The organism is Kitasatospora acidiphila, assembly GCF_006636205.1.
GTDB classification, from domain to species: Bacteria; Actinomycetota; Actinomycetes; order Streptomycetales; family Streptomycetaceae; genus Kitasatospora; species Kitasatospora acidiphila.
Map to the genome: position 1 here is coordinate 1 of NZ_VIGB01000001.1, position 57,671 is coordinate 57,671.

The 57,671-nt window shown below is 70.9% G+C and carries 45 protein-coding genes and 6 pseudogenes (1 of these 51 running past the window's edge); 32 read left to right on the forward strand and 19 right to left on the reverse strand.

Going from position 1 to position 57,671, the window contains the following annotated elements; genetic code table 11:
- The first annotated feature begins 97 nt into the window (after window positions 1-97).
- The 26 genes and pseudogenes from E6W39_RS00005 (at window position 98) to E6W39_RS00125 (ending at window position 24,598) form a co-directional block, all read left to right on the forward strand.
- On the forward strand, window positions 98-298 hold the full coding sequence (locus E6W39_RS00005) for a hypothetical protein (RefSeq protein WP_141631652.1): 201 nt from the start codon (window positions 98-100) through the stop codon (window positions 296-298).
- 2,501 nt (window positions 299-2,799) lie between these two features.
- The gene (locus tag E6W39_RS42520; RefSeq protein WP_141631653.1) at window positions 2,800-3,117 is read left to right on the forward strand and encodes an SAM-dependent methyltransferase; all 318 of its coding nucleotides are present in this window, start codon (window positions 2,800-2,802) and stop codon (window positions 3,115-3,117) included.
- A pseudogene (locus E6W39_RS43875) lies at window positions 3,114-3,611 on the forward strand (SAM-dependent methyltransferase); the annotation flags it as partial. The gene E6W39_RS42520 and the pseudogene E6W39_RS43875, both read left to right, overlap by 4 nt.
- Before the next feature lie 15 nt (window positions 3,612-3,626).
- Window positions 3,627-3,983 carry a hypothetical protein gene (locus E6W39_RS40700; RefSeq protein WP_228717871.1) on the forward strand — a complete coding sequence of 119 codons (357 nt, stop codon included), beginning with the start codon at window positions 3,627-3,629 and terminating at the stop codon, window positions 3,981-3,983.
- A gap of 351 nt (window positions 3,984-4,334) precedes the next feature.
- Window positions 4,335-4,625 carry a hypothetical protein gene (locus tag E6W39_RS00025; protein WP_141631654.1) on the forward strand — a complete coding sequence of 97 codons (291 nt, stop codon included), beginning with the start codon at window positions 4,335-4,337 and terminating at the stop codon, window positions 4,623-4,625.
- Between the two features lie 46 nt (window positions 4,626-4,671).
- Window positions 4,672-4,905 carry a hypothetical protein gene (locus E6W39_RS40210; protein WP_220140130.1) on the forward strand — a complete coding sequence of 78 codons (234 nt, stop codon included), beginning with the start codon at window positions 4,672-4,674 and terminating at the stop codon, window positions 4,903-4,905.
- Complete coding sequence (locus E6W39_RS00030; RefSeq protein WP_141631655.1) at window positions 4,896-5,081, forward strand: hypothetical protein; 186 nt, start codon at window positions 4,896-4,898, stop codon at window positions 5,079-5,081. Before E6W39_RS40210 ends, E6W39_RS00030 begins: the two co-directional genes overlap by 10 nt.
- Before the next feature lie 87 nt (window positions 5,082-5,168).
- A pseudogene (locus tag E6W39_RS00035) lies at window positions 5,169-6,668 on the forward strand (amino acid permease).
- The gene (locus E6W39_RS00040; RefSeq protein WP_141631656.1) at window positions 6,668-7,060 is read left to right on the forward strand and encodes a hypothetical protein; all 393 of its coding nucleotides are present in this window, start codon (window positions 6,668-6,670) and stop codon (window positions 7,058-7,060) included. The pseudogene E6W39_RS00035 and the gene E6W39_RS00040 overlap by 1 nt, the downstream one beginning before the upstream one ends.
- Before the next feature lie 11 nt (window positions 7,061-7,071).
- A pseudogene (locus tag E6W39_RS00045) lies at window positions 7,072-8,063 on the forward strand (glutamine synthetase).
- 83 nt (window positions 8,064-8,146) lie between these two features.
- A complete protein-coding gene (locus E6W39_RS00050) occupies window positions 8,147-10,177 on the forward strand; it encodes a glutamate ligase domain-containing protein (protein WP_141631657.1) in 2,031 nt (676 codons plus the stop codon).
- A 28-nt stretch (window positions 10,178-10,205) separates the two neighbouring features.
- Window positions 10,206-10,733, forward strand: a complete 528-nt coding sequence (locus E6W39_RS00055) for a helix-turn-helix transcriptional regulator (protein WP_141631658.1) — start codon at window positions 10,206-10,208, stop codon at window positions 10,731-10,733.
- A gap of 93 nt (window positions 10,734-10,826) precedes the next feature.
- Window positions 10,827-11,759, forward strand: coding sequence for an endonuclease/exonuclease/phosphatase family protein (locus E6W39_RS00060; protein ID WP_141631659.1), 933 nt, complete (start codon window positions 10,827-10,829; stop codon window positions 11,757-11,759).
- A 203-nt stretch (window positions 11,760-11,962) separates the two neighbouring features.
- The gene (locus tag E6W39_RS00065) at window positions 11,963-12,400 is read left to right on the forward strand and encodes an NUDIX hydrolase (RefSeq protein WP_141631660.1); all 438 of its coding nucleotides are present in this window, start codon (window positions 11,963-11,965) and stop codon (window positions 12,398-12,400) included.
- A gap of 85 nt (window positions 12,401-12,485) precedes the next feature.
- Window positions 12,486-14,417 (forward strand): ABC transporter ATP-binding protein, encoded by a 1,932-nt coding sequence (locus E6W39_RS00070; RefSeq protein ID WP_228717848.1) that lies wholly within the window; start codon window positions 12,486-12,488, stop codon window positions 14,415-14,417.
- Entirely contained in the window at window positions 14,414-15,784 is a 1,371-nt protein-coding gene (locus tag E6W39_RS00075; protein WP_181798988.1) for an NUDIX hydrolase, read from the forward strand. The genes E6W39_RS00070 and E6W39_RS00075 overlap by 4 nt, the downstream gene beginning before the upstream one ends.
- On the forward strand, window positions 15,781-16,221 hold the full coding sequence (locus tag E6W39_RS00080; protein ID WP_141631662.1) for an NUDIX domain-containing protein: 441 nt from the start codon (window positions 15,781-15,783) through the stop codon (window positions 16,219-16,221). The genes E6W39_RS00075 and E6W39_RS00080 overlap by 4 nt, the downstream gene beginning before the upstream one ends.
- Before the next feature lie 579 nt (window positions 16,222-16,800).
- Window positions 16,801-18,561, forward strand: coding sequence for a group II intron reverse transcriptase/maturase (gene ltrA / locus E6W39_RS00085; RefSeq protein WP_228717849.1), 1,761 nt, complete (start codon window positions 16,801-16,803; stop codon window positions 18,559-18,561).
- 98 nt (window positions 18,562-18,659) lie between these two features.
- Complete coding sequence (locus E6W39_RS00090) at window positions 18,660-18,848, forward strand: NUDIX hydrolase (RefSeq protein ID WP_141631663.1); 189 nt, start codon at window positions 18,660-18,662, stop codon at window positions 18,846-18,848.
- A complete protein-coding gene (locus tag E6W39_RS00095) occupies window positions 18,845-19,531 on the forward strand; it encodes an isochorismatase family protein (protein WP_141631664.1) in 687 nt (228 codons plus the stop codon). Before E6W39_RS00090 ends, E6W39_RS00095 begins: the two co-directional genes overlap by 4 nt.
- Before the next feature lie 126 nt (window positions 19,532-19,657).
- Window positions 19,658-20,446 carry a class I SAM-dependent methyltransferase gene (locus E6W39_RS00100; RefSeq protein ID WP_141631665.1) on the forward strand — a complete coding sequence of 263 codons (789 nt, stop codon included), beginning with the start codon at window positions 19,658-19,660 and terminating at the stop codon, window positions 20,444-20,446.
- A 35-nt stretch (window positions 20,447-20,481) separates the two neighbouring features.
- Window positions 20,482-22,044 carry a methyltransferase gene (locus E6W39_RS00105; protein ID WP_141631666.1) on the forward strand — a complete coding sequence of 521 codons (1,563 nt, stop codon included), beginning with the start codon at window positions 20,482-20,484 and terminating at the stop codon, window positions 22,042-22,044.
- Between the two features lie 41 nt (window positions 22,045-22,085).
- Entirely contained in the window at window positions 22,086-22,235 is a 150-nt protein-coding gene (locus E6W39_RS43345) for a hypothetical protein (protein WP_323808963.1), read from the forward strand.
- A gap of 18 nt (window positions 22,236-22,253) precedes the next feature.
- Entirely contained in the window at window positions 22,254-22,712 is a 459-nt protein-coding gene (locus tag E6W39_RS00115) for a MarR family winged helix-turn-helix transcriptional regulator (RefSeq protein WP_228717850.1), read from the forward strand.
- 26 nt (window positions 22,713-22,738) lie between these two features.
- The gene (locus E6W39_RS00120; RefSeq protein ID WP_228717851.1) at window positions 22,739-24,238 is read left to right on the forward strand and encodes an MFS transporter; all 1,500 of its coding nucleotides are present in this window, start codon (window positions 22,739-22,741) and stop codon (window positions 24,236-24,238) included.
- A 66-nt stretch (window positions 24,239-24,304) separates the two neighbouring features.
- Entirely contained in the window at window positions 24,305-24,598 is a 294-nt protein-coding gene (locus E6W39_RS00125; RefSeq protein ID WP_141631667.1) for a DUF1330 domain-containing protein, read from the forward strand.
- 46 nt (window positions 24,599-24,644) lie between these two features.
- On the opposite strand, the gene E6W39_RS00130 is transcribed toward E6W39_RS00125, so the two are convergent.
- The gene (locus tag E6W39_RS00130; RefSeq protein ID WP_141631668.1) at window positions 24,645-24,860 is read right to left on the reverse strand and encodes a hypothetical protein; all 216 of its coding nucleotides are present in this window, start codon (window positions 24,858-24,860) and stop codon (window positions 24,645-24,647) included.
- A 55-nt stretch (window positions 24,861-24,915) separates the two neighbouring features.
- A complete protein-coding gene (locus E6W39_RS00135) occupies window positions 24,916-25,884 on the reverse strand; it encodes an alpha/beta hydrolase (protein ID WP_228717852.1) in 969 nt (322 codons plus the stop codon).
- On the opposite strand from E6W39_RS00135, the gene E6W39_RS00140 reads away from it, so the two are divergent.
- Window positions 25,872-26,252, forward strand: coding sequence for a hypothetical protein (locus E6W39_RS00140; RefSeq protein ID WP_141631669.1), 381 nt, complete (start codon window positions 25,872-25,874; stop codon window positions 26,250-26,252). The two genes, E6W39_RS00135 and E6W39_RS00140, sit on opposite strands and share 13 nt — an antisense overlap.
- Here the strand turns inward: E6W39_RS00140 and E6W39_RS00145 are convergent.
- From E6W39_RS00145 to E6W39_RS00225, 17 genes and pseudogenes are all read right to left on the reverse strand, one after another.
- Window positions 26,229-28,301 carry a HelD family protein gene (locus E6W39_RS00145; protein ID WP_228717869.1) on the reverse strand — a complete coding sequence of 691 codons (2,073 nt, stop codon included), beginning with the start codon at window positions 28,299-28,301 and terminating at the stop codon, window positions 26,229-26,231. The genes E6W39_RS00140 and E6W39_RS00145 overlap by 24 nt on opposite strands.
- 1,068 nt (window positions 28,302-29,369) lie before the next feature.
- Window positions 29,370-31,111 (reverse strand): annotated as a pseudogene (gene aspS / locus E6W39_RS00150) (aspartate--tRNA ligase).
- Window positions 31,112-31,173: 62 nt separating this feature from the next.
- Window positions 31,174-31,749 carry an HAD family hydrolase gene (locus E6W39_RS00155; protein WP_141631670.1) on the reverse strand — a complete coding sequence of 192 codons (576 nt, stop codon included), beginning with the start codon at window positions 31,747-31,749 and terminating at the stop codon, window positions 31,174-31,176.
- 7 nt (window positions 31,750-31,756) lie between these two features.
- A complete protein-coding gene (locus tag E6W39_RS00160; RefSeq protein WP_141631671.1) occupies window positions 31,757-32,914 on the reverse strand; it encodes a cytochrome P450 in 1,158 nt (385 codons plus the stop codon).
- A gap of 24 nt (window positions 32,915-32,938) precedes the next feature.
- On the reverse strand, window positions 32,939-34,138 hold the full coding sequence (locus E6W39_RS00165; protein ID WP_141631672.1) for a pyridoxal-phosphate dependent enzyme: 1,200 nt from the start codon (window positions 34,136-34,138) through the stop codon (window positions 32,939-32,941).
- Between the two features lie 88 nt (window positions 34,139-34,226).
- On the reverse strand, window positions 34,227-35,405 hold the full coding sequence (locus E6W39_RS00170) for a hypothetical protein (protein WP_141631673.1): 1,179 nt from the start codon (window positions 35,403-35,405) through the stop codon (window positions 34,227-34,229).
- Window positions 35,402-36,130 (reverse strand): SDR family NAD(P)-dependent oxidoreductase, encoded by a 729-nt coding sequence (locus E6W39_RS00175; protein WP_141631674.1) that lies wholly within the window; start codon window positions 36,128-36,130, stop codon window positions 35,402-35,404. Before E6W39_RS00175 ends, E6W39_RS00170 begins: the two co-directional genes overlap by 4 nt.
- Entirely contained in the window at window positions 36,127-36,579 is a 453-nt protein-coding gene (locus tag E6W39_RS00180) for an RpiB/LacA/LacB family sugar-phosphate isomerase (protein WP_141631675.1), read from the reverse strand. Before E6W39_RS00180 ends, E6W39_RS00175 begins: the two co-directional genes overlap by 4 nt.
- Before the next feature lie 92 nt (window positions 36,580-36,671).
- A complete protein-coding gene (locus tag E6W39_RS00185; RefSeq protein WP_181798989.1) occupies window positions 36,672-41,756 on the reverse strand; it encodes a type I polyketide synthase in 5,085 nt (1,694 codons plus the stop codon).
- 100 nt (window positions 41,757-41,856) lie between these two features.
- Complete coding sequence (locus tag E6W39_RS00190) at window positions 41,857-42,528, reverse strand: AMP-binding protein (RefSeq protein ID WP_141631677.1); 672 nt, start codon at window positions 42,526-42,528, stop codon at window positions 41,857-41,859.
- Window positions 42,495-42,839, reverse strand: coding sequence for an AMP-binding protein (locus tag E6W39_RS43880; protein ID WP_141631678.1), 345 nt, complete (start codon window positions 42,837-42,839; stop codon window positions 42,495-42,497). The genes E6W39_RS00190 and E6W39_RS43880 overlap by 34 nt, the downstream gene beginning before the upstream one ends.
- A complete protein-coding gene (locus E6W39_RS00200) occupies window positions 42,751-44,646 on the reverse strand; it encodes a formyltransferase family protein (protein ID WP_141631679.1) in 1,896 nt (631 codons plus the stop codon). The genes E6W39_RS43880 and E6W39_RS00200 overlap by 89 nt, the downstream gene beginning before the upstream one ends.
- A gap of 88 nt (window positions 44,647-44,734) precedes the next feature.
- Window positions 44,735-45,487 (reverse strand): annotated as a pseudogene (locus E6W39_RS42525) (condensation domain-containing protein); the annotation flags it as partial.
- Entirely contained in the window at window positions 45,445-47,682 is a 2,238-nt protein-coding gene (locus E6W39_RS00210; protein ID WP_323808961.1) for an amino acid adenylation domain-containing protein, read from the reverse strand. The gene E6W39_RS00210 and the pseudogene E6W39_RS42525, both read right to left, overlap by 43 nt.
- A pseudogene (locus E6W39_RS42530) lies at window positions 47,565-49,202 on the reverse strand (condensation domain-containing protein); the annotation flags it as partial. The gene E6W39_RS00210 and the pseudogene E6W39_RS42530, both read right to left, overlap by 118 nt.
- Window positions 49,203-49,432: 230 nt before the next feature.
- Complete coding sequence (locus E6W39_RS00220) at window positions 49,433-49,741, reverse strand: hypothetical protein (RefSeq protein ID WP_141631683.1); 309 nt, start codon at window positions 49,739-49,741, stop codon at window positions 49,433-49,435.
- A complete protein-coding gene (locus E6W39_RS00225) occupies window positions 49,711-50,430 on the reverse strand; it encodes a JmjC domain-containing protein (protein ID WP_141631684.1) in 720 nt (239 codons plus the stop codon). The genes E6W39_RS00220 and E6W39_RS00225 overlap by 31 nt, the downstream gene beginning before the upstream one ends.
- An 877-nt stretch (window positions 50,431-51,307) precedes the next feature.
- Here E6W39_RS00225 and E6W39_RS00230 point away from each other — a divergent pair.
- From E6W39_RS00230 to E6W39_RS00250, 5 genes are all read left to right on the forward strand, one after another.
- Window positions 51,308-53,587 carry a peptidase domain-containing ABC transporter gene (locus tag E6W39_RS00230; RefSeq protein WP_141631685.1) on the forward strand — a complete coding sequence of 760 codons (2,280 nt, stop codon included), beginning with the start codon at window positions 51,308-51,310 and terminating at the stop codon, window positions 53,585-53,587.
- The gene (locus E6W39_RS00235) at window positions 53,575-54,897 is read left to right on the forward strand and encodes a condensation domain-containing protein (RefSeq protein ID WP_141631686.1); all 1,323 of its coding nucleotides are present in this window, start codon (window positions 53,575-53,577) and stop codon (window positions 54,895-54,897) included. The genes E6W39_RS00230 and E6W39_RS00235 overlap by 13 nt, the downstream gene beginning before the upstream one ends.
- Window positions 54,898-55,026: 129 nt before the next feature.
- The gene (locus tag E6W39_RS00240) at window positions 55,027-55,290 is read left to right on the forward strand and encodes an acyl carrier protein (RefSeq protein ID WP_141631687.1); all 264 of its coding nucleotides are present in this window, start codon (window positions 55,027-55,029) and stop codon (window positions 55,288-55,290) included.
- Window positions 55,287-56,690: a class I adenylate-forming enzyme family protein gene (locus E6W39_RS00245; protein ID WP_141631688.1), complete on the forward strand. Its 1,404-nt coding sequence runs from the start codon at window positions 55,287-55,289 to the stop codon at window positions 56,688-56,690. The genes E6W39_RS00240 and E6W39_RS00245 overlap by 4 nt, the downstream gene beginning before the upstream one ends.
- Before the next feature lie 17 nt (window positions 56,691-56,707).
- A protein-coding gene (locus tag E6W39_RS00250) for an AMP-binding protein (protein ID WP_228717853.1) crosses the window boundary here: on the forward strand, window positions 56,708-57,671 show its 5' portion. The gene runs 806 nt beyond the window's last position; the window shows 964 of its 1,770 coding nt (coding positions 1-964); the start codon lies at window positions 56,708-56,710; the stop codon falls past the right edge of the window.

The following is a 57,671-nucleotide window of genomic DNA, read 5'->3' on the forward strand; positions in this document are numbered from 1 at the left end:
TAGTCGGCGGTAGTTGAAGACGCACTCCGTCAGGTTGGCAGTCACTACGTTCAATCGTGGCCGATCGGCTCGGATGTGCCTGGCGTGGAGCCGATTCATGGTGATCGAACCGATGGAGACATCTGGCGCGTCTGGCAAGCCATGGGCCGTGGACGCGGTCATCGACACCTCGGCCGGCGAACTGCCACCACGGCAGTTCTGCGGCGCACGAGCCTTGGAACCCGTGACTTGCCAGTACGTCTACATCTCCACAGCCTCGGTCTACGCGGATGGCCCGACGAGCCGCTTCGCTCGGTGATGCGGTGCTTGACGGCCCACCGGAGCGGACGAGGACTACGGGCGCAACCCGGCCGGTTGCTAGGACCCAACCTTCACTACGGCGGCAAAAGGCCGCGCCGAGCGCAGTGTCACCGTCTTCGGCCCGGAGCGGTCCTGATTCTGCGTCCCGGTGTGATTCTTGGACCGGGGAGTACGTCGGCCGGCTGCCTTGGTGGTTGCGTCGGGCCGTACGCGGTGACGGATCCTGGCACCCGGAGATCCGCGAAAGGCCATCCAACCAGTCGACGTTCGTGACGTAGCACGGTTCGCGCTTGGCGTCGCCAGCGAACCGGCGGTGGGGTGCACAACGTCACGGCACCGATCGGCCGCGAGACGATGTCAGACCTTCTGCAACTCTGCCTCACACCACAGGAAGTATGGGCAGCTTGAGTGGGTCCCCGATGCTGTGCTGCTGGAGAGCGGCGTGACCCAATGGACCGAAACTCCCGCTGTGGCGCACGCACGAAGGGTTGGCTCATCGACGCATCGACGGCCTATGAGGTCGGGCTGACATGTCGACCGCTGGCGCAGACCGTCGCCGACACTTGGGCGTGCTGCAGTCCGGAGGTCTTCCGTTCCGCACCCAAGGGCCGCAGCGCACGGCATTGCCCCTGAGAAGGAGGCGCGATCTCGCAACGGCAGCCCGGAAATGAGTTGGTGCGCGCGTCGAGCTTGGCTGGACGCGCGCACCGGCCCGATTGGGCGTCAGTTCCCGAGCGCGAGACGAGTTGCACCAGTGCCGAGTTGCCTCGGTGCTGATCCCTGACTACTCCTCGAGGTCCTCGCCAAGCGAATCGCCACCGCCGACGTGCGGATGGTCTTCCGTAAGCAAGCCGCGAACACGGCGGATCCGCTCCACCAGGCCGCGATCCGCCGGTCAGGTGGTAGCGCCGCAATGGGCTTCAGCATCTCGACCGCGCCGTCCAGATCGCCCGTGAGAGCAGGGCCGCGGCGCAGTCCGCGCGGGCCTCGGCTTCGATCCGGGTGTCCGCTTGGACGCTGGTAGCGCGGACTGCAGAGTCAGGACCCTGGTGGTGTGTTCCTGAGCTCCAGCGCCGTCGCTCAGCAGAAGGAACGTCGTGCCGTACGAACGGGCCAGGCGAGCAGCATCGTGATGAACTCGCCGCCGATGCCGTCATGGAGGTCGTCGACGCCCTCCCAGTCATCGTTCAGAAGGCCTGGACAGCTCGTTGCGCCCGAGCGGCGTCGCCGAGGTGGCCATAGGCACGAGCCTCGATTGAGCCGAGCCGCGCACGGCAGCAGCTCCGATGCCCGGGTGCAGCTTGGCCTGCCGGACAAGTTGGACAGCCTCCGCGGACGACCGTCCCAGTAGGCAAGAACAGCCAGCGTTCCACCGGCAAAGGCTTGCAGCGGGCCGAACCGTGCTGCTTCTCCGTAATTGCTGCCGAGCGGCCAGCCTGGTTGCGGAACCCAGTGACCCGAGATCGAACGCTGACATGGCGAGCAGCGCAGCAGCCTGGCCGCGATGATAGTAGGTCCTGCGTTGCGCCGGAATCTGGGTGCGGTCCAGCAGATCCGCCACGTTCGCGCGCAGCATCTTGCCTTCGCGGAAGACGTCGAATGGTGCCTTCGATCATAGGTACGGCGAGATGAACGAGTCGTCACGGAGCTGCTCTAGCGACATTCGGGAAGGGACTGGGAGCCAGGGCGAACGCGTGGTCGGATGCGTCACGTGCGGTCATCGCATGTCGCTTTCGAGGTTGTACTGGGCTGCTCGTTGGAGGCGAGGCTGGGCGCCGGTGCTAACAGCGAGGCCGCTGTCCTATGGAACATGTGCTCCAGCACCTGGGCAGACCTGCCGGCTGTCCGGCCCACCCGACCTGCCGTCCAACGTCGGAACGTCGTTCGGAGACGGTCAGGTTGTTGAAGTGCCGGTCGCCGAGGCGCTTCGCCAAATCGGTGGCGGCTGCGGCAAACGCTCGCTCGAAGTCCTTGTAGCTCCAGTGGCGTTGCTCGGCAACCAGAACCAGAGCAGGGTCTTCGTGTTCGTCACGCGTAACCCCTTCCGGTCGTCCTCGGCACTCGAGGCAGCCCTGTGCAAAGTCGTACGAGCCGATATCCACTGATACAGCCTCAGGTCGCTATGCGCAGCGGTTATCGCTCAATGACACGTCGGTGATACCAATGGCTTCGATCGCGCTCAGTTGATCGCGGGGCGAGGTGGTGGCGATACGGCACCTTGACGGACAGTGAGTCCCCGGTCAGGTTCGAGTGTTGCGTCCCAGGACGTCCTTGCACCGTCCGGCTATGCGGTACCACCGTCCGTGCTTCAACGGCCACTATCAGCCAAACGAGCAGGCGAGCTAACCTCCCCGTCGAGCACACGATCGCACTGGTCCACCGTGTGACCTACGGCGCGTCGGCACGCGCACCGCCACCCGTTGACCGCCTGCTCGCCGTGACATCCCCTGCGCGGCGAGCAGGCACCAGCAGCTCCACCCGTTTCGTCCGGACCAGCAGATGAGCGCCGAGGAACCCATGACCGTGCTGAAACAGAGCGACGTAGTCGCTGAGCGACGGTCTCGGTGGCTTCCACCGAACCTGACGGGCGTCCGATCCACTGAGGGTTGGCAGTCGATCGGCCGAGCCGGGGGGAACGGCAAGCCGTCGCGGGCGCGTCTGGACGACCTGCTCCTTGGCGGGAAGGACCATCAGGTGATCGACCGGACGGTGGCGGCTGAGCTGAAGAAGGTGCCCCTGCGATTCGCGATCGGTTCGGGCCCGCGGGATTTCATCGAGCGTGCTGTGCAGTTCTGGCCAGGGCCACCAGGTGCGTGATTGCTGGTGCTCGTGCCGGCTTGCCTACAGGTCCTGCCTTCACGGTCTGCCCAGGCGTTCCAGCCCAGTGTCCAGCCGTGTACGTGGACGACGACCCGATGGTGCTGACCCACCTGCGGGCCGGCTCAGCTGTCTCCGCCCGGCGGATTGCGTGGTACCTGGTCACCTGGACAGCCGAAGAGTTGTTGGCTGCTTCGCCGGTGCAGGCGTTGCTGGAGCCGGGGCGGCCGGTGGCTCTGGTCGTGGAGTCGGCGCTCGAATTCATGCCTGACGAGCAGGACCCGCACGGCTGCCTGGCGGCCGTGCTCGAGGTACTGCCTGCCGGCTCCTGGTGGTGCTGGCGCACGCGACTGCGGACTTCACCCCGAAGGCGTGGGAGAAGGTCGCAGCGGTCTTCGCCCGGCACCGGTTGCCGATCCATCCACGGTCGGTGGAGGAGTGGCCGGGTTCTTGGAGGGGCTGATGCTGTCGGCGCCGGGCTGACCACCGTGAACCGGTGGCCTCGCCTGGTGGATCAGCTCACTCCGGCTGAGGTGTCCCGGTACGGGGCGTGGGTCGAACTCTGGGGGCTCGGTGATGGCTTCGTGACACCGGCGGTGGCCGGGACGATCGTCTGCTCTCTGGTCGCGCTGCTGGTGGCAGTCGTGTCCCAGCGCTCCGCCGCGACGGCCCGGCGTCGGGCCGCCGCGGCGGAACGGCAGCTGGCCATAGTCAGGAAGCAGGACAGCGACCTCCTAGCCGAGGTGGCGGTGCAGTTGGCGGTGCTGTCCGATGAGCCGAACTCCCTGGCCTACGTGTCGGGGAGGTCGTGTCGAGTATGCGGGCAGAGCGCCGGCAAGTGGACGAGGCGATCAGCCGGCTGGTGAGCTGGTGTGCTCCGCGACTCGAGGGCCGGCTTCGCGTGGTGCCCTCGCTGCACCGGGGCGCGAACGGACGGCAGGTCGGTTGGCGGTCGGCGCGGTGAAGGGGGCGGCGATGAGCGGCAGCTCACCGTCGGACCGGGTGGTCTTTCACCCGGCTGCCTGGACGACGCGTTGAGGGCGGTGGTGGAGGAGGTAGGGGCGGGCCGGTGGATGGCGATGCGTGACCTGCTGGCTGCCTCGCGCTCCTTGCCCGGAGTACGGACCGCCCGCTCCCAGGTGCTCGGGGCTGTGGCCGCCGGGTCGACGGTGGGAGGAGTGGCGCCGTGAGGAGCCCAACAGTGCGGATGCGGCGCCATGAGCGCTCGAGTGGCGGTCGAGCGGGCGCTGCGAGCCGGCCGGGAGCACCCTGGTTGGGCGGGGTGCTGGCGGCCGGCCCGTGAGGCCTGCTGGTCGGCAGTGAACACTGCACCGGCCGACCCGGTCCCATGGGTGTGCCTGCTCGCACTTGCCCAGCTGGACACGACCGAAGCGGTGCCCGACCACCGGGTGGCGGCGCCGTGGGGCGGGAGTTTCCTGCCGACCGGTCCGTGGGGTCTCCTGCACGAGGCGATGCTGCGGACCCGGTGGGACGCGAGGCCCATGTGAGGATGCTGCAGTTCTGGCTGTCGCGGCCCACCGGCCAGTTCTCGCGGTGTGGAACTTCGTCTTCTTCATGGAGGGCCTGGCACCGGCCGGGTCGCCACGCCTGGTGCTGCCACTGCTGGCGCACGCGGAGACCTACTGGGCGCTGCGCAAGAGCGGCCGGGCGCGAGACGCGGACCACCGGCAATGGCAGGTCTCGGAGTCGGTGGGCCGGCGCACGGAGCGGCCTGGAGCGAGTGGTTCCGGCAGCCGTTTCAGGAGCCGCCCACCGCGGTGGACCTGAACCTGTTGGCCCACGCGCTGTGGGCCGGGCGTCGCCGCGCCGATGCGGCGCAGGTGTTCGAGGTGATCGGGCCGCACGCCAGCCGCATCCCGTGGGCCTACGTGGCTGACCGACCCGGCGGCCCGGAGCAGGCATTCCTCGAAGCGCGCGATCAGTGCCTGTACCTGAGGCACTGAAGAACCACCGTGCTCACGGCCGACTGCCCAAGCTTCGGCTTGATGTTTTCAACTTTCCTATTTCATTGCTGATTTGGAGGTTGCACAATGGCGCGCTCGCACCGAGCGGTGTCCGGATCCGCGGATGAAGCGTTACTGCGCCAGCTGGGCTATCAGCCCCAACTGGTCCGCAGAATGAGCAGTTTCGGGAACTTCGCGATCTCGTTCTCGGTCATCTCGATTCTGTCCGGATGCATGACCCTGTACGGGTACGGCTTGGGGCGGGTGGCCCGGCGGTGATGCTGTGGGGCTGGGTCGGTGTCGGGGCGCTGGTGCTGCTGGTCGGCTCCGCCCTGGCAGAAGTCACCTCGGCCTACCCGACGTCCGGGGCGCTGTACTTCATGGCGGACCGCTTGGGCGGGAGGGCCTGGGCTGGTACACAGGCTGGCTCAACCTGCTCGGCCTGTTGGGCGGATCGCTGGCATCGACTACGGGGCCGCGTCGTTCATCGGGGCGCTGGCGCACCTGCAGTTCGGGTTCAACCCGACGCCCAGTTCGCTGATGGGGATCTACACGGGATCCTGCTGCTGCACGCGGTCCTGAACTTGGCCGGGTGCGGCTGGTCAGCATGCTGAACAGCGTCTCCGTGTGGTGGCACATCGCAGGTGTGGTGCTGATCGTCGGCGTCCTGCTGCTGGTGCCCAGCCATCATCAGTCCGCTGCCTGGGTGTTCGGCCACTACAACAACGCGACCGGGTGGCACAGCCCGGTGTACGTCGCAGCGATCGGCTTGCTCCTCGCCCAGTACACGTTCAGTGGGTACGACGCCTCCGCGCACCTGTCGGAGGAGACGGTCTCGGCGGCGGTGTCGGCCCCGCGGGGATCGTCCGGTCAATCTGGGTCTCCTGGGCAGCGGGTTTGGTGCTGTTGTTCGGCCTGACCTTCGCGATCAAGGACTACGCCGCCACCGTCGGCACAGCCACCGGCGTGCCGCCGGCGCAGATCTTCCTCGATGCCCTGGGCACGCGCGGGGCCGAGGGCCTGTTGATCGTGGTCATCGTGGCTCAGCTATTCTGCGGGAACGCCGAGACCGCCGCGGCAAGCCGGATGGTGTTCGCGTTCTCCCGGGACGGTGCGCTGCCGGGCAGCACCTGGTGGCGACGCACCTCGACCCGCACTGGCACGCCCGTGGCGGCAGTATGGCTTTCCGTTTCGGTGGCCTGGCTGCTGGCGCTGCCCTCCCTGTGGTCGATGACCGCCTACGGTGCCGTCACCGCCATCAATGTCATCGGCATGACCCCGGCGTACGCCATCCCCATCTACTTGCGCCTGCGCGCCAAGTCCCGCTTCGTTCCGGGACCGTGGCACCTTGGCCGGTGGAGCCGTCCGATCGGGATTGCCGCGGTGGTGTGGGTGGTGATCGTCACCGTGCTGGTGTGCCTGCCGCAGAGCAGCCCGATCACCGCCAACTCGTTCAACTACGCACCCGTCGCCCTGGCCGTCGTGCTACTGCTGGCCACCGTGTGGCGGTGGATCGCCGGCCGCTCATACACCCCGCCCAACGCCCCGAGCGCCCGCATGACCGAACTGGCCGGCGAGGTCGTCTGATGCCCACCACACCGACCACCACCCAACAGCTCTCGGGTCGGTTGACGCGAGACCAGCTGCGCCAGGCCGCGCTGACCGGCGAGCTCCGCAGCGTCCTGCTTGCCGTGGTCGACACGCAGGGCCGGTTGAAGGGGAAGGCATACGATGCCGAGTACTTCGTGCGGCACTTCGTCGACGGCCAATCCGAGGCGGAGATGTGCGGCTACGTGCTGGCCACCGACATCGAGATGACCCCCTTGGACGGGCTGGACCTGGCCGGCTGGGAGTCGGGCTTCGGAGACGTTCGGTGGCTCCCCATCTCGCGTCGGCACGGACGGTGCCGTGGCTGCCCCACACCGCTCTGGTGTTTGCCGACGCCGTCACCCCGGATGGGAACACCGCGCTGCCGGTAGCCCCGTCGACGATGCTTGCTCGCCAGCTCGATCTGCTTGCCGACGCCGGGTTGAGCGTGAAGGTCGGCTTGGAGACCGAGTTCCTCGTCTACCAGGGCACGCTCGCCCAGGCCACCGCTATAGGGTTTCGCGGCCTGACCCCGGTTACCTGCGACAACCGCGACTACTCCCTCGACCAGCCAGCCCACCTGGTGCGCTACACCCAGCGCCTGGCCACCCTGCTGCGCCGGGCCGGCTCGCCCATCGAGGCGGTCAAGACGGAGGGCGCCCCGGGGCAGGTGGAGATCACGCTTCCGTACGGGGATCCGGTGGAGGCTGTTCGCGGGCAGGTGCTGCTCAAGGCGGCAGCCCGAGCGGCTGCCGACCGGATGCGCCTGGTGCCGACCTTCATGGCGGCTCCGACGACCGGGGTCGGCTCGGGCCTGCACCTGCACCTGTCGCTATGGGACGACGGCGCCTCCCGGATGGCCACCGGCGACCAGCCTGAGGAGCTGTCCGAGTGGGACGGGGCGCTGTGGCCGGCCTGCTGGCGGCTCTGCCGGTGCTGGCCCCGCTGTGGGCTCCGAACGTCAACTCCTACAAGCGGTTCCGGCCGCGCAGCTTCGCGCCGACGCGCTACTGCTGGGGCCGGGACAACCGGTCCTGCGCGGTGCGTGTCGTTGGCCACGGCCCCAGCCTGCACTTGGAAGTTCGCCTGCCCGGCGCGGACAGCAACGCCTACCTGGCGCTTGCCGCCGCGGTGGCCGCGATGCGCCACGGCATCGCGGCCGGCCTCAAACCCCCGGCGCCCGTCACCGGCAACGGCTACCGCACCACCGCCGGGCCGCAGCTGCCCGGCAACCTGGGCAAGGCCGTGGAGTTGTTCGCCTCGAGCACGCTGGCCAGCACGCTGCTGGGCGAAGACGTCGTTCATCACTACGACACCCTGGCCCGCGCCGAACTGGCCGCCCACGAGACGCGAGTGACCGACCTCGAGCTCGTGCGCGGCTTCGCCCAGACCTGACCCTGTCCCCTTGTGCCGGGGCCCCGAGGCGTGGGCAGTCCGCCTCGGGGCCCCACCCACCGTCCTGGAGAACTTCTAGAACCGTGTCCTCCACACTCGCTCTTCCCGCGCCGAGCTGCGGGGCCGAACCTCCGTCCTACCTGACGATCCTGCTGGCCGGCACCGAGCACGACACCACAGCATCCCTTACCGCCGTCAGCGACGAGGCACTAGAGATCGTCGAGGAGTATGCCGATATCGCTTCCGACCCCGGCTTCGCCACCAAGACGATCTGTGCCTGGAAGGGCCGGATCACGATCGGCGATGTGGTGGTGCTCTTGTTCGCCCTACCCACCCCGGCGGCGGCTTGGCGGCGCTGGACGGACCTGCTCGACGGTGCCACCGCCGCACTGCTGGTGACCGATCACTGGCCCGTGATGGGCACCGACCCGAGCGCCCTGGACGTCTTCGAGCAGCGCGGAATCCCCCACTTGATCGCCATCACCAACCCACCGAGCCACAACTGCGAGCAGTCAACGGAGCCTGAGCTCCTGCGCGTCACCGGGGCCTGCCCGCCCCTGACACGCGTCGCCGCACGTCCGCACGGTGTCGGCCATCGAGTATTCCTCGTCGCCGCGGCACTCGAAGCGATCAACCAGGACTGGCCCCCGCCCATCGCCACCATTCCGCAGGAGAAGCCCCGCATGAACTCCACGCCCAACGCCCAACCACTGCTGACCGTCCCGCACCTGGTCGGTATCGACGCCGAGGGCTCCGGACTGCCGGGCCTGGCCGAGCTGCTGCTGGCCCGCGGTGCCCGCGTCAGCGGCTCCACCAACGCCACCACGGACACCCCTGCCATCAACGCGCTGCGCGGCCTGGGTGCGGTCATCCACCCGCACAGCTCCGCCCCAGTGCGGGCCGACATGGCCTGCCTGATCTGGCCCGGCCCAACTACCAAAGCCGCGCGGGCCGAGCTAGACCGGGCCAGGGCCCTCGGCATCCCCGCCCTGACCGTCGCCGAGGCGCTCGGTGAACTGATCGGGTGCGCCACCACCGTCATGGTCGCCGGCAGCCACAGCACCGCCACCGTCTCAGGGATGCTCACCAGCGCACTCGGCCACCGCAACCCCGCCTGGATGTTGCGCCGCCCGGTGACCGGTCAACGGCTCGGTCACCACAGCGGAGGGGACTTGTTGATCGCTGACCTCGCCCAGGACTACGACCTGGCCGTCAGGACCGAGGTCAGCGTGATCACCGCTGCCAGCGCTACTCGACTCGACCGACTCGACGATGAGCTTGAGGAGCTCGAAGGCATCGCGCGGCGCAGCGAGGCGGTGGTGCTGCCGACCTGGGAGGCGGGTGTGGGCAAGCTGGCCGCCCGGCTGGCCGCGCAGCCCGGGCCGCGGGTAGTGACAGTCGGGCAGGCCGGCGGTGCCGACGTGCGGATCCTGGACAGCTGGCGGAACCGGAGCGGCACGCGGCTGCGGCTGAGAGGCCTGGACGGTACGGAGTACGAGCTGACGGTACCGGTGATGGGCCGGCAGGCGGCGCGGGATGCGGCGATGGTGGTCGCCGCCGGGCAGCTGCTCGGCGTCGCTGTCGCAGATCTCGCCGAAGGGGTTGCTGACTTCAGCGGCATTGCCCGTTCCCTGACGGTTGCCGGCAAACCCAATGGCATCACGGTCTTGGACTCCGTCGCTGTTCATCCCGTGGAGTTGGCGCATGACCTTGCCGTCGCCCGCGAGCTGACCGACCACCGTGGGCGAGTGATCGCCTTGTTCGAGCCAAGCGGCTGGCCCGCCACTGTCGCCAACGGCCGTGAACTTGGCCGCCAGTTGGCCGCCGCTGATCACGCCTTCCTGCTGCCCGTGTACGACCCGTCGGGCGCTGCCCATCCGGGATTCCCCTCCGGCGTGGAAGCCATCGCCCGCGCGGCAGCTCATCAGGGCATCGCCGACCACCTCCACGTTATGCCTAGCGTGCAGGCCGTGCTCAGCCACGAACTGGAACGGCAGATCGCCGACCTAGCACGCCCAGGTGACGTGATCGCCGTCGTCGGAAGCGGCTACGCCACCCAGCTCGCCGAACGCCTTCTCGCCGCGCTGGCCACCCCCGTCCCCGCCAACCGCTAACCCCGCCACCAACGCCCAAGGACCCCAGGTGACCATCGCACCCGATTCGCATCGGCCCGTGCCCGTGCTGACCACAGAGCAGGCCACCCTGCTTAAGCTGCGGGCCGCCGGCCGCTCCCGTGCCCGAATCGCCCGCGCTCTCTACACCTCTGAGAGCCAGATCACCGACCTCCTGAACCAGCTTCAGGCTGCCCTGGGCGCCGAGTCCCGTGCCCAGTTGATCGGGCTGGGACTGATCCACCGCATCGTCTCTCCGCAGGACGTCATCGTCCGCCACGTCTCGGTCCCGATCCCCCTGACCCCGCGCCAGCGCCAGGTCCTGACGATCTTCGCCACTGGCGGCAACGACCAGGACGCCGCCACTGCGCTGGGGATCACCACGAGCACGGTGCGGGAGTACGCGAGCAAGCTGCTGAGCAACCTCGGTGCCCGGGACCGCGCCCACGCAGTCGGCCTGGGCTTGGTTTATGAGGTTCTGCTCCTCAGCGATCTCAATCCAGCTCTTCCGGCCGTCACGCTGACTGACCACCTCGCCCAATTCGCCGCCAATACGTGACTGCTGACAGCCACACGCTGTTGCCGCAGCGGAAAAGCAATCGGCCGAAACGGCCGAGCTGTCGACCCGTCCCACCTACTGGAGGTCTACACCATGGCCGTGATCGTCATCGGCAGTTTGAATCTCGAGCATGACGGCTTCACGCCGCATCCACGTGGTGGCGGACACTTCGACAAGTGGTATGCCGCACACGAATTCCTGTCTGGACTCCCACTCGATGCCCTGTTCCGGCAGGAAATGACGCACACCCATGAGCAGGGCGGCCGCCTGCTGCACGAGGCCGAACGCATGCTCTCCATGCGGGGATTCCTTGCCTCCGCTACACCGGAGTCTCCCAACCCGACGGGGCTGTTCGTCCGAGAGGACACGTTCTCGGTGACCGGCGTGTGGCCGCAGAGCACAGACTGGTGGCACGCCCCCTGTGCGATCTCAGTTCGCTACGGCGGGGTGGATGTTCCGCTGCAACTGGCCTCCGTGCACCTGAGCTCCCGCTCACCGGAACGCCGCCAGATCGAGGCCCGCAACATGACCACCTGGCAGCGCCGCAAGCTCGCGGTGCTGACCGCCGGAGACTTCAACTCCTACAGCGCCTCCGGCCACGAGCAGGGCCCCTTCCCGGACTGGCCGAATCTGGAGGACCGCGGGCATCAGGAGCGCCGCACCCGCGATGGCGCGCACACTGACACCGAGCCGGACCGGATCCTGACCGCAATCGGTCTGGCCGATCCGGCCGTGCACGCCGCCCTCCAACTCGGCCAGGCAGACGCCCTCACGCCGACGGCCAGCATGCGCCCAGCCGTCAACCGCAGACAGGGGCCACCGCAGCGCATCGACCGCCAATACGTCTCGCGGGCGCTGCTCCCGGCTCTGAAGGAGTTCAAGGTGGTGCCGCTGCCGGAGTGGTCCGACCACGCCATGACCGTGTCGGTCTGGGACGCGGAACTGTTCATGGCCGGCCTGCATCGCCATCCCGACTACGACTACCGCACCCACGACGCTTGTCCCGCTCCTGTGCCTGCGACCTGACCACGCGCCAGCCGGCGGCACCGTCCCCTCGTGACCAGGTTGCCCAGCGTCGAACCGACGTTCGCACGATCGGGTGACGCTCTACGCGTTCTGCCTCCACGCGGGTGCCCGGTTGCCAGGATCCTGGTGGACCCCGCGCCGTGGCTCAGGCTGCCACCGTGGTGATCCCGCTCATGTTCACCTCTGGAAAGGGGGCGTCCGCCATGGCTCATCCGACGGGCATCGGCGTGCACCTGGTCCTCATCCGCGAAGACCGGATCCTGCTGGGCAGGCGCCGCAACACCGGCTACGCGGACGGATGGTGGCACCTGCCGGCCGGGCACCTGGAGGCCGGTGAGTCGGTCGCCGCCGGAATGGTCCGCGAGGCCGAGGAAGAGCTGGGGCTGCTCATCGCCGAGGACGAGCTGCGGCTGGTGCACGTACTGCACGACCGCGACCCTGACGACGGGGTGGTACGGCTGCAACTGTTCTTCGCCACCGACACCTACCGGGGTGAACCGGCCAACTGCGAGTCCCACAAGTGCTCCGAGCTCAGGTGGTGGCCACTCACCGGGCTACCGGAACCGACCGTGCCCTACCTCCGTGTCGCGCTGGCCGGCATCGCCGCCGGCCGCCAACTGACCGTGCAGGGCTTCGGCTGAACCCACAGGCCTGGGGGGTCTCGCCGGTTGGTCCAGGGTGCCTGCCGGCTGTTCGTGATCGTGACCTGAACATGGGAGGCACCGCTTGAGTACGGCTACCGAGCAGCTCACCGACACCGCGGACGAAGAGCTCCAGTGGCTTGCCGATGGCCGCCGGATCGAGGCCATCGAGGCGATCAGCGTCAGCGCGATGGCCCGGCGGCTTCCCCAACTGGTCGTCAGAGCCTTCAGGTTGGGCTGGCAGATCGACCGGGTGTCGGTTGCCGTCCTCCTCGGCTGCCAGATCCTGTCCGCCGTCCTCGGCGCCGCCGGCCTGTTCGCGACCACCGGAACGATCGCGGCGGTCTTCGGCCCCGGCAAGGTGGGTGACAAGCTCACCCACGCCGCGCCGTCGATCGCGGTGATCGCCGCCGCGGCCGCCCTGCGTTCGCTACTGGGCATCGCCATCCACGCCATCACCGTCCACCTGTCGCCCCGGATCTCCCGGGAGGCGTCGGCCGCGGTGCTGCGCGCCACAGTGGCGACCGAGCTGACCGCCTACGACCGCGCCGGGTACGCCGACGAGTTGGAGGCCGCGGACCGGGGCGCGGAGGTCGCCGTCGACATCATCGGCGAGGCGCAGAACCTGTTGTCCTCGGTGGGCTCGCTGGTCGGGGCGGCCGGTGTGCTGACCGTGCTCCATCCGTTGCTGCTGCCGCTGCTGGTGGCCGCCGCGCTCCCGCAGGGTTTCGCCTCGGTGTACGCCGCCCGGGTGCAGTTCCTCGCCAACCGCCTGGCCTCGGGCGACCGGCGGATCCTGCTCAACCTGCGCTGGTACATCCACCAGAAGAACAATGCCGACCAGGTGCGCTCCGACACCATGGGCCGGTTCCTGCTCGACAAGTACGACCTGATCGGGCGCCGCCTGGACGGCGTCACCCGGCGTGCGGCGCTGCAGGGTGCGCGCGTGTCGGTGATCGGCGCGGCCGTGTCCGGCCTGGGCACGGCGGTGGTCTGGCTCGTCATGCTGTACCTGGTCAGCACCGGGAGGATGAGCCTGCCGCACGGCGGTGCCGCGGTCATCGCCCTCGGCGCGGTCGGCTCCGCCCTGCGGGGCATCGTCGGCTACGGCGCCGACCTGTTCCGCACCGGCATGTACCTGGACGACTGGACGTCGTTCCTCGACAAGGCTGGCGGCTTCGCGCTCCAACGCGGCCCGGCGATTGCCCAGCGGCCGGAGCGGATCGAGCTGAAGGACGTCAGCTACAGCTATCCGTCCTCGGACCGGGCCGCCTTGAACGGGGTGAGCCTGCACGTGGAGACCGGCGAGATCCTGGCACTCGTCGGTGAGAACGGATCCGGCAAGACCACCGTTGCCAAGACCATCGCCGGCCTCTACCTGCCCGACAGCGGAGCGGTGCTGTGGGACGACCAGGACACCCGCGACCTGGACCCGCACGCGCTGTGGCGCCAAGTCGCCGTCGTACCGCAGAGCTACGCGCGCTGGCCGCTGACCGCCCGGGAGAACATCACCCTCGGCCACGCCGCACCAGGCGGTGACGAAGCGGCACTGCGGGCAGCCGCCGCCTCCGGTGCGGACGAGGTCATCGCCAAGCTGCGGCGGGGACTGGGCACCTTGCTCGCCGTCGAGTGGATGGGCGGCGAGGAGCTCAGCGGCGGACAGTGGCAACGGATCGCGATCGCGCGGGCGTTCTACCGCGAGGGCGGCCTGCTGGTCCTCGACGAGCCGACGGCCGCGCTCGATCCGCGCGCCGAGCACAAGATCTTCGCCAACCTGCGCGAGGTAGCACGCGACCGCGCAGTCGTCCTGGTCACCCACCGGCTCACCAACGTCGCCATCGCCGACCGGATCGTCGTCCTCGAAGACGGCCCGGTCATCCAACAGGGCACGTTCGACCAGCTCGTGGCGCAAGAGGGCTCCAGGTTCCGCGAGTTGTGGGACCTGCAGAACGACCGCACCGGAATCCCCGCTCAGCGGGACGTGACGGCCCGACAGGAACAGGAGCAGGCCCAGTGATCGACTTCGATGTACTGACCGCGTTGGCGGCGCGCGAGGGGATCGAGCGGATCGGCGTCGGCGTGATCGTGCGCGACCACTCCGGGCGGGTCCTGCTGATCTGCCGGGCCGCCCACGACGTCCTGCCTGGCCTGTGGGAGTACCCGGGGGGCGGTCGCGAGGGCGACGAGGCGGTGGAGGCAGGCGCGGCACGCGAGTTGGCCGAGGAGACCGGCCTTACCGGCCTGCCGCTGGAATACGCGCGCAGCCTGGACTACACCAACCAGAACGGTCGGCGGGTGCGGCAGTTCGTGTTCACCACCGCGGTGGCAGATGGCACCGCGGTGACCCTGTCGGAAGAGCACGACGCCCACCAGTGGGCCGAACCCGACGAGTTGCCGCACACCAGCGACGGGCAGCGCGAGGTCATCCAGTGGCTGACCCGTCGCCTCTCACTCCCCAACTGGCGGCCCGTCGGCGGCTACCTCTCCACCATCGCGCGCCCCACCACCTACGGCTGTCTCCTCGTCACCGACCGGCAGGGCCGCGTCATCGGGATGCGCTCGACCGTCGACCCGGCCGCCTGGGACTTCCCCGGTGGCAACGTCGAGCACGGCGAAACGCCGTTCGACGCCGCGCTGCGCGAGGCCCAAGAAGAGCTGGGCCTCGACCTTGCTGCGGAGAACCCGCAGGTGCTCCGGCGCCGCCTGGTCGCCGTGATCCATGCGCAGGCCGACACCTACTTCCCGGTGCCGACGTGCGGCTACGTGTTCGACGGCGGCACGCTGACTGCAGAACAGCAGGCCCGGATCCGGCTCGATCCGGCCGAGCACACCGAGTTCCGGTTCGAGACGACCCACGACTGGCGCTCCCGCATGACCCCTGCCCACTACCAGTGGCTCCGGCAGGTGTTGCGCGCCCACCGGTCCGGACGCCCGCTCTACCTGGAACGCCCTGCCCGGGCCGACGACGACTTCGAGGGCGTCCTGGTCTTCGTCACCGACCCTGCGGGCCGACTGCTGATGCACCTGCGCGACGACCTGCCCGGCATGGCCTGGCCCGGCTACTGGACTCCGATCGGCGGCTGGCGCGAGGGCGACGAGAGCGCCGAGGAGAGCGCGGTGCGCGAGGTCCGCGAGGAGGCCGGGATCGAGATCACCGGGCTTCGGGCCCTCCCCGACCCGCACCACGACCTCGGCCTCCCCCTCACCCGCGTCCTCCACGCCGTCTGGCACGGCCCCGAGACGGAGCTGCGGCTCGGCGACGAGGGCCGCGCGGTGCGCATGGTCCCCCTTACGGAGCTGCCCGGTCTCAAGGTCCCGCCATACATGGCGCACTACCTGCCGCAACTCGCAGCCGCCCACCAGTCCGAAGGAGTGAACCAGTGACCCAGCCCACCATCGCCCGCCAACCAGTCGCGCCCCTGCCCTGGCAGCAGCACGGCCGCACCACCCTGCTCGACACCGGCTCGTACCTGATCCAGCGCGACACCGTCACCCAACCCGACGGCACGCACAGTGCCTTCGAGTTCCACCAGGCCCGCGTCGACGCCGCTCTGACGGTCGCCCTGGACGACCAGGGCCGGATCGCGATGGTCCGCTACCACTCCTACGTCCACGGCGAGATCGTCACCCCGCCCGGTGGCGTCCTCGAACCGGGCGAGGAACCGCTGGACGCGGCCCGCCGCGAGCTCAAGGAGGAGTCCGGCATCACGGGCGCCGACTGGAGCAAGCTCGGCCAGGTCGCCCTGATGACCAAGTGCACGTGCGACCTGAAAGCCCCTCTGCGTGAGTGGGAAGGACCGGAGACGCCAACCCCCCGCTAGTGATTCCAGCGGGTCCTCACTGTCAAGCGCTTCGGCCGTAAGGCTGGGGTGTTGAGCTGACAGCAAAGTCCAAGGGACCTCGGTCCGCTCAGAGGTCCACAGGCGAGAGGAAGGACGAAAGGGTGAACGAAAGTGAACTGCCGTACCTAAAGATTCGAAAAGGTCATCCGTGCAGCGGACGCAAAAGGCGCGGATATGGGCAGCCGACCACACCTGGCAAGGTGGAGTCGACGCAGGACGGGACGTCGGGCAGTGCAGCACCGGCGGAGGATCACCCCGGCCCCGGATCAGAGGCAGCACCCGACCCGTCCGCAGTCTCACAAGAGGGGAACAGGGAAACCCCGTAGCGGTCCCCGAAGCCAGGGGTAGGCCGGAGGTAACGAAGGTGCAAGCCCGCGCGGGAAAAGGATGGTTCGAGAAGCAAGCCGATAGGGCGAAAGCCCAGGGGAACGGCCGGGATGGAAGGCGCTCCGAGCCTCCGGCCCAACCCGTCGGATATGCCCACGCGAACCAGGTAGGTCTTTGAAGAAACGATGGGGACCGCCCCAACGAGGGCACAAGTTAGACAAGGAGGGCGAGTTGAACGACAGTCAGTTGCCGGATAGCGACCCCTCCCGGAACGGAACCCCCGACTTCGCCGCCAACTGGCACAGCACGGACTGGGCCAAGGTGGAGAACGAGGTAAGACGGCTCCGCCACCGGATCTTCAAGGCTTCGCAGGCTGGAGACCTGGCGAAGGTCAGAAACCTCCAGAAGCTCATGCTGCGGTCGCACTCCAACACGCTGCAAAGTGTGCGGCGGGTGACGCAGCAGAGTAAAGGACGACGTACGGCCGGAGTGGACCACTTCAGGGCTCTGACACCGGAGGGACGGGGCAGGCTTGCCCATGCTCTCTCGGTCCCCGGAGCTCCAAAGGTCAAGCCGGTACGACGGGTGTACATCCCGAAGGCGAACGGCAAGACGAGGCCGCTCGGCATCCCGACCATCAGGGACCGGGTAGAGCAGGCCAGGGTGAAGAACGCCCTGGAGCCGGAGTGGGAGGCCAAGTTCGACGGCCGCTCCTATGGTTTCCGCCCCGGACGAAGCTGCCACGATGCTCTGCTGATGATCCACAATGTGGTGAACAAGAAGAGCAGGCAGTGGGTTCTGGATGCGGACCTGGAGGCCGCGTTCGACCGGATCGACCACAACCACTTGATGCGAGAAATCGGGCACTTCCCGGCCCGAGAGCGGATCAGGGACTGGTTGAGGGCCGGTGTGATGGAGAACGGTGCCTTCATCTCTACAGACGAAGGCACACCACAAGGTGGGGTGATTAGCCCACTGCTCCTGAATATCGCGCTGAACGGGATGGAGACGGCGGCGGGAGTCCGTATCAGGCGGACAAAGGAGGGGCTAAAGACCCATCTGAAATCGCCCGTTCTGGTGAGGTACGCCGACGACTTCGTGGTGCTATGCCACGACGAACTCGGAGCGCATGAAGCGCGGCTCAAGCTATGCAGCTGGCTGGAAGCTCGGGGTCTGCGGATCAACGAGCAGAAAACCAGCGTGGTAGAGGTAACCGAAGGATTTGATTTCCTCGGGGCCCGATGCCAGCTGTATGGCAACGGGACGACGCTCATCGTACCGTCCACGGACGCCGTTAAGAAGGCCAGGAAGAGGATCAAGGAAATCATCACATCCTGCGGGAGTGGCAGCGAGGAGTTTCTAATCTCCAAGCTAAGCCCATTCATCAGAGGATGGAGTGGCTACTACAGTCCAATGTCCTCATCGAGGACATTCAGCAATCTCGACAGATATGTCTTCGAGAGATTGTGGGAGTGGGCTCGTAGGAGGCACCGCAAGAAGGGGAGAAGGTGGGTGAAGGACCGGTACTGGGGCCGACACCACCCGACCAGGAACGACAGATGGGTATTTGGCAACAGCCATATGTATCTGGCGAAGTTCGCCTGGACCCCAATCCGCTACCACCGAGGAGTCCCGGCGCACGTGTCGAAGGACGACCCGGAACACGCGGAGTTCTGGGCCCGCAGATCCCGCAGACGCGGATTGCCAGTGACCGAGCGCAAGCGCATCACGTTGCTGGCAGTACGACAGAAGGGACTGTGCCCAGGCTGCGGTCTTGACCTCATGGAGGGAGCCGGCTTCGAGCCGGACAACCTCCGCGACTGGGTGGCGTGGTTCGACGGCGCCACACGGGCATTCAATGTCCACCACGTCGTGCAGCGGGTGAACGGTGGCTCCGATCACCTCAGCAACCTGGAACTCAGACACACCGAGTGCCACCAGCAGCTACATGCTGGTGGACACGACAAGTCCGGACCTGGGAGGTCCCAGTGACCCGCTTGAGCCGTGTGCCGCGACGAGTGGCACGCACGGTTCTGAGGGGGCCGGGGCCACAGCAATGTGGCCCCGGCTACCCGACCGCACGCCTGCACATGTTCATCGCCCGGAACCTGACGGTCGGCGAGCAGGAACTGACCGGCACCGAGACCGGCATGACCGTGGAGTGGTGGCCGCTCCAGGAGGCCGTCGCCGCCGCGATGGACGGCCGACTCCTGCTGTCCGGGGCTGCCGTGTCGGTCCTGATGGCCGCCAACACCATCCCCACTCCGGGGCACGCATGAGCACCGCGCCACCGGCCGACGCCCCCGCCCTGCTGCACGCCTGGTCGATCCCAGAGCGCGAGTACGCCCGCCAAGAAGCGCGCCGGGGCCGCCGGCACGCCTACACCCGGCTCGACCCGGTCCGCACCGCACTGGTCGTGATCGACATGGTGCCGTTCTTCGACGGGCCGTACGCGCGCGGGGTGATCCCGCAGATCCAGGACCTGGCGAGCGCCCTGCGGGAGGCCGGGGGCCTGGTGGCCTGGGTGCTGCCGGGACCTGGTGGGCCGCGAGCAGCCCGCGAGGAGTTCTACGGCCCCCGCGTCGCGGAGCTGTACCGGACCTCCGGCGGCAGCGGCCCGCTCGCCGGGCGCCTGTGGCCGCAGTTCACCGTGGACGAAGGCCGCGACCTGCTGGTGGAGAAGGCCGCGTCCAGCGCCTTCTTCCCCGGCTTCTGCCCGCTGCCCGACCTACTGGCCGAGCGCGGCATCGACACCGTGGTGGTGTGCGGGGTCGTCACCGACGTGTGCGTGGCCGGGTCGGCACGCGACGCCTCCACCCTGGGCCTGCGGGTGGTCGTCGTGGCCGACGGCACGGCCGCCGGCAGCGACGAGGTCCACAACGCCGCCCTGCGCACCCTCTACCGGTCCTTCGCCGACGTGCGCGCCACTGCGGAGGTCCTCGACCTGATCCGGGCGGGCTGATGAGCCCGAGACCCCGGCCCGCCACCACCACACCGCCAGCGGGTGCCGTCGAGCCTGGTGCCCCACGCACTGGCTTTCCCGCCGTACCTGAACCGAGCGACCCAAACGGACTTGGAGGCCACGAAGGTGCCCCTCTTTCCCGGCGCTGCCCGCGCCTACCGCGAGTTCCGGCCCAGCCTGCCCGAAGGCGCCGTCGCACTCCTGACCGACACCGTTCGCGGCATCCCCCGCCCGGTGCTGCTGGACCTGGGCACCGGCACCGGGCAGGTCCCCGCCGCCCTGCACCAGGCGTTCGCTCGGGTCGATGTCGTCGAACGCGACCCGGAGATGATCGCCGAGGCCGAGAAGGCACTGCAGCCGCTCATGCGCGACAAACCGCTGGGCGTACACGCCTGCCCAGCCGAGGAGTTCAGTGCTCCCTACCCCGGCTACCAAGCTCACCTGGTCACATGCTGCCGGGCATTCCACTGGATGCCCCAGGACCAGGTCCTCAGCGTGATCGACGAGATCACAGCCCCCGGTGCCGTAGTCGCGGTCATGGGCGACGGCAGCCTGTGGACCGCCCGCAACTCGTGGACCGATCCCCTGCGCGCGCTCATCCAGACCTACCTGGGCCCCGAGCGCCGCGCCGGCACCGAAGGCACCTACACCCAACCGCACCGCCGCTACGAGGAGGTCCTCGCCGACTCACCGTTCTCCCGCATCGAGGAACACGTCCTGCCAGTGGTGCGCCGGTGGACGCCGGACCAGGTGGTCGGCTACCTGGCCAGCACCTCCTTCGCGGCCGACCAGCTGTTCGGCGACCAGTTGGCCGCCTTCCAAGCCCAGGCCCTCGAACTGCTGGAACGCCACGCAGTGAACGGCGATCTCACCGAGAACGCCGAGTTCACCATCCTGCTCGCCAGCCGCCCGTGACCACTCACACCACCAACCGAACACAGGAGCAGCACGTGGCGTATGTCCTTGAGGATTGGGAGCAGCACTACGCTGATGGCCGGGGGTTGCGGCCGCTTGGCGATTGCGAGCGGGCGCTCCTTGCCGAGCACGTCCCCGCGCCGGAGGGCGGTGGGCGGGCGCTCGATGTCGGCTGTGGCACCGGGGAGTTGGCTGCGCACCTTGTGGGTCTCGGCTATGCGGTGGACGGCGTGGACTTCGCCGCCAGTGCGTTGGAGCGGGCCCGGGCTGAGCACGGTCGAATCGAAGGGGTGCGGTGGCTGCGGCTGGACATCGAGCGCGATGACCCGATGTATCTGGGCGAAGACGGCTATGACCTCATCACGTTGCGCTTGATGTACCCGTTTCTGGGCAACCGGACTCGGGTCCTGCATGCCCTCGGGGAGCGGCTGCGGCCCGGCGGCGCGCTCGTGGTGATCACACTCATGGTCGAGCAGATCCCGGCCACCAGGCGGGCCATCGCGCTCGACGAGGAGGAGATCGGCCTGCTCACCGCGGGGTGGGAGACGGCAGAGCGGTGGGCGGCGGACGACCTGGCGGTCCTCGTCCTGCGCGGCCCCTGTCACTCCGACACCAGGGCCGTCGAGAAGGACCCGCCCACCGGGCACGCCCTGACCGGAGCCGTGGTGGTCGTCACCGACGATGCCGGCCGGGTCCTGCTGGGCCGCTCCCGCCGGAACATGTGGGAACTGCCTGCCGGGAAGACCAGCGGCTCGGAGAGCTTCGAGGAAGCGGCGGTTCGGGAACTTGCCGAGGAGACCGGCCTGACCGCCGGCACCGCCGACGCCACCGTGGTGACCATGCTCAGCGACGACAGCCACGGCGTGCCCCGGCTGACCGCCGTCATCCGCGTCAGCGCCTGGACCGGGACTCTGGCGAATCCGGAGGCGCGGCTCTTCGACCGGTGGGAGTGGCACGACCTCCACGCCCTGGCCTGCCTCGGCGAGGTGTTCGCCCCGGCCGCGCAGGCCCTGAACGCGATCTGGCCCGGCGTCATCCCGGACCTGCCGGCCGTCCACGCCTACCCGACCGCCGCCACCCAGCCGCCCGTGCCCGGGGAACCCGCCAAGGCGGTCCGACTGCGCCGGCAGATGGCCGACGCCGTCATCGCGGCCGGCTGGGCGCCCTCCCCCGCAGTCCAGGACGCGCTGCGCACGGTGCCCCGCCACCGGTTCGCACCGGAGAAGGACCTCGCGACCGCCTACGACGACGACCTGGCCATCGTCACCCGCTGGGACGGGAGCGGGCGGGCGACCAGCTCGGTGTCCGCGGCGTGGCTGCAGGCCGACATGATCGAGAAGCTGCGACTGGAGCCCGGCGCGGCCGTCCTCGAGGTCGGTTCCGGTGGCTACAACGCGGAGTTGATCGCGCACGTCGTCGGCGAGGGTGGACAGGTGGTCACCATCGACATCGACCCGTACGTCGTCCACCGCACCCGGCGGTTCACCGCGGAGGCCGGCAGTGGTCGCGTCCTGGCCCTGCGGGGCGACGGAGCGCTCGGCGCACCCGCGCGGCATGTGCCCCGCGGCCGTGCGACGCGCCTCTCGACCGCCTGGTAGCGGACATCGTGCGGCACATCCGCTCGTTCCGACCCGAGATCGTGCTCACCCACGACGCCCACGACGCCCACGGCGGGCCGACCGGGCACCCGGACCACCAGCGGACCCACCGCGCGGTCGTGCTCGCCACGGGAGTCACCGGTCAAGTATCGCCGAACCCTGATCCGGAGATGCATAAAGGATTCATATAAAGCTGCTATGCTTCAGGCATGAGTCGCCGAGACGCCGCGCACAGCGCTTCCGATGCCATCGGGTCAGCCCTCTACGGTCTGGCCACCAGGGCCGTGAGACGCCTTCCCCGCGACATGAGCCTGACGTCCGCCGCCACCTTGGCCACCCTGGACAAGACCGGCCCGCGACGGATCACCGATCTGGCGGTGGCCGAGGGCGTCACCCAGCCCGCGATGACCGTCCTGGTCCGGGTGATGGAGGAATCCGGGCTGGTCGAGCGGAAGGGCGATCCGTCCGACAAGCGGGTCACGCTGGTGTGCCTGACCGAGGCCGGCGCGTCGTACGTCCGGACGCGACGCCAGGCGGGCGTCGACGCGTACGCGCGGTTGATCGACGAACTCACCGGTGACGAGGTCGAGGCCTTGGCAGCAGCCGTTCCGGCGCTGCTGCATCTGGCGGAGCTCGAAAGCCACGCCCGAGAGGGGTCGGACCGGTGACCGCGGCCCAGGCTCACGACCAGCCTATGAGCACTGCCCTGATACGTTCCGAGGCACGTCTGCTGGTCCCCGCCCTGATGTTCATCGCCCTGGTCGTGGCGGCGGTCGCCAGCCTCGGGACGCCGCTCATCACCAGCGTGGCGACCACGTTCCACGTCTCCCTCGACAGCGCGCAGTGGACGCTGACCATCGCCCTGCTCAGCGGCGCCGTCGCCACACCCGTCCTCGGCCGGCTCGGAGCCGGTCCGCACCGGCGGGCCACGATCCTCGCCACGCTGGCGATCGTCGTCGTCGGCAGCGCGCTCACCGTGCTGCCGCTGCCGTTCGCCTGGCTGCTCGTGGGCAGAGCGGCCCAAGGCGTCGGACTCGGTCTCACGGCGCTGATGATGGGCGTGGCCCGCGACCATCTTCCCGAGGAGCGCAGCGCGGCCACGATCGCCTTGATCTCAGTGGTCTCCATCATCGGAGCCGGCGTCGGCTACCCGCTGGCCGCGCTGCTCGCCGAGTTCGGCGGACTGCGGGCCGCCTACGGCCTCGGCCTGCTCGTCACCGCCATCGCCTTCGTGACCGCGTGGCGCTCCATGCCCGCAGCTCCCGAAGGGCGCTCCGCCCACGTGAACGTGGCCGGTGCGCTCGTCCTGGCGGGTGGACTGCTCCTCGTCCTGTTCCTGGCCGGCGAGAGGAGCCTGTGGAGCCGACACCTCGCCGTGGCGGTGACCCTTGCCGTCGCCGCCGTACTCCTGCTCTGCGTCTGGACCGTTTCCGAACTGCGAACCAGGACGCCCCTGGTCGACGTCCGGGCGGTACGGCACCCGGCGGTCGCCGGGGCGAACATCGCCATGTTCGTCGGCGGGAGCGGCATGTACCTCCTGCTCACGCTCATCACCCGCTACGCGCAGACGCCGCACAGCGCCGGCTACGGCTTCGGCCTGACCACCTTCGTGGCGGGGCTGGTCCTCATCCCGTTCTCCGTGCTGGGGTTCGTCGCCGGCAAGCTCACGCAGCGGGTCCGGATGCGGATCGACGGCCCCCTGCTCCTGGCCGGCAGCGCCGCCATCGTCGGCGGCGGGTTCGTCCTGTTCGCCACCGCCCGCTCCAACCTGGCCGAACTGCTCGCGGCCATGGGCGTGCTGGGCTTCGGCGTCGGCAGCTTCTCGGCCGCCATGCCCGGCGTCATCCTGGCCGTCACCCCCAAGAGCGAGACGTCGAGCGCCATGAGCTTCAACTACGTCGTCCGCAGCGTCGGGTACTCCCTGGGCAGCGCCATCGGCGGTCTGATCCTGGCCGCCGGCACCGCCACGGGCCGCCTCTTCCCGAACGACGACGCCTACACGACCGCGGCGCTGGTCGGCGTCGCCGCGATGGCGATCACGACGATGGCCAGCCTCGCCCTCGCCCGCCGACGCTCACCCGAGACCAATCGATCACAGCCCCAGTCGGTGTGCCGGGCCTGGGCCGGTCGAGTCGAACCGGAAGCTGAGGATCGAAGCCGTCCGACTTCGACGCCGTCTCCGTCGGCTCACTGACCCACAGCGCGCCGGCCATGGATCTGAACATGTTTCCGAGCATCAATTCCGAACACAGGAGGTACCGTGGCCAAGGGCTACTGGGTCAGCGTCTACCGCACCATTGCGGACCCTGAGAGGCTTGCTGCCTACGACAAGTTGGCTGGTCCGGCCGTCAAGGCCGCGGGCGGGCGGCTGCTCGCCCGCGGCAGCCGGGTCGTCGCACACGACGCCGGAATCGCCGAGCGCACTATCCTGATCGAGTTCGACAGCTTCGAACAGGCGGTCGCCGCACGTGCGAGCGCGGCTTACCAGGAGGCGCTGGCCGCACTTGCTGACGGCGTCGAGCGCGACTTCCGCATCATCGAAGGCCTCGACTGACGATCGAGGCTGCGTCGGCGACGAACACGAAGCCGACTGCGGGGGATCACCCCGGCTCGTCAGCGCGCCGCACCGTCGCGAACAGCATCAGGCCAGTGGCATCAGCGTCGGCGAACATCTCGGCCAGCGGTGCCATGGCCGCCGTGACGGTGTCCTGACGGGCCCTGGCGAGCGCGGCGGGGAGTCGGCGGAGGGCGAAGTCGTCGAAGTAGCGGTGTGTGGTCGCGCGGTCTGCGCCGGCGATCGCCGGGAGTTCGGCCATGGCTTGCCGGACGAAGTCGGCCAGCGCGGTAGGGCCGACTACTGGCGGGGGACCGTCAGTCGGTGGCGAGGAGTCGCTCGAGCCAGTTGTGGCGCGCCGCGAGGGCGGCCTTGCTGAGCCGTGCCTCGGGGACCTCCCGGTCGAAGGCGTGGATTCCGCCGGGCCACACGTGCAGCTCGGCCTTGCCGCCGGCCTGCCAGATCCGGTCGGCGTAGGCGAGGATCTCGTCGCGCAGACATTCCGCGGAGCCGACGTCGAGGAACGCCGGAGGCAAGCCGGTCAGGTCGGTGGCGCGGGCAGGCGCGGCGTACTGCGGCACGTCCGCTCCGTCCTGGACGTCGCCGAGGAGCGAGCTCCAGCCGAACCTGTTGTAGCTGCGGTCCCAGAATTCGATTCCGTCCATTTGCATGGCCGAGGCGCTGTCGTTGCGGTCATCGAGCATGGGGGACATCAGCAGCTGGCCGATCAGGTGGGGGCCGCCCTTGTCGCGCACGGTCAGGGCGAGCGCGGCGCTGAGGCCGCCGCCGGCGCTGTAGCCCGTGACGACGATGTGCTCCGCGTCGATGCCGAGTTCGTCCGCGTGGTCGGCGGCCCAGAGCAGACCAGCGTAGGCGTCGTTGATCTGGGCGGGGTAGGGGTGCTCGGGCGCGAGCCGGTAGCCAACGGAGATCAGTGTGGCTCCGAATCGCTCGGCCATGTCGAGCAGTTGGTCGAGCCCGGTGCGGTGATCGTTGCAGAAGAAGCCGCCGCCGTGCATGAAGTAGAGCACCGGCCGCGACGCCGGCGCGTCAGCGGGCGTGCAGACCAGCAGCGGGATCTCGGGGTCGCCGTCCAGGCTGGGGACCGACGGCTGGGAAACGGTGAAGCGCCCGCCACGGCTGAGGTCCGCGAGCGCCGCCACCGCGGCGTCGACCTCCGCGCGGATCCCCGGCAGCATTTCGAGGCTCATCGGCGCCAGCTCCGGCTCCTCCGCCATGTAGGCGTCATATGCGACCTGGAGTTCGGCATCGAGTGGAACGGGCACGGCGGGCACGGTCTTCCCCGGTTCAAGATTCACGCGCGCACGCTAGCCGCCCCGCTCCCTTCGAGCCAGCCGATTTTCATTACGGCCCGCCCTCGGACAACGACCCGAGGTTCGGCGAGTACAGCACGCACGAACTCGGCATCGAACCCGACGCGTACGACCCGAAGCTCGACGTCGACCTCACCCTGCTGCGCGAAGGGGATCTGAACGTCGTCGGCTTGGACCGGGCCGCGTGGTGCCGGGTGCGGCCACGAGCGGGTGAGGCGGCGAGCAGCCCCGTGCGCGCGGGCCGGTTGCTGTACCGCGCCGGGTGCGCCCGCGGCGACGACGCGGGCGCCGAGTCGTCAGGCGGGCTGGACGGTGATTGAGCAGAGGCGCTTGGTGGCCCGGGTCAGGGCTACGTACAAGTCCCTTTCCCCACCGGGGCGGGCCGCGATGATTTCCTCGGGGTCCACGACGACGACCCCGTCGAATTCCAGGCCGCGTGCTTCGGACGCCGGCACGATGCGTGCGTGGTGAGCGATGCCCTGGGCCGTCAGCTCGGTCACCCTGCTTTCCGCGCAGATCACTCCCAGAAGCTCGCCCGGGTGCGCGGTGCTCTGGGCACGGAGTTCCTGAATGACGGCGGTGACCAACCCGTCCGGAGGTGTGGCCACGGTGCGAGGGCTCTCACCGCTTCGCAGTGACCGTGCGGGCTGCTGGTCCGGAGCGATCCGCGTGAGCAGGTCCCGGACGCTCTCCAGGATCTCCTGCGTGGTGCGGTAGCTGACGGTCAGGTTGTGCAGTTTGAACCGCGGTCCGACGTGGGGGCTCAGTGCTTCCTTCCAGTCGCGTGCCGTCGCGACCGGGCCTGCCTGGGCGAAGTCACCCACCAGCGTCATCGCCCTTGCCGGGCACCGGCGGACGATCATCCGCCACTGCATGGCGGTCAGTTCCTGCGCCTCGTCGACGACGACGTGCCCGTACATCCGCTCGGGGGGACCGTCGACCAGGCTCGCCGCCTCGTCCAGCAACGGCACATCGGCATCGGTCCACGGGTCGTCCGGACCGCGCAGCAGAAGGGACCGCTCCTGCGCCGTGAGGCGGGGCAGGTGCTCGGCGAGAGCGCCGGCGTTCGTCAGGAGCGCCTTCACGAGGTCACCGGGTACCAGCCGCGGCCACAACACCTCGACCGCTCGGTCGACGCCGGCGTCGTCAAGGAGATCGGCTCGGATGGCGTCCAGGTCCAGCTCGTGGACCGGACCCGAGTCGGCCGCACCTTCGGCACGGCGCTGGGCGGCTCCCGTGAACCGGTCGAGGTCCAGGCCCGTCATCCTGACGGCATCGGCGTCGATCTGCTCCAGGAGGTCGCCCATGTCTCGTTGCATCGCGTCGGTGACGGCGTCGACCAAGAGCTCTCTGAACACCTGGCGCGCGGGGTTGTGCCCCGGTGCGGCTGCCACGGCGGCGTCGCGTGCTGTGGCGACTTCCTCGCCGGACAGGTGAACCAGTTCCCGTCCGACCCGCACGGTGAAGTCACCGGCGGGGGCTTGGTGGACGCGCAGCAGGCCGGCCAAGGCATCGGCGAGGTCGGAGCTGCCCTTGAGACGCGCCGTATCGAACGGGTCCACCGTGTCCGTGGACACTCCGGCCAGTTCCCCGCAGGTCGCCAGAACGACGTCGTTCTCTCCGAGCGAGGGAAGGACCTGGGAGATGTAGTCGAGGAACCGGGAATTCGGGCCCACCACCAGGACACCCTCCTCCGCGGCGCGCGGGAACGCGTACAGGACGTAGGCAGCCCGGTGCAGGGCAACCACCGTCTTGCCGGTGCCGGGCCCGCCCTGCACCACGGTCACCCCGCGGTGGGCGGAGCGGACGATCTCGTCCTGCTCGGCCTGCAGCGTCGCGACGGCCGCGTGCATCCTGCCCGTACGCCGTGCCGACAGGGCCTCGGTCAACGGACCGTCCCCCACGACGTCCTCGTCGGTCGGGACGGTCCCGTCCAGCAGTTCGTCGCTCACCGAGATGACCGTGCGCTCGTCGAGGCGCAGGTGCCGGCGCCGCCGCAGGCCCATCGGGTGGACCGGTGTCGCCTCGTAGAAGGGCCGCGCCGCGTTCGCGCGCCAGTCCACGAGCAGCGGCAAGTCATCCTCCTCCCTGTGCAGTCCGATCCGCCCGATGCGCAGGGCCATGCCATCCGTCCAGTCGATTCGCCCGAAGACCAGCCCCTTTTCGGCGCCCTCCAGCCGGCCGATTTCCTTGGCCAGACGCTCGGCGGCGATTTCTCGCTCGCATGCCTCATCGGCGCTTTCTGCCGGGGCCTTCAGCACACTCGCTCGGTGTACTCGCGCCTCGGAAAGCCGCTCGGTGAGCAACTCATACAAGGAGGACACATAATCCCGCTCCGATTCAACCGCACGCACAGCGAGATCATTCATTTTCGACAACAGGGGGCTCCTTCGACTCGAGCCACACCATACGGTCAAAGCTCCCTGAAGGTAAGTCTTGACTTACCTGGTGAAGCTATGGCCCTACGACTGAATCCATGACGGCTGACCGTGTGGCGCATCATGCATTCCGCCGTTCCGCATATCGCTAATTGCGCTCCCGATGCCCGTCTGCCTTCTGGGCGAGCCCGCCCTTGGATGCCGGCGATGTACTGGCGAGCTGCTGTCCACCGTGACGTGGTTCGATGCTGACGACAGCGTGGAGTTGACCCTCGCCCCCCGACTTCGGATCCTTCGTCGAGGGCCTCACTTCCGCCAATGACTTCGACTGAAACGCCACGAACACACCCGACTAACCTCGCGATCAGCGCCACGGTCCCTGCCCAATACAGCGAGACAACGTCACAAGCAGGGCGAACGTTGCCTGATGCGGCACTGGTCTGCGCATTTGGCTGAACGTTCTCAGGCAGCTCACTCTTCACCGGTTCGAGCTAATTGGCTCCAGGCCAGAAATCTCCGTGCTAGTGCTTTCCTTAGCCTCCCCCACGCTACGAATGCGAGACGAAGAGGCTCTGCACCGGGCAACGTGACGTCACGTGCCGCTGTACATTTTCCCAGCAAAGGTCGGCTCAGATCCAAGTAGCCCAAGCTTTAGCAGAATTGAGAGGAACTCATGACGACCAGTCTCCCGAGCTGCGCGGGGCCGGTGCCTGAGTCGGGTCCGCCGGTGCGCCGCACCACAAGGCCTGGAAGGGGCTGCCCGCCCGCGCGGGCAGCCCCTTCGTCATGCCCTCCGCCGTCGTGCCTTGCGCGACCGGCGGCGGACGTGATGGCGAGTCCGGTCCGGTCCCGTCCGCGCGGAGTGGACCGGGCCCGCCGCCCGAACCGGGATCGCATCGTCAGACCGGGATCGACAGCGGCTCTCGCCCGCGCGGGCAGCTCAACCACCTCGAAGTGCGGAGGGCGGACGGGCCCCCTCCGCCCGCCGGCGGTCATCAGGTGGACCTTGGCCGGCCTGCCTGGTGAAGGCCCGGCCACCCGTCGGCGGGCCGTGCCGGGCTACCCGAGGTGCAGCTCCCGCAGACGCTCCGGGCCCACCGGGCTCGGTGCGCCCATCAGCAGGTCCTGGGCGCTCTGGTTGAGCGGGAAGGCGATCGTCTCCCGGATGTTGGGCTCGCCGGCCAGCAGCATCAGGATCCGGTCGATGCCCGGGGCGATGCCGGCGTGCGGGGCGCGCCGTATTGGAGGGCGCGGAGCATTCCGCCGAACTCCTGCTCCACCTGGGCCCGTTCATAGCCGGCGAGTTCGAAGGCGCGGAACATGATGTCCGGGTCGTGGTTGCGCACGGCACCGGAGGAGAGCTCGATCCCGTTGCACACGATGTCGTACTGCCAGGCCAGCACGGTCAACGGGTCCTCAGCATCGAGCGCGGCCAGCCCGCCCTGCGGCATCGAGAACGGGTTGTGGGAGAACGCGATCCGCCCGGTACCCGGGTCGCACTCGTACATCGGGAAGTCGACGATCCAGCAGAACCTGAATGCCTCCTCCCGGAAGCGGCCGGTGCGTTTGGCGGCCTCGACCCGGAGCTCGGCCATCACCGGGTCGACCTGGGAGCGCTCACCGCCGGCCAGCAGTACCGCAGTGCCGGGCTCGGCGCCGACCGCCCTCAGCAACAGCGTTTCCTGGTCCTGGGTCAGATGGTTGGCCAAGGGCCCGGTGACGTCCAGATCGGCGCCGAACCGGAGCCAGCCGATCCCCTCGGCGCCGTGCCGGACGGCGAAAGCGGCCAGCTCGTCGAAGAACCTGCGGGGCCGGTCCGCGGTGCCGGGCAACGCCAGCGCCCGCACGTGCCGGCCGGCCAGAGGAGTGAACGCGGAGGCGGTGAAAACGGTTGAAACGTCGACCAGTTCGAGTTCCGCTCGGAGATCGGGCTTGTCGGTGCCGTACTTGAGCAGGCTGGTGCGGTACGGGATGCGTGGGAACGGGGAGACGATCTCGCGACTGCCGCCGAAGCGGACGAACAGGTCGGTCATCACCCGCTCGACCACCGCGAAGACGTCTTCCTGCTCGACGAAGCTCATCTCGATGTCGAGCTGGTAGAACTCGCCGGGCGAACGGTCGGCCCGGGCGTCCTCGTCGCGGAAGCAGGGGGCGACCTGGAAGTAGCGGTCGAAGCCGGCCACCATCAGCAACTGCTTGAACTGCTGGGGTGCCTGCGGCAAGGCGTAGAAGGTACCCGGGTGCAGCCGGGAGGGGACGAGGAAGTCACGCGCACCTTCCGGGGAGGTGGCGGACAGGATCGGCGTGGCCAGCTCGTGGAAGCCCAGCGAAGCCATGGTGCCGCGCAGGAAGGCGATCACCTCCGAGCGCAGCATGATGTTGCGGTGCATCCGCTCCCGGCGCAGGTCGAGGAAGCGGTGGGTCAGCCGCTGCTCCTCCCCGACGTTGTCCTCGGGGAAGACCGGGAACGGCAGCGGGCGGGCGGTGCTGAGCGCTTCGACGGCGGTGACCTGAACCTCGATCTCGCCAGTGGCCAGCTCGGGGTTGACGTTCGGCGCGCTGCGGGCCGCCACCCGGCCGTCCACCCGCAGCACCGACTCGCGCGGCAGGGTGCGCAGCAGTTCGTAACCGGGACTGTTCGGGCGGACCCTGAGCTGCACCAGGCCGTAGTGGTCGCGTAGGTCAACGAAGAGGATGCCGCCGAGGTCACGGCGGTTGTGCAGCCAGCCGCTGAGGCGGACCTCGGTGTCGAGGTCGGCGGCGCGAAGGGCGCCGCAGGTGTGGGATCGGTAGGGATGCATGGGCTTTCCCGAATTGGTCGGTATGAGGGCTCCCGGCGCGGGCGTCGCGCACGCGGCCCGGATCAGGGCAGCAGGCCGTGACCGCGCAGCTGCGCGCGGGCCTGCCGGGAATCGGTGAAGGTGACCGTCAGGCCGCCGAGTTGTTCGAGTGCCCGGGTATTCTCCGATTTGTCATCGATCAGCAGCAGGTCCTGCGGCCGGTGCCCAGCGCGCCGGGCGATCTCCTCGAAAAAGCCGGCGGCGGGCTTGCGCACGCCCAGGTCGCAGGAGGCGTGGACCTCGATCGGCAGGCCGCCGAGCAGATCGCGGGCCACTTGGCGGATCCACACCGGGTAGTTGGAGCCGATCACGGTGCGGTGCAGTGCCGCACAGTCCGCCACCAGCCGGCGCATGCCGGGCAACCACTGCTGGCCCTGCCTGCGCAGTCGGTGGAAGCGGTGCGGGTCGATCGAGAGGCCGCTGGCTCGCAGTGCCCGCCAGTATGCGGCCTCGGTGATCTCGCCGCGCTCCAGGGCATGGTAGAGCTCCGGTGGGCGAGCCCGCTGGAACTCCTCGAAGGTGCAGCCGGCGGCTTCGGCGTAGGCGGTGCGGTAGGGGTCGTGGACGAGCGTGCCCATCAGGTCGAACACGATGATCACGGTGGCCTCATCCGACGCGCACCATCAGGGCGGTGATCTGGTCGGCGCCGAGGTGGCCTACCCGGCGCAGCGACCCGGGCACGACCTCCAGGGTGCGACCGCCCTCGTCCAGGGTCCGGGCGAGGATGTCGAGCGCACCGCGGGCCAGCGTCGCGCCGACGCAATGGTGCACGCCCCAGCCGAAGCTGAGAGGGCGGGCCTCGCGGCCGGGCAGGAAGGCGAGCGGGTCGGGGAAGACCTCTTCGTCCAGGTTGGCCGAGCCCAGCACCAGCAGCACGCGTTGACCAGGCAGTACCGTGTGCCCGGCGATCCGGAACTCCTCGGTGGCGTACCGGACCGCGAAGCGGAATGGGCAGCTCAGGCGCAGCGCCTCGTCGGCGGCCGCCCGGTAGGGCCGGGCCGCCGCGCTCGACTGGTAGCGCTGTGCCGCTTCGGCCAGCGCGGCAGCCAGCGGGTCGAGGGTGCCGGTGATGATCTGGACGGCCACGGCGACTGCGGTCTGCTCACCGAGTCCGGTGTCGTCGGCGATCTCACGCAGCGCCAGGGCGAGCGGGGCGGTCGGCTCCGCGAGGACGGTGTCGCGCACCGCGGCTTGCGCCATGGTGAGCGACTCCCGGGCTCGGCCGCCCACCTCGTCGTCCAGGTGGGCGCGCGGTTTGGCCAGGTAGGCCATCAGCCCCTCGGTGGCCCCGGCAAGCGTGTCCAGCTGCGCGGACGTGGCGCCGAACAGCGCGGCCAGCAGCCGTAGGGCGTAGGGGCGGCAGAACCGGTCGATCCAGTCGACCGGCACCGACTCGGTGCTCAGTTGTTCGAGCAACTCTGCGCAATCGAGTGCCAGTTGGTGGAGGATCGGCGCGCAGGCCGAACGGCTGAACGCCGGTCGGAGCCGGTCCCGCACCATGGTGTGGTGGTGTCCCCAGGCCTGGAAGAAACGCAGGACAGGTCGGTGCAACTCGACCTGCTGCGCGGTCAGGTCCGCGTCCGCCAGTGGGTCGCGCTGCGCCATGTTGGTCAGCGCCGGGTGGAGCAGCAGCTCTTGGACCAGTTGGTAGGAGGTCACCAGCAGGGCGCCGGTACTGGGTTCGCGCGAGACCGGCTGGGCGGTCATGGCGTGCAGAGCGGCACGCGGGTCGCTGGTGGAGTAGTCGGCGAAGATGGCGTGCATGCGGTACCTCGCGGTGCGCGGCGGTCAGTTGCCGGCCAGGTGCCAGCTGCCCGGCCCGGCCGGCGCAGCGAACGCCCGCGAGCCGGAGACCACCACCGCGAGCCGGGCCGCCGGGTCGAACTCGGACTTGAGCAAGCCGGTGAGCGAGATGTACCCCGACTTCTCACGCTGGTAGTCCAGGGCGATGCCCGCCTCCGCCAGGATCTCGTCCACCACCGGACGCAGGTCCTCAACGGTCTTCGGCGGGACCGACTCCAGGGTGCTGCCGACGGGCAGCCCGGCGCGCAGCTGCGGCAGCGTGGCCACCGGGTTCGTCGACTGCAGGGTGGGCTCGAACGGGTCCTCGGGCAGGCGCAGTTCGCTGTCCTCGATCCGGTCGATGCCGTGCTGCCAGGCCCAGGTGAGGGTGTCGGCGTCCCCGGGCTGGTAGAGGCGGTACCGACGGTCGCACAGCACGCCCGCCGGGGTGTCCACCACCTGACTCAGCCGCTCGAAGCCGACCTCGAAGCCGAGCGGTCCGTAGCCTCCGGCCACGGTCTGCACGATGGTGTCCACCTGCGGGGCAGCCTCGTAGATGACCGAAGCCAGCACCGACTTGCCCTCCAGCTTCCAGTCGAACGGGGCCAGGTGGACCCGCCCGTCCGCAGCGGCCGCCGCCTTGGCCTTCGCCGACAGCTCGGCGTAGGCGCAGTCGATGGCGTACAGAGGCTGCTCGGGGTCGGCGGTGATGTCGCCCAGCTTGTCGACGTTCAGCCGCGGCAGGTACCCGGCGCAGGAGACGCCGGCACGCTGCGCGTAGTGCCGGTAGGCCAGCGCGGTGTTGCCGGTGGAGTGCACCGAGACCCGGCGCAGGCCGTGCTGCTTGGCGGCGGCGAGCACGATGGCCGCCTCGAAGTCCTTGAACGTGCCGGTGCCCAGCGCGGTGCCGTCGACCAGCCACACCTCGGCGACGCCGAGCCGGGACTCCAGCTGCGGACTGCGCACCACTCGGGGCAGCACGTGGTCGTCCAGCTCGGGCTCGTACTGGACCGGCACCAGCTCGGGGTAGCGCCAGGGCAGGCCGCGCTCGGCCGCCACCAGCTCGACGAAGGGCCGGGGCGCGGGCAGCTGCAGCCGCAGCGCTTCGCCGCACCCGCCGCAGCGGTACTGCAGGATCTCCTCGTCGGCGGGGACGCGGTCCGGGCAGGACGGGCAGGCCAGCTGGTTGATCGACTGATCGGTCATCGGAATCTCTCCTCTTGGGATGGCGTCAGTTGGGGGTGTCGTGAGGTGGCGTGATGCGGTGAACTGCGACGGCGCGGGCCGCGGATGGTCAGCGGCTGTGGTGCGAGCGCCGGTCGGCCAGGGCGGCGGCCGCGGCCCTGGCCGCCTCGCAGTCCATCGGGCGCAGCGGGTGGCCGCGGCGGGCGATGTCGTCCAGCAGGCCCTGCGAGGCGTTCGGGTGGCGCAGTGCGTACAGCAGGAGGTTGCGGTCGGCCCACCGGCGGCGGTGGGAGGCGGACTGACGCACGATCAGCCGCAGGGTCGCGGCGTCGGTGTGCGGGTTCATCAGGGCTGCATGGCGCACCCACCAACTACCGCCATACGCACGTTCGAGCTGCGCCCGCACCTGCCGGGCCGAGCCCGCCAGGAAGACCTGCAGCATCGCCTGCGGCTCCGAGCGGCACGCCGTCCCCTCCGCCCGGGCCGGTATCGCCGTGCCGGTCAGCACCGCGGCCAGCTGCTGCAGCACCTCGCTGTCCAGCGGGGCATTGGCGGCCAGCCAGTCGTGCCGGCGGTCAAGCAGCCGGCGGACCGAGGCGAGGAACTCGGCGGCCAGTGCCGCCCGGCGCACCTGCTGCTCGCGGTGGCTGGTTCGGCCCTGCTCGCAGTCGCGCCGCAGCCGCATGGCCGTGGCGAAGGCCGCCGGTGCGCCTGGTTCCACCAGCCCCTGCGCCGCGAGCGCACCGAGCACCGGTTCGGTGGCGTGGTGCCGGGAGCGGCCCTCGATCAGCGCACCGCACTCGGCCAGCGCGGTCCAGCAGCGGGTGGCGCCGAGCGCGAACTTCTCCGGGCGGTACAGCGTGGCGCCGTGCACGGCCGGCAGCAGTACCGCGGTGGCGAGCAGGTGGCAGACCTCCTGGGCTCGCAGCCGGCTGTCCCGCCACAGGTCGCCGACCACCTCCTCGAAGGCCGAGACGAGCGCCGGGTCACCGCCGATCACCTCGCTGAACATCACCGCGTGCAGGTCGGTGGCGTTGGCGGTGGCGAAACCGCGCAGCGCTCCACGGCCGCCGGTGCAGGCGACCAGGTCGAGGTACTGGGCGTACTGGACGGTCAGCGCGGGCAGTTCCGCACCGCCGGGATTCCAGCACATCAGATCGAGGTCGCTGGAGGGGGTGCGCTCCCTGCGAGCCGTGCTCCCCCAGGCTGTGACGACCAGGCCCGGTACGGCGTCGAGCAGGGTGCGGGCCAGCAGGTCGGCCTCGTCCCGCAGCATCGTCGCGGTCACCGACGGGCCTCCAGGGTGCTGCCGCCGTCGAAGGCGATCACCTGCCCGGTCAGCTGGTCGACGTGCGGCAGCAGTGCGGCGGCGAAGTCGGCGAGTTCGGCAGGAGTCACCAGCCGGCCGCCCGGGCGGCCAGGAGCCATTGGTGCGGCCGGGTACTGGCTCCGCACCCGCTCGGCGTTGCGCTCCACCATCACCGTGCCCGGGGCGAGCCCGACGAGCCGGATCCCGTCGGCCGCCCAGCCGACCGCGAGGCTGCGGACCAGCGCGGCCACCGCCGCCTTGACCGCCGCGTACAGCGGCTGGTTCGGGCGTGCGGTCAGGGCCGCGTTGGAGGTGACGACCAGACAGGCGCACGAACTGCCGCGCGTCTGCCGGTGAACCGTGTGGAGCACGTTGACGCAGGCCGTGAAGTTGTCCCGGACGATCCGGTCGACCTGCTCCGGAGCGGCCTCGTGGACGGTGGCGGAGGAGACGTGACCGAGGGTCAGGGCGACCACGGCGGGCGACCCGTAGTCGCGGACGGCGCCGCTCGCAGCGGCCCCGAACGCGGCGCGGTCGGCCGCGTCGACTTGGTGGAACGCCTCGGCGCCGGCCGCCTCCGCAGGGCGGACCCGGTCGAACAGCACCACCCGGTGGTCGGCGGCCAGCCGCGCACCGAGGGCGCTGCCGATCCCGCCGGCGCCGACCACCCAGGCGACGGGCAGGCCGGTCGCGTCGCCGGTCATGCGACGGCGCCCGCACGCTCGAGCCGGGCGATCTCCGCCAGCTTGGGGACCGACCGTGCCGAGTCGAAGCTGTGGTGGAGCCAGGTCTCGACCAGTGTCCTGGCCATCGCGGGGGCCGTCACTTCGGCGCCGAGCGCGAGGACGTTGGCATCGGAGTTCCGGCGCGCCTTCTCGACGCTGAAGGCGTCGGTGCAGCGGGCTGCCCGCACGCCGCGGACCTTGTTGGCGGTGATGCTCATGCCGAGGCCGGTGCCGCAGATCAGGATCGCCGAGTGGTAGCCGCCGTCGGCGACCCGCTCAGCGGTCTGCCAGGCCAGGCCGGGGTAGTCCCGGTCCCCCGAGCCGACCGCCGTCTCCACCGTCCGCCCGGCGGCCTCGACGGTCTCCCGGACCGCTTCGGCGAGCAGGGCGCCCATCGGGTCGTAGGCGAGGAGGACAGTGTTGCTCATGGTGCTTCTCCTTGTTCGTCTCGGTTGACTGGCAGAAGAACTGCCAGTCCGTCAGTTCGTGAACCGGCGGTGACGGCTGGTCACCACCGTCGTCAACTGCCCTGGATGGCGCTGACGACCGCAGTCAGGTCGGTGAGCGTGCGAGCCTTCAGCACGCTGCGCAACGGGATGTCCCGGCCCAGGTGCAGCCGGATCCGGGCCGCCACCCGGGTCGCCGCCAGCGAGTCGCCGCCGAGATCGCGGAACTCGTCCTGCGGGCCGAAGTGCCTGTGCCCGAGCACCTCGGCCCAGATGGCGGTGAGGGCCCGCTCGACTCCGCCGTCCGCCCCACCGTCCGCCCCACCATCGGGGAGCTGTGGGCCGGTGACCGCCCGCCGGGTGCCGTCCTCGGCCGCAGCCGGTACCGCGGCGTCGGCTACGGCCGGGGCCTGGGCCGGGCGGCCGCCCCAGCGGTCCTGGCGCGCGGCGAAGTCGTGGGCGCCGACGAGCAGATGCGGTCCGCTGCGTACGGCGCGGATCCGGTGGAACGCGGCCAGTGCCTCGGCAGTGCCCAGGCTGCCGATCCCGGCGTCCGGCGTCCGCTGCGACTGCTGCCAGGTGTCCCATCCGAGGCTCAGCCAGCGATCGTCCCCTTGACGATGCAACTCGGCTGCAAGCGCGTCAAGTTGGGCGTTCCCGGCAGCATATGCGCCCAGTCCCACGCCGCCCAGCACCGCAGCGGTCGAGGAGAAGAAGACGCACTGGCCGAAGTCGCGCGGGCGCAGCGCCGCGACCAGGTTGCGGGCTCCGTCGGTCTTGGCCGCCATGATCTGCCGGGCTCGCGGCCAGGCCAGGTCCTGCAGCAACACGTCCGCGGCGTCGCCGGTGGTGCCGGCGGCATGCACCACCAGGTCGAGCCGGCCCAGTTCCCGTTCGGCCCGGTCCAGCAGGGCCGTCAGGCTGTCCGGCCGGGTGACGTCCGCCCGTGCGGTCGCCACTCGGCCGCCCCAGCGGTCCTGGCGCGCCGGCGCCCGGGCGGGCCGCGGTGGCACGGTGACGTCGTCCGCGAGCGACCGACCGGCCAGCAGGACGGCGGCGCCCCGCCCGGCCAGCTCCTCGGCCAGCAGCAGGCCCAGCCGGCCGCCGCCCACGACCAGGCAGTTCCGCACCGGAGCCGGGTCCGACACTGGCAGCTGTGCCGGGCGGTACTGCGGAACCCAAAGGTGCCGACCGCGGTGCGCCACCTTGCGGTCCGCGCGGGCCGCCACCGCGGCCGGCCACAGGGCGGTGGCCGGCGGACGCGGCGCGCCGGCGTCCAGGTCCAGGTATTGGCAACGGCTGAGCGGGTCCTCCTGGCCGAGCACCACGGTCAGCGCGGCCAGCCCTGCCTGGGCCGGGTCCACCGCCTCGGTGCCGAGCACCGGAAAGGCCCCCTGCCCGACCACTGCCAGCACACCCGGCAGCGCCGGGAACACCGAGCGCCAGGCTTGGTGGGCCAACAGCAGGGCGTGCTGGGCGAGTTCGCCATCCACTGGGTCTCGCGTACGGTCCAGTGGCCAGCCGTACAGCAGCGATGGCTTCCAGCCGCCACCCGCGAGCTCGGCGAGCAGCCGACGGTGGTCGGCGAAGCTCTCCGGGTCGATCTCGAAGGCCTCGGCCCCGAGTCGCCGGTACGTACGGCCCGGACGGACCCGTATCCAGCGCGCCGGACCGTCGACCGGCGGCGGGTTCACCGCGCCATCGGCATCGGCGTACACCACCCAATCGCCGCCCGGTGCCACGGCGCGGACGGACGAGGCGGCCCGGGCCCACTCCGGCGTGTACACGGTGGCGGTGGCCGACCGTCCCGCCGGATGCGTCCCGGCTGGCGGCTCGGCGGCCCGCCCGCGGAGCGCGCCGGTACCCTCTCCTGCCACCGGCGGCCCGATCCAGTACCGGTCCCGCGCGAACGGGTAGGTCGGCAGACTGATCGGCCTGCCCCCGCCCAACAGTGCCACCCGGCTCCAGTCGAGCGGCGCCTGCGCCAACCAGAGTTGGCCCAGCGCCTTGAGCAGGCCCTCCCGCTGCCGCTCCGGCTCGGCCGGACCGTCCGGCAGCGGGGCGGCGAAGCGCAGGCCGCCGTGCCGGCCCGGCCTGCGGGCAGCGAGCTGGGTCAGCGTTCGCCCCGGCCCGACCTCCACGAGCGTGCCGGGGCCGTCAAAGGACCGCAGCGCGTGCGCCAGGGCCGCTTCGAAGCGCACCGGCTCGACCACCTGGCCGGCCCAGTAGTGCGGGTCCCTGGCCTGCTCGGCGGTCAGCGGACGTCCGGTGACCGTCGAGACCAGCAGCCGGGTCGGCGGCGCGAGCCGGACGCCGCGCAACACCCCGAGCATGCGCTCGGCGGCGGGCGCCATCGCTGCGGTGTGGAAGGCCCGCTCGGCGGCCAGCCGACGCACCGGCCAGCCGCGGTCGGCGCACCGCCGGGCGAACTCGGCCCCGGCCTGCGGCGGGCCGGCGACCACCAGGTCGTCCGGGCCGTTGCAGGCCGCCACGGTGAGCCGCGCGGGCAGCGCCGCCCGGACCTCACCCGCGGGAGCGCGTACCGCCCACATGGCGCCGGGCGAGCAGTCCGCCATGGCCCGCCCCCGCTCGGCCACCAGGGCCACCGCGTCGCGCAGTTCGAACACGCCGGCGAGCGCGGCGGCGGCCAGCTCGCCCACGCTGTGCCCGATCAGCGCAGCCGGCTCGACGCCCCAGTGCTCCAGGGTCCGGCCCAGGGCGTACATCACGGCGAAGAGCGCGGGCTGGGCGAGCGCGGTCGACGCCAGTGCCCGCTCGGCCTCGGCCGGCGGCTGCTCGAAGAGCAGCCCCGGCAGGTCGAGGCCGGTGAGCGGCCTCAGAAGCCGGGCGCAGTCGTCGAAGGCAGCCCGGAAGACCGGCTCCTCCCGATGCAGCAGCGCCCCCATCCCCGGGGACTGGACGCCCTGGCCGGGTAGCAGGAACACCGTGCTGCCGGCGGCCGGCCCATCGGTCGGCCGCGGCTCGACGTGCTGCCAGCGGAAGGCCGGACCGGGCCGCGCACCGGCCGCGGCCAGTCGGACGGCGCGGTGCGGCAGCGCCTTGCGGCCGGTGCGCAGCGTGTGCGCGGCGTCCGCGAGCTGCTCGCCGGAGGCCTCGTGCAGCACCTGGTCCAGACGCTCTGTCAGCTGCCGCAACTGCGCGGCGCTGCGGGCCGAGACGGCCAGCAGCTGCGGCTCCGCCGCGGTCGGCCCGGGCGGCTGGCGCGGCGGCTGCTCCAGTACGAGATGGGCGTTGGTGCCACCCACGCCGAGCGAGCTGACCGCCGCCCGCCGGACGGTCCCGGTCAGCCGAGCGGGCCGGTCGGCGACGACCCGGAACGGGGTCCGCGGGAAATCCGCGTGCGGGTTGGCGGTGCGGTGGTTGACCGTGGGCGGTAGTTCACCCGTGCGCACCACCAGGGCCGCCTTGATCAACGCGGCGACACCCGCCACGGTGTCGGTGTGCCCGATGTTCCCCTTCACCGAGCCGATCGGGCAACCCTGCCGAGGCAGGCCCGGCTCCAGCGCGTCCCAAGCCGCGCTGAGTGCCGCGACCTCCAGAGGGTCGCCCAGCGCGGTGCCGGTGCCGTGCGCCTCCACGTAACCGATCTGCGAGGGCCGCAGGCCCGCGTCGGCGAGCGCCGCGCGCACCACCGCCTGCTGGCCCGGCACACCGGGAGCGGTGAAGCCGGCCTTGGCGGCCCCGTCGTTGTTGACGGCGCTACCGCGCACCACGGCGTGGATCCGGTCGCCGTCGCGCAGCGCGTCGCCGAGCCGTTTTAGCACCACCACGCCAGCGCCGCCGGTGAAGACCGTACCGTCGGCGTCGGCGTCGAACGGCCGGCAGCGGCCGCCGGCCGAGACGATTCCGCCGGGTTCGTACCAGTATCCGGTGTCCGCCGGGACCCGCAGCGAGACCGCGCCGGCCAGCGCCGCCCGGCACTCACCCGCGCGCAGGCTGCGCACCGCCAGGTGGACGGCGACCAGCGAGGTCGAGCATGCGCTCTGCACGGTGATGCTCGGCCCGGTCAGGTCGAGCTTGTAGGAGACCCGGGTGGCCAGGAAGTCCTTGTCGTTGGCGATCAGCAGCTGGAGCGCGTCCGATGACCCGCCGAGCAGCGCTGCCAGGCCGCCCTGCGGGTCGAGCGCCTCCCGGTTCGGCAGCAGGTTGTGCAGCAGGTAGCCGTTGTGGCCGCTGCCCGCGAAGACACCGATCGCCGCGCGCTCGCGGTGGGGGTCGATCGCCGCATCCTCCAGCGCCTCCCAGCAGGTCTCCAGGAAGACCCGGTGCTGAGGGTCCATCAGCTCCGCCTCACGGGGGCTGTAGCCGAACAGCTCGGCGTCGAAGCGGTCGTACTCGGGCACCGGGCCGTACGCGGCCACCGGGTGGCCCGCCGGATCGCTCGCGGCTCCGTCGGCCGACGGCTCGGCTGGGGTGGTGAGCAGGTCGGTCCCGGCGAGCAGGTGCCGCCAGTACTCCTCGACGGTCCGCGCACCGGGCAGCCGGCAGGCCATGCCCACGATCGCGATCGGCTCGTCCCCGGTCGTCCGGTCCGGGTTGTCCGGCGCCGCGTCGGCCTCCGGTGGGGCGGCGGAGCCCAGCAGTCGCTCCAGGTGTGCGGCCTGGTCCCGCAGCGTCGGATAGCGGAAGAAGTCGGCGATGGGCAGCTCGACGCCGAGCTGCTCGCGCACCCGCCGGCGCAGGGTCATCAGCTGGAGCGAGTCGCCGCCGTGCTGCTGGAAGCCGACCGACCAGTCCAACTCCGCCACCCCCAGCACCCGACGCCACAACCCCGCCAACACCTCCACCACCGACCCACCGACCACCGCCGACGACTCCCCCACCACCTCCACACCCACCACCGACGCCACCAACCCCGCCAACGCCCGCCGATCCGTCTTCCCGTTCACCGTCACCGGCAGCCCCTCCACCACCACCACCGACCCCGGCACCGACCCACCCGGCAACACACCCGCCACGAACCGACGCACCCCACCCACCAACCCACCACCCCAACCCGCCACCGGCACCACACACCCCACCAACCGACCACCCACCACCACCGCAGCACCAGCCCGCACCCCCGGATGCGCCACCAACGCCGCATCCACCTCACCCAACTCCACCCGATGACCCCGCACCTTCACCTGGTCATCCACCCGCCCATGAAAACGGAACAACCCGTCCCCACCCAACGACACCACATCACCCGTCCGATACAACCGCCCCGCCCCCACCACCACACCCGACACAAACCGCTCAGCCGTCAAATCCGGCCGCCCCAATACCCCAACGCCAACCCGGCACCACCCACCCACAACTCACCCCGCACCCCGGCGGCACCAACCGCCCCACACCATCCACCACAAACGCCTGACAATTCGCCACCAGGGAGCCCAACGGCGGCTCCTGGTCGGCGAGCGCCGGGTCCGCGGACCAGAAGAGGGTGTCGATGGTGGCCTCGGTCGGACCGTAGAGATTGGTCAGCCGTGCCCGGCTGACGGCGGTGAACCGGCGCACCACCGTGGCGTCCAGGCGCTCTCCGCCGCAGAAGACCTCGCGCAGGCTCTCGCAGTGCTCCAGGCCGCCCTCGTCGAGCAGCGCGCCTAGCATGGCGGGCACGACCTGCAGGATGGTGACGCCGGCCGCGCGGGTCTGGGCCAGTAGCGCGGCCGGATCGCGGTGCGATCCGGGTTCGGCGCAGACCACGGTGGCGCCGGCCGACAGCGGCAGGAAGAACTCCCAGACCGAGGCGTCGAAGCTGATAGGGGTCTTCTGCAGCACCCGGTCGCCCGGGCCGACCGCGAACTCCCGGCGCATCCACTCCATGTGGTTGGCGACGGCGCCGTGCGGGACCATCACGCCCTTCGGCCGCCCCGTCGAACCCGACGTATACATCACATACGCCAACTCCTCCGGACCCACCTCCACACACACCCCACCACCAGCAGCAACCCCCAACCCTCAACCTCCCCCACCGACAACACCCGCACACCCGAACCCTCCAACCACGACAAACCCCCCGCATCCCCCAACACCACCCCCGGACCACAATCCCCCACCATCAACCGCAACCGCTCCACCGGATACTCCACATCCAACGGCACAAACGCAGCCCCCGCCCGCCACACCCCCAACAACGCCACCACCAGATCAACCCCCCGCCCCACCGCAACCCCACCACATCCCCCGCCCAACCCCCGCAGCCACCAACCCCGCAGCCACCAACCCCGCCCGCACATCCAACTCACCGAACGACAACACCCCACCCACACCACACACCGCCACCGACCCACCAGCAACAACACCCCACCCCGCCACAACCCCCGCCAAACCCCTGAAACCAAAACCCCCAACCGAACCGTTCACCCGCGCAACCAACCCCACATCCCCAACCCCCAACACCGACAACCCACCAACCACACCCCCACCACCCACCACCACCGCACCGCGCAGCCAGGAGAGCATGCGCTCGCCGAGCAGCCGGGTGTCCTGGGCGGTTAGCTCGGTCGGGTCGGTCCACCAGGTGTACGAGGTCTCTCCCGGGTCGGCGACCAAAGCCAGCCGGCGGCCGGCCGCGAGCCCGGCCGCCTGCGCGGACGTCAGGCCGAAAGCGAGCAACGGGTTGTCGCTGCTCCCGCGGGCGGCGATGCGGCGCAGCGCCGGCGTGCGGTCCACCAGGTCGACGGGGTAGGGGCCGAGCGCGGTGTGACGGTGGATCAGGCGGGTCACACCCTCGATCGCCGCACCCACCGTGCCGGCGACCTCGGCCTCCGGAGCGGCACACAGCATGTCGGTCAGCAGGCCGCGGCCGAGGCCGGCGAGGTGGCGCAACCGGTCGTTGCTCCACCACAGTTCGGCCGGGCTGTGGCCGCTGGCGGTCACCACGTCCTGGTAGGCAGCGGCCACCGCGGCGGCGGGGGACCAGCCGCGTGCCGCCAGGTCCGCGCGCAGCTGCGTGTCGAGGGTGAAGCGCTCCCCGGTCGGCCGGCTCCGCCGCCGAGCGGGCGGGTCGCCGACCGGGCGGCGGGCGAGCAGCCGCGCCAGGCTCGCAGTCCAGCGCCGCTCAGCGGGCGCGGCCCGCTGGCACAGCTCGCGCAGGGCGCGGCGGTCCGCCTCGGCGAGCGCGGGCAGGCGGGTGCCCGGCGGCAGCGCGGCCGCGGTGTCCGCGGTGTCGTCAGCACCCGCCGAGTCTGCGGCGCCGCGCGCCGGCCGGAGTGCGACCCGCACGTCGAAGTCGGCGGTGGCGACGGTCAGTCGGCCGCCGTGGATCGCCGTGACGGTGCCCGGCTCGGCCGTCGATGCCCGGTCGGTCACCGTCAACTCGTCGAGGAGCAGCAGCCCGTCGGGCCCCAGGGTCTTCGGGGCGGCGACCGGGTTGCCGGTCGGGCCGAAGCTCAGGGAGCGGACATGGCGGTCGAGCAGGGCGGCGGGCCATCCCCAGTCGACGAGTCCGCCGCCGGACGGCCGGGTCTGCAGGGCATTGAAGGTGCGCCGCGACAGGTCCTGGGGGATCGCGCGCGGGCCACCGCCGCGCAGGCCGGCCACCAGGTCGTGGAAGGAGGAGACCGACGCCTCGAAGCAGCGGGCGTTGAGGGTGACGGCCGTATCGTCCGGTTCGATCGGCACCTCGCGCTGGGCCAGCACGCCCCCGGAGTCGATCGGCCCCTCCAACAGGTGCCAGGTCACCCCGTGCGTGGTGGCCCCGTCGGCGATGGCCCAGGTGGTGGCGTAGTAGCCGGCCAGCGCCGGCAGTGGGGAGTCGTGGTAGTTGACCGCCGCAAGCCGGGTGGCGCGTCGCACGGCCTCGGGGATCATCCGGCAGTTGACGATGTTGAACAGGTAGTCGTGCGAGGGGACTTCGAAGGGGCGGGTGGGCTCCGACCAGTCGTGGACGGACAGCCCGGCCTGCCCGGCCCAGTCGGCCAGCGCCCGGTCGGCAGTGAGTATCCCGAGGACCGGGTGCCCCTGCGCGAGCAGGTGCTCGGCACAGGCGCGGGCCAGCGGACCGCTGCCGACCAGGTAGGCCGTGAGGAGGGAGCTGTGCATGTCTAGTCCTCGGCTGCTCTTGTTGACGGGGCCCTTGGCGACGGGCGGCGGAAGGGCTGTGGAGCGCGGTTGGTGAAGGTGGGGTCGGTCAGCGGGGTGGCAGCAGGGCGGTCAGCTGCCGCGCGAAGCCATCGGCGAGGCTCGCGACGGTGCGGCTGCGGTGCAGGCTCTCGCTGTACTGGAGTTCCAGGACGAGCCGGCCCCGCCGGACGAAGATCCGCAGCTGGAGCACGCTGCCCCGGTCCTCCTGCGGGCTGAACCGGTCGGTGATCCGCTCCTCGGCGGGCCGCCACTGCCCTGGTCGGGGGACGGCGACGTCCTCCCGGCCGAGGTAGTTGAAGTTGATCTCGGGGGTGGGCAGCGACCGCATCCGCCGACGCAGCGGCTCCGCGGCCAGGTGCCGCAGGATGCCGTAGCCGTAGCCGTGCCGGGGGGTCGCGGCCAGTCGGTCCCTGACCCGCGCGAGCAGCGTCTGCCCGGGTGCCGCCGCGGTGGGCAGGACCAGTGGGTAGTCGATGGACAGCCAACCCAGCGTGGACCGCAGGTCCCCTCCGGTGCCCAGGCCGTGGCGCCCGTGGTGCAGCATCCGCAGCGCCGTCGTCGGCGCGCCGCTCCAGTCGCCGTAGGCCGCCGCGAAGGCGGTGAGCAGGAGTTCCTGGGTGGTCGCGCCGTCGGCCCAGGAGTGCGGTTCCAGCAGTCGGGTGGTGGCCGCGGCGTCCAGCGCCCGTTCGACGGTACGCGCGGTGCCGGCGGTGTTCCGGCCGGCCGTCAGGTCCCGCGGTACCGGGGCCACTCGGCTCAGGCTGAGGGATTCCCAGTACCGCACCTCGTCCGCGACACCGGGGTCCGAGGCCTCCGCCTCGACGGTGCGGGCCCAGTCGCCGAACTGGGTGCCCGGCGGCCGGTCGTCCGCAGCGGGCCGTCAACCGACGGACTGGACGTCAGTTTTGCATAGGTGCACGCCAGTTCGCTCAGAAAGGCCTGCCAGGACCAGGCATCCATCACCAGGTGGTGGGCGATGACCAGGATCCGCGGCCGTGCCTCGCCCCTCACCCGCAGCACCACCACCTTGGCCACCGGCCCGCGGACCAGGTCGATCGTGCGCTGCTGGCTGCGCGCCTCCGCCTCGATCACGGTCCGCACATCGGCGCCGGCACAGTCCAGCTCGCGGCTCTCCACCGCGACCCGGGGCTCCGGCACCAGGGTCTGGCGCCACTCGCCGGTGCCGCCGGACGGGGCGGTGAAGGCGAGCCGCAGCGCCTCGTGGCGCCGGGCGACCAGCCGCAGCGCCGCACCGAGCCGGTGCTCGTCGACGGGATCGGCCTCGTCGGGCCGGAAGAGCCCGGCGAGGTTGGCCCAGTTGTGGTCGGGGCGGGGGCGGGCGAAGAAGTCGTGCTGCATGGGCAGCAGCGGCAGCGGGCCGCTGGACGTACGGTCCGGCCGCACCAGCCCGGTCGCCGCCGGGTCGAGGGCGGCCGCGGCCCGGGCCGCCTCGGCCAGCGAGTCGGCCCGCAGCAGCGTGGCCGCGGTCAGCGCTATGCCGCGGGTGCGGGCCTGGGCGGCCGCCTGGATGGCCTTGAGCGAGTCGCCGCCGTGCTGCTGGAAGCCGACCGACCAGTCCAACTCCGCCACCCCCAGCACCCGACGCCACAACCCCGCCAACACCTCCACCACCGACCCACCGACCACCGCCGACGACTCCCCCACCACCTCCACACCCACCACCGACGCCACCAACCCCGCCAACGCCCGCCGATCCGTCTTCCCGTTCACCGTCACCGGCAGCCCCTCCACCACCACCACCGACCCCGGCACCGACCCACCCGGCAACACACCCGCCACGAACCGACGCACCCCACCCACCAACCCACCACCCCAACCCGCCACCGGCACCACACACCCCACCAACCGACCACCCACCACCACCGCAGCACCAGCCCGCACCCCCGGATGCGCCACCAACGCCGCATCCACCTCACCCAACTCCACCCGATGACCCCGCACCTTCACCTGGTCATCCACCCGCCCATGAAAACGGAACAACCCGTCCCCACCCAACGACACCACATCACCCGTGCGATACAACCGCCCCGCCCCCACCACCACACCCGACACAAACCGCTCAGCCGTCAAATCCGGCCGCCCCCAATACCCCAACGCCAACCCGGCACCACCCACCCACAACTCACCCCGCACCCCCGGCGGCACCAACCGCCCCACACCATCCACCACAAACGCCTGACAATTCGCCAGAAGCCCGCCGACCAATCCGGCGTCCTCCGGGCCGGTGATCCGCCGGGCGGTGCACCAGACGGTGGCCTCGGTCGGGCCGTAGACGTTGAACACCTCGCAGTCGAAGGCCTGCTGGATGGTGTGCACCAGGTGCCCGGGCACGGGCTCGCCGCCGAGCAGGACGTACTTCACACCGCGCAGCAGCAGCCGCCAGGCCGGATCCTCGACGATCGCGGCCGCCAGGGTTGGCGTGCACTGGAAGTGGGTCACGCGATGCGGGGCCGCGGCGCTCCCCGGCCCGCCGGCCTCGCTCGGCGTACCCAACTGCACCCGCGCGCCGACGGCCAGCGGCCAGAACAGCTCCAGCAGGGCGATGTCGAAGGAGATGCTGGTGACCGCATGGAGGGTGTCACCGGGGGCGCAGCCGATCCGCTCCTGGAACGCCTGCACGACATTGCTGATGGCGCCGTGCGGGACCATCACGCCCTTCGGCCGCCCCGTCGAACCCGACGTATACATCACATACGCCAACTCCTCCGGACCCACCTCCACACACACCCCACCACCAGCAGCAACCCCCAACCCCTCAACCTCCCCCACCGACAACACCCGCACACCCGAACCCTCCAACCACGACAAACCCCCCGCATCCCCCAACACCACCCCCGGACCACAATCCCCCACCATCAACCGCAACCGCTCCACCGGATACTCCACATCCAACGGCACAAACGCAGCCCCCGCCCGCCACACCCCCAACAACGCCACCACCAGATCAACCCCCCGCCCCACCGCAACCCCCACCACATCCCCCCGCCCAACCCCGCAGCCACCAACCCCGCAGCCACCAACCCCGCCCGCACATCCAACTCACCGAACGACAACACCCCACCCACACCACACACCGCCACCGACCCACCAGCAACAACACCCCACCCCGCCACAACCCCCGCCAAACCCCTGAAACCAAAACCCCCAACCGAACCATTCACCCGCGCAACCAACCCCACATCCCCAACCCCCAACACCGACAACCCACCAACCACACCCCCACCACCCACCACCACCGCACCGCAGGCGAGGGCATCCAGGGCGGCGAGGAGCGTGCGGGTGTCGGCGCTCGTGAGGGAACGACCGTCGCGTTCGACCCAGCCGGCCAGCACCGGAGCGGTGGCCTCGACCGAGACCGCGAGGTCGAACTCGGCGGCGCGGTCAGGGCCGGCCAGTGGCCGGGCCAGCACACCCGGCAGGTCGAGCACGGCCGGCGGCAGGTTCTGGAAGGCGAGCATGACCTGGTAGAGCGAGTCCCCGCCGGCGCGGGCCGCGGGGACGGCGGCGGCAACCCGGTCGGCCTCCAGCGGGCGGTGGTCCAGGGCGTCGTAGTGGGCAGTCTCGACGGCCAGGACCAGCTCCGCCAGGGTCATCTCGTCGCGGACGTCGACCACCAGCACCAGGGTGTTGAGGAAGAGGCCGATGGTCCCCTCCTCCTCGGGGCCGCGGGTCGAGGTGGGGTAGCCGATGTGCACCGGCCCCGGGCCGTGCAGACGGTTCAGTGCGCAGGCCAGCAGCGCGGCGGTGACCACGAACTCGGTGGTGCCGAACTCATCGGCCAGCCGGCGGACGGCGTCCGACGCCTCTGCGCCGAGTGCGAACGGCTCGGCCGGGGGCGGCGCGAGCAACTCGGCACCGGTGCCTGCGGGCTCCAGGACCAGCGGGGGACGGCCGGGCGGCGGGGTGAGCCGCGCGGTCCAGTACCCGAGGTTGCGGGCCCCCGCGCCGGCGGCCAGCCGGGCGGCCTCGGCCAACACGTGCCGCCGGAAGGACCCGGCGGCCGGGGCCTGCGCCTCTTCCCGACGGACCGTCAGGCCACGGTAGTCGGCGGAGAGTTCGGCCAGCAGCAGGCCGGCGGACCAGCCGTCGAAGACCAGGTGGTGCACCAGGATCAGCAGGACGTGGCGCTGTGGGGCCAGCCGGAGCAGGTGCACCCGCAGCAGCGGCGGCCGGTCCAGCTCGAACGGCCGAGCGGCGGCTGCGGCCAGCCACTCCCGGGTGTGCAGCTCGGCGGACTGCTCATCCAACCCGGGCGGCGCGGTGGCCAGTTCGACCGGACAGTCGGCCACCTTGCGGATCTCCTGCACCAGGCCCTCTGCGGTCAGCCGGAAGCCCGTGCGCAGCGCCTCGTGGCGCCGCACCACGCCGTCCAGGGCGGCGCGCAGCGCGTCCGGATCGACCCTGCCCTCCAGGGCGTAGGTGAGCTGCAGGGTGTAGGCGCGCGGGTCGCCGTTCACCTCGGCGTGGAGCCACATGAGGCGTTGCTCCACCGAGAGGGGAACTCGGTGGAGGTCTGCCGCGCGCGGCCGGGCATCGCCTGGTCACCGGCAAGGACGTCCATCATGGGGTGGCTCCTCTTGTTTTGCTGCTTCTCGTACTGCTTCGCGGTGGCAGGCGCACTGCGGCGCAGTGCGACCGGACACCGGGGCCTGCGCCCGAGCCGGGCGCGGCGGCGGGCCCCTCAGCACCGGCTCCGGGCGGGGCGGCCCGGGCGCCGGGTGGGCTATCGGGGCAGGACCGACACGGGTGTGCCGGGCACGGCCGGCGCGAGCGTGTCGTCAACGGGCTCCTCGGCTCCGGCCAGCTCCTCCGCCAGCGGAACCAGGCCGAGCCGGCCGGGACGGTACAGCTGGGATCGCTGGCCCGCCCTCGCGGCGGCGATCACCTCGGCGGCATCCAACGTGGCCAATCGGTCCGTCAGATGTCTGATCAGTTCCTTCGCCTGACGGGTCAGGGCCTCGTCGTCGAGTGGGCGGGCGGGCGACTTCAACTCCCTGGTGATCAACCGCTGCAGCGCCTTGAAGAGCTCCACCGTGCCGATCTCCCGGATGGTGAGCGACAGGTGGGCGGACAGGCCGCGCTGCCCGGTGGCGCGGTGCGCGAAGCCCCGGGGATGTAGAGGACCTCACCGGCGTTCAGCACGGTGGTCAGCAGCGGTTCGCCGTCCGACTGCACGGGACCCGGCCGCCAGTCGGCGCCGGCAGGACCGCCGTGGACATGCCACTCCTTGCTGCCGCTGACCTGGTGCACCAGCACGTCGGCGTCGTCGCGGTGCAGCGGCAGCCCCTGCTGCCCGGGCGGGGTGACGAAGAAAAACGCCTCGACGTGCCGCCCCAGTTCGGCGCCGAGCGCGCGGGTGAGGGCGGCGGTGGGGCCGTGCCACTGCTCGGCACAGCGCAGCAGCAGGGTGTAGCCGTCGTCCAGCAGCGTTCGCACCTTCGTCGCGTCGACGAACCCGGGGTACGCGGTCTGGTGCACAGTCCGGGAACTGCTGTAGGCATCGGCGGGGGCACTGCCGCCGGCCTTCGTCAGATCGACATAGCACGACTGCAGGGCACCGCTCTCCAGCGCCTCGTCCACCGCGGCCAGGGTCAGCGGCGACCATTCGGACGTCGTGGACCGGAACACTCCCGGCTGCTTCCGCCAGTATTCGGCGGTGAACGATCGGGCATCGCCGACAAAATCGGCGATGCCACCGGGATCCAACTCGGTGCTGTCCATGAAGCTCCCCCTCCGGGAACCGACTTCGGTCAAGGATTTCCGGAATATCAAGGCCGCAGCACCGAGTCACCACGGCGCCCGAAGCAAGTCCTTGAATCGCCTGGGAAGACGTTGCGCGAACATTTTCAAGAAGCGCCCTGCCAGGGAAACAGATACTGCCACGCCACTTCGTCTGATTCCAATACCGGCGCCTTCCAAACGCGTTCGCCGAGTCCGTCCGGCGAGCCACCGCAACCACCCTGAGCTGTGAGGATGACAGTTCGATCCGCTCAACAGCTGCATGGCCACGCTGTCTCGCCGGCGAGACACCAGGGCCTCGGCAGGAACACCGGAACCGCCCGGGATAGCGCATGACCGGTCTCCCGGCACGCCCCCTACGGGCCCGACCGGAAATCTCGTGGAATGCTCCGACCCAACGCACCGGGCCTTGATTCCTGGCGGTCGGGCTGCCTAGAGTTCCGTCCTGCCGGCAGGTCGAGCAGAAGCCCGGTTCCGCTGGTTTCAGCAGCCGGTCGACATCGATGCCGGCTGCCGTGAGAGTTCCGGTACCGGCTATCGGCGACCCTGCCGGTGTCCAGCCGGAATTACCTACCAAAAGGAGAAAGAAATGACCGAGATCCAGGTTGACATCGCCGCCCTGACCGACGAGGAGCTGGACGACATCGTCGGTGGCGGCGCCGTCACCACGAACAAGGCCTGCATCTGACCTTCGGCACACGCCGAGGATCAGCCACCGCGCACGGCCTGATCCCGGCCGCCCGTCCGGACGGCTTGTCGCGACGGGTGGCCGGCCCGGGGCCGGCGCACTGAGGGGGGTGTGGTTGGGCCCGACCACACCCCCCGGCACTGCCGCTATTCGCCGAAAGGGACAGCCAGGATGACCACTGGACCACGCTTCCGGGCCGAGGCCCTCGCGCACCACCAGCGGGCCGACGGCCTCGGACCGGTGCTTGGCCATGCCCCCTCGGCCCACCGCCCGCGCGACGCGCGCGAGCGACTGCGCTCCGCGGCGGCCCGGCTGCGCAGCCGTAGCGGCCCGCGCATCCCGGTCTGCTACCAGACCCAGGTCAGCGACTGCGGCCCGGCCAGCCTAGTCATGACGCTGCGTCACCACGGCATCGAGGCCGATCTCGACGCCGTGCGGGCCCGCGCGGACGCCGGACGCAACGGAGCATCGGCGCGCACCCTGCTCGAACTCGGCCGCAGCTTCGGCCTCAACGGCCGCGGCGTGCGCACCGATCTCGACGGGCTGACGCACCTGCCGCCCGGCACCATCCTCTTCTGGAACTTCAACCACTTCGTGGTGCTGGAATCGGCGACCGAGCACCACGTGGACATCGTCGACCCGGCCGCCGGCCGCCGACGGCTGAGCCGGTCCTCGGTCGCCGAGGCCTTCACCGGTGTGGCGCTGGAGTTCGACCGACCGCTGGCCGGTGCGGGCGGGGGCCGCCAAGGGCGCCCGGCCCAGGCCGCGAGCCCCTGGCGGCAGTTGCTGCGGCTGGTCCCACGCGGCCGCGAGCTGCGCCGGCTAGCCGCCGCCTCGGCGGCTCTGACCGCCTTCGAGTTCGTGCTGCCGCTCACCGTCAGCTACCTGGTCGGCCAAGTGCTGCCGAACCGGCGGACCGGACTGCTCTGGCCGGTCATCACTGGCCTGGGCGTGCTTTGCCTGCTCTTCCTGCTCCTCCAGGTGATCCGCTCCTTCCTGGTGACCCGACGTCAGGCCAGCGTCGAAAAGGAGCTGACCTGGGGGGTGATGACGCACCTGGCCTCACTGCCCTACGACTTCTTCACCGTGCACAACGCCGGCGACCTTGCCATGCGAGTGCGGACCAGCAGTGTGCTAAACCAGGTGCTGAGCCTCACCGCCGTCTCGGCGATCTTCGACAGCGCGCTGATCGCGGTCTACCTGGCGGCCATCGTCGTCGCCGATCCGGCGCTCGCCGCGCTGGTGGTGCTGTTGATCCTGCTTCAGGTCCTGGTGCTGTCGTTCGCCTGGCGCCGACAGGCCGAGTTGAGCCATGAGGTGCTGGAGCGTCAGACCAAGACCCAGGACCAGCTGGTGGAGCTCCTGGAGAGCATGACCACGCTCAAGGCCGCGGGCCTGGAGGCGGCCGCCGCGGAACGCTGGTCGCACACGCTGGTGCGCGAGGTCAACAAGCGGCTGACCGCCCGGCGGAACGCCGCGCTCACCACCTCGGTCAGCCGGGCGATCCAGTTCACCGCACCGGTCGCAGTCCTGCTGGCCGGTGCCTGGCGGGTGCTTGCAGGCCACGGCTCGCTGGGTGACACCCTGGGCTTCATGGCGCTGACGATCGCGCTCTTCGCACCGCTGGAGGGCATGTTCACCGCCGCCGCCCAGCTGGCCGCGATCCGGCCGGCGCTGGCCCGGCTCGACGACCTGCTGCGCAGCCCGGCCGAGCCGGGCGGCCTGCCGCTGCCCGCGGCCGGACCGGGCCGCCTCACCGCCGAGGCCGTGTCGTTCCGCTACCGCGGTGCCCCCGCCCCGTCGCTCTCCGGCGTCGACCTGGACATCGCCCCGGGCAGCTTCGTGGCGATCATCGGCCGCTCCGGCTCCGGGAAGTCCACCCTGGGCATGCTGCTGGCGGGGCTCCACCTGCCGACCTCCGGCACCATCCGGGCGGACGGAATCGACCTGACCGAACTGGATCGCCCCGCGTACCGCCGGGAGATCGGCTACGTCAACCAGAACGCCCACCTCTTCGGCGGTTCGATCAGGGAGAACATCGCCTTCGGCGGCGACGACGTCAGCCCCGCCGACCTCAAGGAAGCGGTCCGGCTGGCCCGGATCCACGAGGACATCGCGGCACTGCCGCTCGGCTACGACACCCTGGTCGGACCGGGCGGGCACGGCCTCTCCGGCGGGCAGCGGCAGCGTGTGGTGCTGGCCCGGGCCCTGGCCAGGAAACCGCGGCTGCTGGTGCTCGACGAGGCCACCAGCGCGCTGGACCCCGCGCTGGAGGAGGAGATCCTCGGCGGGCTGCTCGGGTCGGGCATCACGGTGGTGGCGATCGCACACCGGCTGACGGTACTGGAGCGCGCCGACCACGTCGTGGTGATCCGCGACGGCCGGATCGTCGAGGCCGGAACGCCAGGTGAACTGCTCGCCCGCGGAGGGGAGTTCCTGTGTCTGACCTGAGCACTCCGCTCACCGCCGAGCGGCTCCCGCTCGGTTACGAGCAGGACTGGTACCAGGCGAACACCCGGGGTGGCACCGGCGCCCACAAGAACGTCCGGATCTCCTTCCGGATCCTCGGCCCGCTGGTCCCGGAGGCCCTCGACGAGGTCGTCCGACGCTTCACCGCCCGACATGACGCGCTCCAGCTGCAACCGCTGCCGGGGCCTGATGGCACCGGAACCACCGGGCAGTACCTGCGCCCGTTGGGAGCCGGGGAGCCGGTCATGCTGCGCGAGAGCGTCACCGCGCGCTCGGCCGAGCAGTTCTCGCGCTACGCCTCCGCCCTGCTCTCCCGGGACTTCACCGCCCCCTGGGCCGGTGACGGCGACCGGCCGTTCCGCGTGCGGTTGCTGCGCTACGAGCCGGACCACCATGCGCTGTTGGCCACCTTCCAGAACCTGGTGTTCGACGGGCGCGCGCACCACCTGTTCGCCAGTGAACTGTGGCGGGACTACCAGGCGCTGGTCCAGGGCGATCCGGTGCCGGACACCGCCCCGTCCTTTGCCGCCGCCGTGGCCCGCCAGCGCACCGGCTTCGGGCCGGAGCACCTGGCCCGGGCCCGGGCGAGCTGGCGCAAGCGCCTGGAGTTCGCCGCCCGCCATCCCTGGCGGCAGCCGGCCTCCGCGGCGCCGACCGAAGGTGGAACGCTCCGGATCGAGCTTCCCGCACGTGCCTGGCCGGCCCTGCGGGAGCGCTGCGCCGAAGCGCGCTGCAGCGTGTCGCAGTGGGTCATCGCCGCCTTCGTCCGGGCAGTGGCCGGGCAGGCCGGACTGCGCCGGGTCGCCCTGTGGACCACGATGGACTCGCGAGGCTTCCGCGATCGGGACCTCGTCGGGATGCTGGCCGGCACCTGCCCCGTGGCCGTGCGCGATCCGGCCGCCGCGCTGCCCGCCGTGCTAGCCGAGGTGCGGGCCCGACTGCTGGAGGCACTGCGGTACCAGCAGTTGACCGCCGCGGAACTCCACGGGCTGGCCGCGGAGCTGGCCGCGGGCGGCGGCGCGTCGCTGGCCCGCGACATCTTCGTCAGCCTGCGCCGCTTCGACGGGGAGTACCCGGTGACCCGTGAGCAGCGGGCGCTGCGGATCACCGCGGACGCCTACCCGCTGCGCCGGATCGCCTTCACCGGCTCCGCCGCCCTGCACCTGCGCTGCACCGAGTTCCGGGACCGCCTCCTCATCGACCTCACGTTCGACGGCCCCCGGGTCGGCCGTCTGCTGGCGCAAGCCATCGCCGACCAGCTGGGCAACGACCTCATGACGGACCGGCCCTAACAGCCACCGCTGCCCGGCCTCCGGCCGCGGGCCACCCCATCGCGGGAGCCCTCACACCTCGTCCGCGGCGGCGGGGGCCGCCCCCGCCGCCGCCCCGGCTGAAGCCGGGGTATCCACGAAAGGACCCTGATGAGCATCCCCAGCCCAGCACCCGGCCACCTCCTCGCCCTGCTGCTGGACGCCGCCGCCCAGGTGTTCGGCCGACCGGTTGCCGCGCACGACAGCTTCTTCGAGCTGGGCGGCGACTCGATCGCCGCGGTCGAGCTCGCCACTGTCGCCGAGCGACTGACCGGCATCGAGGTCGACACGGAACTCATCGTCGAGCAAGCGGACTTCACGGCCCTGGCGGCCGCCCTGACGCCTGCCTCGACAGCACCGGAGGCTGCCCGATGAGCCAACCGTACCTCTGGGACCCGTGGGCGACGGCCGCCGAACAACCCGAGCGCACCGCCGTCATCGCCGACGAGGAACGCTGCAGCTACCGCGAACTGGTCCGCACTGCGGACGCATTCGCCGCAGGCCTGCAAGCGCACCGGGTACCGGCCGGCGCGACGGTGTCCACCGACATCCCCACCGGGCCGCTCTTCTTCGCGCTGGCGCTCGCCGCCCTGCGCCACGGCTACGGCCTGCTACCGGTCGGCCGCGCCTTGCTCGCCTCCGCGACGGGCCACGCGGTACTGCGGAGCATGACGGTGGTCCTACATGTGATGGACGATCAGCCCGCCCGGTGGGCCACGCCCATGCCGCCCTGTCCCGTGCTGACCGCCACCGAGCTGACCGCCGCCGGTGCGGCGGTGCGGCCGCCGACCCCGGCAGCGCGGGCCGGCTACCTGGCCTTCACCACCTCCGGAACGACCGGCGAGCCCCAGGGCGTACCACGCCCCCGCCCACCTCGTCCCTACAGGGGCGTTGCGGTGGCCGAGCGATACGGCGCGGGCCGCGACCTGGGCCCGCACCTGATGGCCAACCCCAGCTACCACCTGGGCACGCTGGGCCCCGCGCTCTATGCGCTGCAGGCCGGCAGCGCGGTCGTCGTCCAGCGCAGTTGGTCGCCCTGCGCCTTCGCCGAGCTCGTCGACCGACACCGAGCGGACAGTGCGATGCTCAGCCCCGACCGGCTGCTCGACCTGGTCGGCGCCGGGCGGGCACCCGCCCGGCGGCTGCGCGTCCTGTTCCACGGCGGAGCCGCCTGCCCGCCCGCGGTCAAGCGCGCCGCGATCGAACTGCTCGGTCCAGTGCTGCACGAGTACTACGGCACCTCCCGGGGCACGCTGACGGAGATCACCGTCCCGCAGTGGCTGGCGCATCCAGGCTCGGTTGGCCGCCCGTTGGCGGGGATCGGGATCGAGATCCTCGCCGCGGGCCGGCCGGTGCCGGCCGGCGAGCTCGGCTCGGTGCACGCCCGGCTGCGCGGTGCGGATCGCGCCGCGGGCGAACCCGACCTGCTGGACACCGGCGACATCGGATTCCTGGACCCCGACGGCTACCTCTTCGTCGTGGGCCGCACCGGGCAGCGCGACCCGCTGGGGGAGCCGCTGCTTGAGCACGGGATCCGCCTGTTGAACGGCGTCTTCGACGTCGCCGTCCTGGGCGGCGCCGATCAGCACTGCTTCGTCGAGAGCAGCCGCTCCGACACCGCCGGACTCAGCGCGGAGGTCGCCGCGACCGCCCGCCGCCTCGGCCTGCTCCCACCGCGGCTCACCGTCGCACCGCCGGGCTCCCTGCCACGGACCCCGAGCGGCAAGATCCACCGGGCCGGGCTGGCCGGGCAACGCGCCGCACAGGGCAGTTGATGAGCGGCGCCGGCCTTATGGCACACCTGTGGCCGACGGTGCACGCGTGCCACCGGCCCACCGGACCCGCAGTGACCGTCCATCAGGACGGTGAGATACAGGCCCGGTTGACCTTTGCCGAGCTGTCCGCTGCAGTGGACCGGTTCGCAAGAGTTCTGACTGGACGTCACATCACCGCTGGCGCAAGAGTGCTACTGGTACTGCCCAACGGGCTGGAGTTCAGCACGGCCCTGCTCGGCGCACTGCGCGCCGGCCTCGTCGCGGTCCCCGCGCCGACTCCCGACCTCGCCCGGCAGGAGGCTCTCCGCGAGCGCATCACCGGCATCGCGGCCGACTGTGCACCCGCGCTGGCAATCACCCTTGAAGATTGGATCGATCAGCTCCACCGGATCCTGCGCCGCCTGCCCGAGCCGCCCGCGCTGCTCAGCTGGGAGCAGCTCGGCCGAGCCGACGGCGCCCCGCCCCGGCGACCGTCCTCGCCACCACCGGTCGCCGCACCGGACGACATCGCCTTCCTCCAGTACACCTCCGGCTCCACCGGCCAGCCCAAAGGCGTGGCCGTCAGCCACCGAGCGCTGCACGCCAGTTGCCACCAGGCGGCGGCGGTCTACGCGGAGACCCCCGCGGACACGGCGGTCACCTGGGTGCCGCTCCACCACGACATGGGCCTGATCACCGGCCTGTTCCGGCCGCTGTTCACCGGCTACGAGTCGGTCCTGCTGTCACCCCGGGAGTTCGCCCGCTCGCCCGCGAGCTGGCTGTCGGCCGTCAGCGCGTTGCGCGGGACGCTGTCCAGCGCGCCGAACTTCGCCTACGAGCACTGCGTGCGCCGGATCTCCCCCGCAGCGGCCGCCGACTTCGACCTCAGCTCATGGCGAGTGGCGCGCAACGCCGGCGAGGTGGTCCACCCCGGCACCGCGGACCGCTTCACCGACCGGTTCGCCGCAGCCGGGTTCCGGGCGAGCGCCTTCTGCCCCTCGT

Coding starts and splice junctions, on each gene's coding strand:
- E6W39_RS00005 (WP_141631652.1), top strand. CDS start 98: ATGGTGATCGAACCGATGGAGACATCTGGCGCGTCTGGCAAGCCATGG.
- E6W39_RS42520 (WP_141631653.1), top strand. CDS start 2,800: ATGAGCGCCGAGGAACCCATGACCGTGCTGAAACAGAGCGACGTAGTC.
- E6W39_RS00025 (WP_141631654.1), top strand. CDS start 4,335: ATGAGCGCTCGAGTGGCGGTCGAGCGGGCGCTGCGAGCCGGCCGGGAG.
- E6W39_RS00040 (WP_141631656.1), top strand. CDS start 6,668: ATGCCCACCACACCGACCACCACCCAACAGCTCTCGGGTCGGTTGACG.
- E6W39_RS00060 (WP_141631659.1), top strand. CDS start 10,827: ATGGCCGTGATCGTCATCGGCAGTTTGAATCTCGAGCATGACGGCTTC.
- E6W39_RS00065 (WP_141631660.1), top strand. CDS start 11,963: ATGGCTCATCCGACGGGCATCGGCGTGCACCTGGTCCTCATCCGCGAA.
- E6W39_RS00090 (WP_141631663.1), top strand. CDS start 18,660: ATGTTCATCGCCCGGAACCTGACGGTCGGCGAGCAGGAACTGACCGGC.
- E6W39_RS00095 (WP_141631664.1), top strand. CDS start 18,845: ATGAGCACCGCGCCACCGGCCGACGCCCCCGCCCTGCTGCACGCCTGG.
- E6W39_RS00115 (WP_228717850.1), top strand. CDS start 22,254: ATGAGTCGCCGAGACGCCGCGCACAGCGCTTCCGATGCCATCGGGTCA.
- E6W39_RS00120 (WP_228717851.1), top strand. CDS start 22,739: ATGAGCACTGCCCTGATACGTTCCGAGGCACGTCTGCTGGTCCCCGCC.
- E6W39_RS00130 (WP_141631668.1), bottom strand. CDS start 24,860: ATGGCCGAACTCCCGGCGATCGCCGGCGCAGACCGCGCGACCACACAC.
- E6W39_RS00145 (WP_228717869.1), bottom strand. CDS start 28,301: ATGAATGATCTCGCTGTGCGTGCGGTTGAATCGGAGCGGGATTATGTG.
- E6W39_RS00160 (WP_141631671.1), bottom strand. CDS start 32,914: ATGCACGCCATCTTCGCCGACTACTCCACCAGCGACCCGCGTGCCGCT.
- E6W39_RS00165 (WP_141631672.1), bottom strand. CDS start 34,138: ATGACCGATCAGTCGATCAACCAGCTGGCCTGCCCGTCCTGCCCGGAC.
- E6W39_RS00175 (WP_141631674.1), bottom strand. CDS start 36,130: ATGACCGGCGACGCGACCGGCCTGCCCGTCGCCTGGGTGGTCGGCGCC.
- E6W39_RS00180 (WP_141631675.1), bottom strand. CDS start 36,579: ATGAGCAACACTGTCCTCCTCGCCTACGACCCGATGGGCGCCCTGCTC.
- E6W39_RS43880 (WP_141631678.1), bottom strand. CDS start 42,839: ATGTGCGGGCGGGGTTGGTGGCTGCGGGGTTGGTGGCTGCGGGGGTTG.
- E6W39_RS00200 (WP_141631679.1), bottom strand. CDS start 44,646: ATGCACAGCTCCCTCCTCACGGCCTACCTGGTCGGCAGCGGTCCGCTG.
- E6W39_RS00225 (WP_141631684.1), bottom strand. CDS start 50,430: ATGGACAGCACCGAGTTGGATCCCGGTGGCATCGCCGATTTTGTCGGC.
- E6W39_RS00230 (WP_141631685.1), top strand. CDS start 51,308: ATGACCACTGGACCACGCTTCCGGGCCGAGGCCCTCGCGCACCACCAG.
- E6W39_RS00240 (WP_141631687.1), top strand. CDS start 55,027: ATGAGCATCCCCAGCCCAGCACCCGGCCACCTCCTCGCCCTGCTGCTG.
- E6W39_RS00245 (WP_141631688.1), top strand. CDS start 55,287: ATGAGCCAACCGTACCTCTGGGACCCGTGGGCGACGGCCGCCGAACAA.